Raw genomic sequence first — 41,934 nt, forward strand, 5'->3', positions numbered from 1 at the left:
GGCCGTGAAGCTCAAACACCTCGGCGATCCCGCGCCTTCGGGGAACACCGCGTCCGACACCGCCGGCAGCGGAAGCGGCACCGCATTCGGCCTCCCCCCAGACGCCACGGAAGAGCTCCCGACCCGCACCCTCGACCAGCTCCGCGCCGACATCACCGCCGCCCTGCTGCTGGACGGCATCACGCCCGACGGGATGGGCGCCGGCATCCGCGGCACGGTGATGGTCACCGTGCCCGTGCTCACTCTGCTGGGGTTGGACGAGGACCCCGCCACCCTCGAAGTGTACGGGCCGATCTCCCCGGAGGTCGCACGGGAGATCGCCGGGCACGCACCGAGCTTCACCCGGCTGCTGACCCACCCGGAAACCGGGGTGGTGCTCTCACTGGGAAAGACCCAGCACAAGAACACCAAGGCCATGAAAAAGTACCTGCGGGTGCGCGATGAAACCTGCCGGTTCCCGGGCTGCTCGCGTCCCGCGGTGACCAGCGACGTCGATCACACCGACCCCTGGGCCGGTGGCGGCAACACCGACTGCGACAACCTCGCCCACCTCTGCGAACCCCACCACCGGCTCAAACACCTCAGCCACTGGCGGGTGACCCAGGAACCCGGCGGGGTCCTGCATTGGACTTCCCCCGGGAAACGCAGCTACCGCACCGACCCGGCGAACCCGATCGGCCCACCCCGGCCACAGCCACCGGTGATGGGGCCGAAGACCCGGAGGCGGCCCGACGACGAGAGCTACCTGATGCCCCGGCCGCGGCCGACCCGGCACCCGACACCGCCGGTGCCCGAGAACCCGCCGTTCTGACCGGGCCTCCGCCCGAATCCAGCTGGAGCGGGCAGAGGGTCAAGTCAGGCAGTACGGGCCCAGGAGGCTCTTGAGTTCGCCGAAGAGGTCGGCGGTCACGGTGACCCGGCTCGGCAGCTCGAAGACGCGGGCGGTGTCTCCCTTGATCAACTTCAGGCGCACCTCTGAGGTGCCGCCGTGTCTCTTGAGCACCTCGCCGAGCTGGGTGACGGTATCCGTGGTGGCTCGCGCTTCGAACAGGGTGATCGACAGGGTGCCGTGATCGGACGCCTGCCCGAGCTCGGGCGCGAAAATGCTGTAGGCGTGCAGGTTCATGCCGTCATCGCGCATGCTCACCCGGCCGCGCACCACCACGACGGAGTCGCTGACGAGGTCCAGGGAGAACTCCTGGTACGCCTTGCCCATGAACATGACGTCGATCTCGCCGCCGAAGTCCTCGACCGAGATGATGCCGTACTGGTTGCCCGACTTCTTGGCGATGCGGTGCTGCACATTGGTGATGAGGCCGGCCACGGTGACGGTATCGGCATCCTGGGTGTGCTCGGAACTGATCAGATCGGTGATCGTTGTGCTGGCGTGCTTGGCCAGCGGAATCTCGAGGCCTGCCAGTGGGTGATCGGAGACATAGAGGCCGAGCATGTCGCGCTCCAATGCGAGCTTCTCCTTCTTGCTCCACTCCGGCCGGTCCGGCACCTGATCGGTCTCCTGCGGATCGTCGAAGAGGCTGTCGAAGTCGAATCCGACCATGCCGTGCGACTCGTCACGCTTGATCTTGACGGCGGAGTCGACGGCGCCCTCGTGGATCTCGAACATGGCGCGGCGGGTGGCTCCGAGGGAGTCGAAGGCGCCGGACTTGATCAGGGACTCGACGGTGCGCTTGTTGGTGACCTGGAGCGGGACCTTGCGAAGGAAATCGTGGAACGACTCGAAGTCGCCCTTCTCGGTGCGGGCGGCCCGGATGGCTTCCACCACGTTGAAACCGACGTTACGAACAGCGCCCAGGCCGAAGCGGATGTCGGTGCCGACAGCAGCGAAGAAGCCGATCGACTCGTTGACATCCGGCGGCAGCACCTGGATGCCCATCCGGCGGCACTCGTTGAGGTACAGCGCCAGCTTGTCGCGGGCATCGCCGACACTGGTGAGCAGGGCGGCCATGTACTCGGCCGGATAGTGCGCCTTGAGGTACGCGGTCCAGTAGGACAGCACACCGTAGGCCGCCGAGTGGGCCTTGTTGAAGGCGTAGTCAGAGAACGGTAGAAGGATGTTCCAGACGGTGGTAATGGCTTCCATTGAGTAGCCGTTGGCTATCATTCCGCCGGAGAAGCCCTCGAACTGCTTGTCCAGCTCCGACTTCTTCTTCTTGCCCATCGCGCGTCGCAGCAGGTCGGCCTGACCCAGGGTGAAGCCGGCCAGCTTCTGCGCGATCGACATCACCTGCTCTTGATAGACGATGAGGCCGTAGGTTCCGCCGATGATGTCCTTGAGGGGCTCCTCGAGCTCCTTGTGGATCGGGATGATCTCCTGCTGACCGGTCTTCCGCAGCGCGTAGTTGGTGTGCGAGTTGGCGCCCATGGGGCCGGGCCGGTAGAGCGCGATGACGGCGGAGATGTCTTCGAAGTTGTCGGGCTTCATGCTGCGCAGGAGAGCGCGCATCGGGCCGCCGTCCAGCTGGAACACCCCGAGGGTGTCGCCGCGGGCGAGCAGTTCGTAGGCGAGCACGTCATCGAGGTCGAGGTCTTCGAGCACCGGGCGGTGGCCACGGTTCGCTTCGATGTTGTCGAGGGTGTCGTCGATGATGGTGAGGTTGCGCAGCCCCAGGAAGTCCATCTTGATCAGGCCCAAGCTCTCGCAGGCCGGGTAGTCGAACTGCGTGACGATCTGGCCGTCGGCCTCGCGGCGCATGATCGGGATGATGTCGATGAGCGGGTCGGAGGACATGATCACGCCGGCGGCGTGCACACCCCACTGGCGCTTGAGGTTCTCGATGCCGAGCGCGGTGTCGAAGACCGTGCGCGCCTCGGCATCCGTCTCGATGACGGCGCGGAAGTCGCCGGCCTCACGGTAGCGGGGGTGGTCCTTGTCGAACATGCCGGTGAGCGGCATGTCCTTGCCCATGATGGGCTGCGGCATGGCCTTGGTGAGCTTGTCGCCCATGCCGAACGGGAAGCCCAGGACCCGGCTGGAGTCCTTCAGCGCCTGCTTGGCCTTGATGGTGCCGTAGGTGACGATCTGCGCGACGCGCTCGGAGCCGTACTTCTCGGTGACGTAGTGGATGACCTCGCCGCGGCGACGATCGTCGAAGTCGACGTCGAAGTCGGGCATGGAGACGCGGTCGGGATTGAGGAATCGCTCGAAGATCAGGCCGTGCACCAGCGGGTCGAGGTCGGTGATGCCCATGGCGTACGCGACCATCGACCCGGCGCCGGAGCCACGACCTGGGCCGACCCTGATGCCGTTCTCCTTGGACCAGTTGATGAAGTCGGCGACGACCAGGAAGTAGCCGGGGAAGCCCATCTGGGTGATGACTCCGACTTCGTAGTCGGCCTGCTTGCGCACCGCCGCCGTGATGCCGTTCGGATAGCGACGGATGAGGCCGAGTTCGGTCTCCTTGATGAACCAGCTTTCCTCGTTCTCGCCCTCAGGGGTGGGGAACCGGGGCATGTAGTTGGCCGAGGTGTTGAACTTGACCTCGCACCGCTCGGCGATGAGCAGGGTGTTGTCGCACGCCTCCGGGTTGTCCCGGAACAGGTGGCGCATCTCGGCGGCGGTCTTGAGGTAGAACTCGTTCGAGTCGAACTTGAACCGGTTGGGGTCGTCCAGGGTGGATGCCGACTGCACGCAGAGCAGCGCCGCGTGCGCTGTCGCGTCGTGCGCGTGGGTGTAGTGCAGGTCGTTGGTCGCCACCAGCGGCAGATCGAGTTCCTTGGCCAACGTGAGTAGGTCCGTCATGGTGCGGCGCTCGATGTCGATGCCGTGGTCCATGATCTCGCAGAAGAAGTTGTCCTTCCCGAAGATGTCCCTCAGCTCCCCCGCGGCCTGCCTGGCCTCGTCGTACTGGCCGAGCCGGAGACGGGTCTGCACCTCGCCACCCACGCATCCGGTCGTACCGATCAGACCCTTGGAATAGGTGCTGAGCAGTTCGCGGTCCATTCGCGGCTTGAAGTAGTAGCCCTCCAGCGACGCGAGGGACGAGAGCCTGAACAGGTTGTGCATTCCCTCGGTGTTCTCCGAGAGCAGGGTCATGTGGGTGTACGCCCCGCTACCGCCGACATCGTCGCGGTTCTGGGCGTTGGTGCCCCAGCGCACCCGGGTCTTGTCGCGACGGTCGGTGCCCGGCGTGATGTATGCCTCGGTGCCGATGATCGGCTTGATCCCGGCATCCGTGGCAGTCTTCCAGAAATCGAACGCGCCGAACACGTTGCCGTGGTCGGTGACGGCGATGGCCGGCATCTTCTGTTCGGCGGCCGCCGCGATCAACGGTTTGACCCGCGCGGCGCCGTCGAGCATGGAGTACTCGCTGTGCACGTGGAGGTGGACGAACGAATCATTCTGCGGCGACACGACTGCTCCAGCTGCTCTGGGGTTTATCTGATGACGAAGTGGGGGTGCTGGTCTTCCAGCCTAAGCGCCGGAGGACGCCCTGCCCTGATTAACGCGGCCTAGTCGCCGCGCAGTATGCGCAGAGCGTTGGCCAGGTCGTCTGGGTACTCGGCGTTGAAGGTGACCCATTCGCCGCTGGTCGGGTGTTCGAAGGAGAGTTGCTTGGCGACCAGCCACTGCCGGGTGAGGCCGAGCCTGGCCGAGATCTTCGCGTCGGCACCGTACATGGCGTCGCCGACACACGGATGCCGCTGGGCGGCCATGTGCACCCGGATCTGGTGGGTACGACCGGTCTCCAGATGCACCTCGAGCAGGGACGCGGAGGGGAAGGCTTCCAGGGTCTCGTAGTGAGTGACGGAGTCCTTGCCTCCGGCGATCACAGCGAACTTCCAGTCGGAGCGCGGGTGGCGCCCGATCGGCGCGTCGATGGTGCCGCTGGACGGGTCCGGGTGGCCCTGCACGACGGCGTGGTAGATCTTGTCGACCTCGCGGTCGTGGAAGGCCCGTTTGAGGTGCGTGTACGCGTGTTCGGACTTCGCGACGACCATGAGGCCGCTCGTCCCGACGTCGAGACGGTGCACGATGCCGGCCCGTTCGGACGCACCGGAGGTGGCGATGCGGTAGCCGGCGGCGGCGAGGGCGCCCAGCACCGTCGGGCCGGTCCAGCCCACGCTGGGGTGCGCCGCGACGCCGGATGGCTTGTTGACGACGACGATGTCGTCGTCGTCGTGCACGATCGTGAGATCGGGTACCGCGATGGGCACGATGACGAGGTCCTGCTTGGGCGCCCAGCTCACGTCGAGCCACGCCCCGGCGCGCAGCTTGTCCGACTTGCCGACCACGACCCCGTCCTGGGTGACCCCGTCGGACTCGGCGATTTCGGCCGCGAAGCTGCGGGAGAAGCCGAACAGCTTGGCGATGCCCGCGTCAACGCGTACACCGTCCAAACCGTCGGGCAGGGGAAGGGCTCGGTTTTCCATGATGCCGTTCAGTTGGAGGGGGTGAGGGGCGCGGCGCTAGCGGCGGGCACGGTGCTGACGGCCGGTTCGGCGGCATCCGGGTCGGATGTCGGTGTGCGACGGCCGTCGAGGCCGATGCCACGCAGGGTGAGCAGCATGAAGAGCGCCATGCTCACCACGATGCAGCAGTCCGCGATGTTGTAGATGGCCGGCATCATCCACGGGGTGTAAATGAAATCTACGACGTGCCCGAGGCCGAAAGACGGCTCCCGGAACAGTCGGTCGGTCAGGTTGCCGAGCACTCCGCCGAGCAGGAGACCGAAAACGATCGCCCACAGGCTCGAGCGGATGCGTGGGGCGAACCACACGACAAACACGACGACACCGGCCGCAATGAGTGAGAACACCCAGGTGAGGCCGGTGGCGAAGGAGAAGGCCGCGCCGGGGTTCCGGATGAAGTGCAGTTGAAGCACATCACCCAGAACCCGGGCGGTCTGACCCTCTGTCATCGAGCTGACGACGAGGGCCTTGCTGATCTGATCAAACGCGTACCCGCCCACGGCCACGAGGGCCAGGACGATACGTGCGCGGTAACTGACCTTCGAGGGGTTGTTACGCGCCAAAGCCCTGGAAGCTCGCCTTCGGCGAGTTGCCCGAGTCCTTGCCCGCACCCGCGCCGACGGGCGACGTGGAGTCGAGGTCGCGCAGCTGACCCTCGATGTAGCTCTTCAGCTTCTGGCGGTATTCGCGCTCGAAGGTGCGCAGTTCCTCGATCTTGTTCTCGAGCACGGCACGCTCCTTGTCGAGGACGTTGATCTGGGCGCGCTGCTTGGCTTCGGACTCCGCGATCACGCGGGCAGCCGTGGCGTGGCCCTCAGCGATCAGGGCGTCGCGCTTCTCGGCGCCTTCCTTGACGTGCTCCTCGTGCAGGCGGCGGGCCAGCTGCAACAGGTTCGTCGTGCCGGCGGTCTCGTCGATCGGCTCGGCAACCGGCGCCGGGGCGACGGGTGCTGCAGCGACGGGCTCGGGCACGACGGCAGCGACGGGCTCTGCGACGGGCTCAGGAGTGTTGACGGGCTCAGCGGTCTTGGCCGCAGCGGCACTGACCGGAGCAGCAGGTGCGACCTCGCCGCCGGAGAGACGGGCCTTGAGGTCCTCGTTCTCCTGGGTCAGGCGTCGCAGCTCGACAACGACCTCGTCGAGGAAGTCGTCAACCTCGTCCTGGTCATATCCCTCGCGGAACTTGGTCGACTGAAACCTCTTGTTGACTACATCTTCCGGAGTTAGCGCCATGGCTTTCCACCTCAAAACTTAATTGCGAACAGTTGTGCGAACACGTGCTTACGACCAACTGGCACTCGGTGTTGTACCGGGCCGGTTGGCCGTCATCGATCAAGAATACATGCCGAGGCCCTGGTGAGGCTGCGTGTCAGAACCGAATCGCCGTAATCCACATGCCGATGATGCAGCACAGCATGGTCAGGCTCCAGCCAAAATCGAACGCGATCGGGCCGACGCGGAGCGGCGGGAAGATCCGACGGAAGAAATTGATCGGCGGGTCGGTGAGCGTGTAGACCAGCTCAATGAGAACCAGGACGAACCCGTGCGGCCGCCACGACCTGTTGATTCCCCGGACGAGGTCGACGATGAATCGGCCCCACATGACGAAGAAGTACAGCAGCAGGAAGTAGTACGCGATCCCCAGGACCAGGTTGACTACGGACACGTCGGGTTATGACTGAGCGAAGAAGGAGGAATCGGCGTCCCCCTCCTCGACGGCGTTGTCGCCGGAGATGACGACGTGCGACGGCGACAGCAGGAAGACCTTGGCCGTTACGCGCTCGATCTTGCCGTAGAGGCCCTGGGACAGGCCGCTGGCGAAGTCGATGAGACGGCGAGCATCGGCATCGCTCATCTGGGAGAGGTTGATGATGACCGGGATTCCATCACGGAAGGACTCGGCGATCACCTGCGCGTCGCGGTACTGGCGCGGGTGGACGGTAAGGATCTCGTTCATTTCGGACACGACAACATTCTTGGGGGTGGAGGTCTTGTGCAACGGCGTGACCGGTGCGCGGCCGGCGTTCGCCGGAGCAGCGTGGGACGACGCCACATGGGCTGACTGGGTGGGGAGAGTGGAGACGGGAGCCGCTGCCGGCGCCTCATATTCCAGCTCTTCGTCTGCCAGACCCAGGTAGACCATGGTTTTCTTGAGCGGGTTGGACATCTCGACCTCCGTGTTGGTATTACGACGTTTTCAGATTAACCGCTGCCGGGCGATTCCCGGTGATTGCGGTGCCAATTCGCAGGTGTGTCGCGCCTTCGGCGATGGCGGCCGCGTAGTCCTGGGACATTCCCATCGACAGGTACCTGGCGTCGGGAGCGATGCCGCGCATCTGGGCGCCCAGCTCGCTGACCAGGGCGAAGGAGCGCTTCGGTTCCGCGCCGAGCGGCGCGACGGCCATGAGCCCGAGCAGCCGGAGGCCCGGGGCCGACAGAACCCGCTCCACCAACGGTGCGAGGTCCGGAATCGACACCCCGCCCCTGGCCGGGTCCTCGGTGAGGTTGACCTGCACGAAGCAGTCCACCTCGGCACCGGCCTCGACGGCGCCGGCGTGCTCCGCCACCGGGGCGGCAAGGCCGGTCACGAGCGACTCCCGGTCCACCGAGTGGATCACCGACGAGTAGGCCCGCACCTGGCGGGCCTTCTTACCCTGCACCTGACCGACGAAGTGCCAGCGGATGCCGGCTCCGGCCAGTTCGGCCGCCTTGGCCTGGGCCTCCTGGTGCCTGCTCTCGCCGAGGTCCCGCACCCCGAGCTCGAGGAGCTCACGGATCAGGGACACCGGTTGGAACTTGGTCACCACGACCGTGGTGATGTCGTCCACCGAGCGACCGGCGAGCCGTGCGGCGTCGGCTATGCCGCCGCGCACGTTCGCCAGCCGTTGGGCGAGGTCCGGTTCGCTCATTACTTCAGGAAATCGGGGATGTCCAGGTCGTCTGAATCGTCCTCGAAGGCCGGGTCGGCGACCGGAGTGCTCGCAGCGGGGTCGCTGGACCACACCGAGCCGCTGGGCTCGGCGACCGGGGCGTTGTCTGCTGCGGCAGAGGCACCCGCGATGGCGCCGGAGGCGCCACCGGAGACTCCCGCTGCCACACCGGCAGCGACCAGGTCGGAACGACGGACCTCAGCGACCTTGGCACCGGGCTCACCGCCGTCGAAACCCGCGGCGATGACGGTGACGCGCACCTCGTCACCGAGGGTGTCGTCGATGACGGCACCGAAGATGATGTTGGCTTCGGGGTGCACGGCCTCCTGGACCAGGCGGGCGGCGTCGTTGATCTCGAAGATGCCGAGGTTCGAGCCACCCTGGATGGAGAGCAGCACGCCGTGGGCGCCATCGATCGACGCCTCGAGCAGAGGAGAGGCCACGGCGAGTTCCGCCGCCTTGATGGCCCGGTCCGCTCCGCGCGAGGAACCGATGCCCATGAGGGCGGAGCCGGCTCCCTGCATGACCGACTTGACGTCGGCGAAGTCGAGGTTGATCAGGCCGGGGGTGGTGATCAGGTCGGTAATTCCCTGCACGCCGGCGAGGAGCACCTGGTCGGCGGTGGCGAAGGCCTCGAGCATGCTGATGCCGCGGTCGCTGATTTCCAGCAGGCGGTCGTTCGGCACGACGATGAGGGTGTCGACCTCGTTCTTGAGCGAGGCGACACCGGTCTCGGCCTGAGCCTGACGACGCTTGCCCTCGAAGCCGAACGGCTTGGTGACAACACCGATGGTCAGGGCGCCGATGGACTTGGCGATCCGGGCGACGACGGGGGCGCCACCGGTACCGGTGCCGCCGCCTTCGCCGGCGGTGACGAAGACCATGTCGGCTCCGGCCAGCGCTTCTTCGATTTCCTCGGCGTGGTCCTCGGCGGCGCGACGGCCGACCTCGGGGTCCGCTCCGGCGCCGAGACCCCTGGTGAGGTCGCGGCCGACGTCGAGCTTGACGTCTGCATCGCTCATCAGGAGTGCCTGGGCATCCGTATTGATGGCGATGAATTCGACCCCTCGGAGGCCGAGCTCGATCATGCGGTTGACGGCGTTCACGCCGCCGCCGCCAATTCCAACAACCTTGATGACTGCTAGGTAGTTCTGATTAGTTGACACGTCCGGCCTCCGGTGGAACCCTAAACCTCTACTCGAGGCTTAAAGTTATTCTGAGTATGCAATTCTAAATTCGAAGTTAGGTGCCACCGCGGATGGCTTGGGGAGGCGCGCCCGCGTGTCGCGAATACCCGGTCGGTTTCAGCGAACGACGGCGCTGTCCGGCGATGACACGTCGTATTCGGTCACGCTGCCGACGGGGTGGCTCACGAGTAGGGCCGCCAGAACGAGCGCCTTGTACTCGCTGCGCTCAGCGTTTCCCCACAGGACCCGCGCTCCCCCACCCAGGGTGAGCGTCACATCGTCCTTGGTGGCGGCTGTCACGCTGTCCAACTGGCCGCGGATGCCCTCCGGCAGTGCTCCGACCACGGCGACCGCGGCCTGGAAACCGGCACCGCTGGCACCACCGGCGGCGTCGATGAGTGGGTAGCCCTGCGGCCGGTCCGGTCCGCTCTGAATGACCACACCGGCCGCGTCGACGAGGTCGAAGCCGGCGGCGGACGTGATCGCGCCGACGGGCTCCCGTTCGACGATGCGCACCACGAGGGTATCCGGCGGTCGGCTCTCCGTGACGTAGCTGCGGATGAGGCTGAATTCACTCAGTTGCCCCTTCACCTCGGCGAGGTCGAGGAGCGGCAGCGGGGTACCCAGCTGCCCCTCGAGTGCCTGCGCCACGTCGGCGGCCGGGATGCGGTTGGTTCCGGTGATCTCGATGGTGCGCAACGCCATCAGCGGGGAGAACACGCCGACCAGGACGAAGGCCACCAGGGCGAGCACGGTGCCGCCGGCTGCGAGCCAGAGATTCCGGCGGTGGCGGGAGCGGGAGGTGAAGCGACGCACCTCGTTGCGCTCGTACTGCTTCCGGGCACGCCGAGCCGCTCGCAGCCGGGACCGGGCCGCTCGCGCGGTCAGCGGGGGCTCCTGTCTCAACGTTTCTGGAGTCGACGTCTCCGGAGCGTCCCGTGCGGCGGCGGCCTTGACGCCGCGTTTGGGCAGACTGAAGCCGCCCGGGCGCCGCCGTTTCGTGGGGGCATCTGTCGCCGGGGTGTCGGACGCAGCGCCGGCCGGCAGGACGATGGGCTCGGTCAGCGCCTCAGGCTCGGCACGGGTGGGCGCGGCGCCGGGGCCGGCAGCCGGCCGTTGAGGCCCGCGGGCAGGCTGCTGGCGCGGCTCAGGGGCAGGCGGCGGTGTCGTCGCAGCTGGTTTCGCTGCAGCGGGCTTCGGTGCCGTTGGTCGCGCCGCAGGGCCTGCGGGACGCTTCATGCGTGAGCGCCTGGACGGTGACTCATCCGCGCGTACCCGCCGCCGACTCATCGGCGAGAGATTCGAGCAGCTGCGGAACGATGCGGTACACGTCTCCACAGCCCAGTGTCACGACGAAGTCGCCGTCTCTGGCGATGGTGCCGAGGTAGTCGGCAGCATCCTGCCACTCGGGGATGTAGGCGACGTGGGCCGGGTCCTGGAAGCGTTCGGAGACCAGCGCACCGGTCACGCCGGGTTCGGGGTCTTCCCGGGCGCCGTAGACCGCCAGCACGATGGTCTCGTCGGCGTATTTCTCCAGGGTGTCGGCGAATTCCTGGGCGAACAGCCGGGTGCGGCTGTACAGGTGCGGCTGGTGCACGGCGATGATCCGGCCGGCGCCGACCACCGTGCGTGCGGCGGCCAGCGCCGCGGCGACCTCGGTGGGGTGGTGGGCATAGTCGTCGTAGACGCTCACACCGCGCACGGTGCCGTGCAGCTCGAACCGGCGCTCGGTGCCGCCGAACGCCGAGATCGCCGCCAGGGAGGCGGCCGGCTCGAAGCCGAGCCCCACGAGCACGGCGAAGGCGCCCGCCGCGTTGATGGCGTTGTGCCGGCCGGGGATGCGCAGGGTGGCGGAGTAATCGACGCCATCCCAGGTCACGGTGAAACTCACCGGTCCGCTGGTGCCGATGGAGTGCACCCGCGCCGTGGCGCCCTCGGCCTCGCCGAAGGTGATGATGCGCTTGTCGGTGAGCCGGGCGGTGACGTGCACGGCGCCGGGGTCGTCCGAGGAGACCACGACGAATTCGTCGGCGTTCTGGGCGAATTCGACGAAGGCCGCTTCGAAGGCCTCGAGCGAGCCGTAGTGGTCGAGGTGGTCCGGGTCGACGTTGGTGATCAGCGCAACGCCGGTGTTGTAGAGCAGGAACGAGCCGTCGGACTCGTCGGCCTCCACGACGAAGAGGTCGTCGGCGCCGCTGCCGGCGCTGACGCCGAGCGATTCGATCACCCCGCCGTTGACAAAACTGGGGTCCTGGCCGAGGCCGAGCAGGCCGGTGACGATCATGCCCGTCGAGGTGGTCTTGCCGTGGGCGCCGGCGACCGAGACAAGCCGGTGCGAGCGGATCAGCCAGGCCAGCGCCTGGGACCTGTGCAGCACCGGGAGACCGCGTTCGGTGGCGAGGACGTACTCCGGGTTGTCCTGCCAGAGTGCGCCGGTGACGACGAGGCTGTCCGCATCGCCGACGTTGGCCGCGTCGTGACCGATGGTGATGGTCGCGCCCAGCTCGCGGAGCGCGTGCACATTGTCGGAGTCGCGCGAGTCTGACCCGGTCACGGTGTGGCCCGCGGCCAGGAACAGTCGGGCGATGCCGCTCATTCCCGAGCCGCCGATGCCCACGAAGTGCACAGTGCCGAGGTCTTCGGGAACTATCAGGGTCAGGTCAGGCTTGATCACGTGAAGGTCTTTCTGGCTGGCGGTGCGCGGGGTGGTGCAGGTTCTGCGGGTTCAACGTTACGCGGAGTGCGGTGCGGTCGCACCCGCCGCCTCGTCGATGAGGTCGATCGTGCGCCCGGTGCCGTCGAGCACGCCCGCGGAGAGGGCGGCGACGCTCATGCCGTGGATGCGCTCGGGCTCGGCGAGGACCGGAAGCAAGTCAGACCGGACCCAGCCCGGCAGGAAGGCGGCGTCATCGACGAGGATTCCGCCGCCCGCGGCCACGACGTCGGCGGCGTTGAACCGCTGCTCGCCGTTGCCGACCGGGTATGGCACGAAAACGGCGGGGATCCCGAGGGCGCTCAATTCGCAGACCGTGGCAGCTCCGGCGCGGGAGACGGCGAAGTCGGCGACGGAGAGCGCCAGGTCCATCCGGTCGCAGTACGCGATCATCCGGTAGCCGGGCAGGTTCGGATCGTCGACCTCGGCGGAGTTGCCGGTGATGTGGAGCACCTGCCAGCCGGCGCCGGTGAGGACGGCCGCGGAATCCACGACGGTGCGGTTGATGCGGCGGGCGCCGAGCGAGCCGCCGGTGACCAGCAGGATCGGCCGGTCGGCGTCGAGGCCGAAGAAGGCCAACCCGGCCGCGCGGGAGCCGGCCCGATCGAGAGTCTCGATTTCCCGGCGCAGCGGCATGCCGACGACCCTGGCGTGGCGCAGCCGGGTACCGGCGAAGGCGACCCCGACCGAACGGGTCAGTAGGGCGCCGACCCGGTTGGCCAGCCCGGGCTTGGCGTTGGCTTCGTGGATGGCGATGGGTACGCCGGCCCGGCGGGCGGCCAGGTAGGCCGGCGTGGCGACATAACCGCCGAAGCCCACGACGACGTCGACGCGGCGGTCGCGCAGGATGGTGACCACGTCGTTGATGGCGCGATTGAATCTCGGCGGGAAGCCGAGCGCCGCGCGGTTGGGCCGCCGGGGGAAGGGCAGCCGCGGGACGATCAGCAGTTCGTAGCCGCGTTCGGGGACCAACCGGGCCTCGAGGCCCTCGGCCGTGCCGAGGACGAGGACCGTCGCGTCGGGCTCGCGCAGGCGCAGCGCGTCGGCGACCGCGAGCAGCGGGTTGACATGGCCGGCGGTACCGCCCCCGGCCAGCAGGTATGTGGTCATCGGGTGGTTCCTCGTTTCGGTGCGGCACCGACGGGCGCCGGGCGTGCGGGCGCGGCCGCAGGGTCGCGGGTCTTGGCGTCCTCGCTCAGGTTGTGGTCGCTTCTGGCGAAGGACAGCACCACCCCGATCGCCGCGAGGGTGGTCAGCAGCGCCGTGCCACCGGCGGAGATCAGCGGCAGGGGCACACCGAGGACCGGGAGGACGCCCAGCACCACACCGATGTTCACCAGGGCCTGGCCGATGATCCAGACCATGACGGCCGCGGTGGTGACCTTGATCTGCATGTTGGCCGTGCCACGCATGATGCGGATGAAAGCGAACGCCAGCAGGACGAACATCAGCAGGACGACGATGCACCCGATCAAGCCGAGTTCTTCACCGATGATGGCGAAGATGTAGTCGTTGTCGGCGGCGGGCAGCCAGGACCATTTGGCCTTGGAGTTGCCCAGCCCCACGCCGAACACTCCCCCGTTGGCCAGCGCCCAGGTGCCGTGCAGAGGCTGCCAGCACGCGGCGGAGATGGTGCCCTTCACCTCGTCGCAGCCCTCCGCGGCGAAGCTGAGGATGCGGGTCATCCGGTTCTCGCTGCTGATGGCGAGCAGGATGCCGGCGACAGCGCCGACGATCAGGGGCAGGGCGAGCATCCGCAGTCGCAGCCCAGCGAAGAACAGCGCGCCGAACAGGATGCCGGCCATGATGATCACGGTACCGAGGTCACCGCCGATCATCACGAGCATGACCGCGCCGCCGCCGACGCCGAACACGGGGATGTACACGTGTCGCCAGTCGTCGAGCTTGTCTTTCTTCTGCGCGAGGATCACGCCGAGCCAGATCACCAGGGCCACCTTGATGGCTTCGGAGGGCTGGAACTGGACACCCGCGATGGAGAGCCAGTTGGTGTTTCCCGCGACGGTGACGCCGAGCGGGGTGAAGATCACCAGACATTGGAAGAAACTGGCGATGCCGAGGGCCGGCCAGGCGATGCGTTTCCAGAACGTCACGGGCAGCCGGCTGATCACGAGCATCAGCGGGATTCCGAGCACCGCGAAGATGCCCTGCCGAAACAGCCCACCGAAGAATCCGGCGTCTTCCAGGTAGGAGTCCACCGACGAGGAGGACAGCACCATGACCAGGCCGAAGACGACCAGGAAGAGCGTAGTGCCCAGCAGGAGCAGGTAGTTGGTGGATTCGGCCCGGAACACCCGGCCGAGGTTGATCCGCGTCAGGCTACTGCCGCGGTCCTGAGAACTATGGTTCTCGGCGGCCTCAGGCACCCGGGTACGAGGACGAGTCTTCATGCGACCCACCTCCCAAATAATCGTGTACGGCCTGGGCGAACTTCGACCCGCGTTCCGCGTAGCTGGCGAATTGGTCCATGGATGCCGCCGCCGGGGCCAGCAGGACCACGTCTCCGGCAGTGGCGAGGGATGCGGCCAGAACGACCGCGGACGGCATGACCTCACCAGTGTCATCCGAGTCGATCTCGAAGACGCGCAGGGCGGGGGCGTGTCGTCTAAATGCCGCGAGGACTTCCTCGCGCTCGACGCCGATCACCACGGCGCCGCGCAGCCGGCCGGCGTGCTTGGCCACCAGGTCACCGATGTCGACGCCCTTCAGCAGGCCGCCGACCAACCAGACGACGGAGTCGAATGCCGCCAGCGAGGCATCCGCCGCGTGGGGATTGGTTGCCTTGGAGTCGTCGACCCAGCTGATGCCGTCGCGGATCGCCACGACCTCGATGCGGTGGGCATCGAGACTGAACGTGGCCAGGGCCGCCCGGATCGCTTCCGGCGACACGTCGAAGGACCTGGCAAGGGCTGCGGCGGCCAGGATGTTGGCCACCACGTGCGGAGCGGCCAGCCCGGCGGCGGCGAGGTCGGTGATGGTGGTGAGCTCGATGGCGCTGTCGAAACGGTCCTCGAGGAACGCCCGGTCGCAGAGGATCCCGTCGACGATTCCCAGGTCGCTGGGTCCAGGCACGCCCAGGCCGAACCCGATGGCCCTGGCGCCGTCGCTGACGTCGGCGTCTTCGACCATCCGCATCGTGGCGAGGTCGGCCTTGTTGTACACGCAGGCGACGGAGGTGTTCGAGTAGACCTTGGCCTTCGCATCCCGGTACGCGCTCGCGGAGCCGTGCCAGTCGATGTGGTCGTCGGCGATGTTGAGGCAGACGCTGGAGACCGGAACCAGGGCGCCGGGGCCGGTCAACGGCAGGTGGTGCAGCTGATAGCTGGACAGCTCGACGACGAGCACGTCCCAGCCCTGGGGGTCGCGGATGGCGTCGAGCACGGGCACGCCGATGTTGCCGCAGGGGGCGACCCTGTGGCCGCCGGCAGCGAGCATCGTCGCGGTCATCTGCACCGTCGTGGTCTTGCCGTTGGTGCCGGTGACGAGGATCCACGGTGCAGCGGGGCCGACCTTGTCGCGCAGGCGCCAGGCCAGTTCGATGTCGCCCCAGACCGGGATGCCCTGTTCGGCGGCCCACAGCAGCAGCGGGTGGTCAGGGTGGAATCCCGGCGACACGATGACCAGCTCGGGATTGTGCTCGACCAGGGCCGGGGGCGCGGCGTCAAGGTCGGCGGTGACCAGGGGGACGCCGAGGACCTCGAGCAGGCGCGCACGCTCGTCGGGGGCGCGGCCGGCGACGACGAGGACCTCAGCGCCGAGCTCTGCCAGGGTGTCCGCGGCGGCGAATCCGGTCATCCCGAGTCCGAGGACGGCTACCCGCAGGCCGGACCAGTCCGAGTGCCAACTGGTCAGGGCGTTGAGGCGATCGGGTTCGGTGGCCGGGTCGTCGACGGAGTGGGCACTCATACGCGGGCCAGCCACTCGAGGTAGAACGTTCCGACACCGGCGGCAACGAGCAGTCCGCCGATGATCCAGAATCGCACCACGACGGTGACCTCTGCCCAGCCCTTGAGTTCGAAGTGGTGATGGATCGGGCTCATCAGGAAGATCCGTTTGCCTCGGGTGACCTTGAAGTACGCACGCTGCACGATGACCGAGCCGGCCTCGATCACGAAGAGGCCGCCGATGAGCACCAGCAGCAGTTCGGTGCGGCTGAGGATCGCCAGCGCGGCCAGCGCCCCGCCGAGTCCGAGCGAGCCGGTGTCGCCGAGGAAGATCTTCGCCGGGCTGGTGTTCCACCAGAGGAAGCCGATGAGCCCGCCGACGATCGCGGCGGCCACGATGGCCAGGTCGAAGGAGTCGGGGCCGGCGTAACACTTGTACATGTCGGCGATGTCGGATCCGCCGGTGTTGCAGGACTGGTTGGACTGCCAGAAGCCGATAATGATGTAGGACCCGATCGAGAAGACCAGGGAGCCGGTGGCGAGGCCGTCGAGACCGTCCGTGACGTTGACGCCGTTGGAGGTGGCGGCGACGATCAGGCAGATCCAGATGATGAACGCGGCGATGCCGATGAAGGTACCGAGCTTCATGAAGTCCAGAGGCAGGTCCCTGATGAAAGAGATGTGCGTGGAGGCAGGCGTCTGGCCGTTCTTGTCGGGGAATTGCAACGCCATCCAGCCGAACGCGCCGGCGACGACGACCTGGCCGGCGATCTTCTGCCAGCCGCCCAGACCGAGACTGCGCTGGTTGCGGGTTTTGAGGTAGTCGTCGAGAAAGCCGACCAGTCCGAGACCGACCATCATGAACAGCACGAGCAGCGGGGATGCCGTCAGCGGCCGATGTTCTATCCACATGGCGAGGAAGTAGCTGACCAGGACGCCGACGATGATGATGATGCCGCCCATGGTGGCCGTGCCGCGCTTGGCGTGGTGGCTCTTGGGTCCGTCATCGCGGATGAACTGGCCCCAGCCGAGCTTGTGGAAGAGCCGGATGAACAGCGGGGTCAGGAGCAGCGTGAAGACGAGGGACATCGCTCCAGCTAGCAGGAGGGCTACCACGAGTACAACTTTCCCAGTCGGTCGCCGAGGAATCGGAGTCCGGCCGAATTTGATGATTTGACGAGCACGGTGTCGCCAGGCTTGATGGTGTCGCGGAGCAGCTCGAAGGCCTCGTCCGCGGTGTCGACGTAGGCCGATTCCCCGTCCCAGGAGCCCTCGTTGATGGTGCTGATGTGCATGCGCCGGGCGGCGCGGCCGACCACGATGAGTTGGGAAATGTTCAGCCGCACCGCGAGGAGCCCGATGCGGTCGTGTTCCTCGCCGGAGAGCTCGCCCAGTTCGCTCATCTCGCCGAGTACGGCGATGCTCCGCCCGGTGGGCTTCCGGATCTGGGCGAGGGTCTTGAGGGCCGCGGTCATCGAATCGGGGCTGGCGTTGTAGGCGTCGTTGATGACGGTGATGTCGTCCCGTCCGCCCATGACCTCCATGCGCCAGCGTTCGGCGACGGTGACGGATTCGAGCGCGGTGACGATGTCGTCGATGGGAACCCCGAGGACGTCGGCCGCCGCGGCGGCGGCCAGGGCGTTCATTACGTGGTGTTCGCCGAGGACCCTGAAAGACACCGGTCGGCTCTCGCCGCCGGGCAGGTGCAGGGTGAAGCTCGTTCCGGTTCGGCTGCCGTGGATGGCGGAAGCACGTACGGTGGCGCCGTCGCTCTCACCGAACCACACCACGCGGGCTGCGGTGACGGCGGCCATGCCGGCCACCCTGTCGTCGTCCCTGTTCAGAATGGTGATGTCGTCGGGGCCGAGGTCGGTGACCATCTCTGATTTGGTGCGCACCGTGGCTTCGATGCCGCCGAAACCGCCGGCGTGGGCCAGGCCGACCTTGAGCACGATGCCGATGTCCGGCCGGGCCATCCGGACCAGGCGCCGGATTTCACCCTCGGCACTGGCGCCCATCTCTGCGACGAGGAACTGGGTCTCGCCGGTGACTTCGAGCATGGTCAGCGGTGCGCCGACCTCGTTGTTGAAGGAGGCGCGCGCGGCGACGGTGGGGCCGACGCGTTCCAGGATGGCGCGCAGGAGGTTCTTGGTGGTGGTCTTGCCGTTGGATCCGGTGATGCCGATGACCTTGAGTCGGCCGGCGGCGCGGACCCGGGCGATCACCGTGGTGGCGAGGTCGCCCAGGGCGACGACGGCGTCGGGAACGAGCACCTGGGCGACGGGCAGGTCGAGCACCCGCTCGACGATGATCACGGCGGCGCCGCTTGCGACGGCGGCCGGCGCGAAGAGATGACCGTCGGTCTCCTCCCCCGGCTTGGCGACGAAGATGTCGCCGGCGGTGACCTCGCGGGAGTCGGTGTGCACGGCCCCGCCGACGAGTGATTCGCCGGTCAGGGCGTCAGAGGCAGACGGGTCGACGAGGTGCCCGGTGTGAAGGTGAAGAGTGCCGTTCATGGCTGCGGCGATTTCCGCCAGGGTCAGGGCGATCATTACAGCCACCCGGCTTCCTGCAGTGCGAGTCGGGCGTCATCCCTGGCTGAATACGGGAGCTTCACTCCGGCTACCTCCTGGTAGTTCTCGTGGCCGGGCCCTGCGTAGAGCACGACATCGCCCTCCGCGGCCAACGATAGCGCGCGGCGGAAGGCTGTGGCGGGGTCGGGGACCTCGTAGAGTTCCCCCTCCGGCACGGCTTCCCGTGCCGCGGCGAGCAGGGTCGCCCTGATGGTGGCCGGGTCTTCGAATCGCGGATGGAAGTCGGTGATGACGACGGCATCCGCACCGCGGGCGGCAATGGCGCCCATAGCGGCGCGCTTGGTCTTGTCCCGGTCGCCGTCGGCGCCGAAGACCATGATGATGCGCCCGGCAGTGGAGTCGCGGATCGCGCCGAGGGTGTTGAGGAAGGCATCCGGGCTGTGGCCGTAGTCGATGTAGACCAGCGGGCCCCGGTCGCCGGAGATCAGTTCGGCACGCCCAGGGATGTAGGCGTTGATGCCGCCGTCGCGGGTGAGGGCATGCTCGATGGCGGCAAGGTCGAAGCCGCTCTCCACCAGCATCACGATGGCCAGGGCAGCGTTGGCGGCCATGTACCAGCCGAGCAGGGGCACCCGGGTCTGCAACCGACGGCCGTCGGGGCCGTCGAGGGTGAATTCGGTGAAGCGGGCACCGGTCCGCACGACGTTCATGCGCCAGTCGGCGTCGGCCGGGCTGCGGTCGGCGTCTGCCGACCCGACCACGGGGTTGTTGCCGAGGGTGGTCACCGGGATCCGGCTCTCCGACGCGATGCGGCGGCCCCACTCGGAGTCCACCGTGACCACTCCGCGGCGGGACCGGTCGGGCTGGAAGAGCTCCAACTTCGACTCGAAGTACTCCTCCATCGACGCGTAGTCGTCGAGGTGATCGTGGGAGAGGTTGGTGAACCCGGCGACATCGAAGACCAGGCCGTCGACCCGGTGGCGGCTGATCGCCTGGGCAGAGACCTCGATGCCGACGGCCCGGACCTCGGCTTCGCGCATCCGGGCCAGCAGGGCGTGCAGTTCGCTGGCCTCCGGAGTGGTCAGGGAACTGGTCACGGCGATGTCGCCGATCCGGCGCTCCGCTGTGGAGGTGAGCCCGGCGACGACACCGAGCTGACTGAGAATGGCGAACAACAGATAGACAACGCTGGTCTTTCCGTTGGTGCCGGTGACGGCGAACAGGTCCGCAGGGTTATCGACCGTGCGATGGATCCAGGCCGCCACGGTGCCCAGCGCGGCGCGCACATCCGCCGTGACGAGGATCGGGAGGCCGCAATCGGCGGCCAGCAGCGCGCCGGCCTCGTCGGTCAGTACGGCAACGGCCCCGGCTTCTCGGGCCGCCATGATGTGGGATGCCCCGTGGATCATCCGTCCGGGCACGCCGACGAACAGGTCGCCGGGCTGCACCGTGCGCGAGCTGAGGCTCACGCCGGTCAGTTCTACGCCCGCGGTGTCGCCGCGGACGTCAAGCTCAAATTCATCGACCAGTCCGGACAACGATCGCGGGACCGGATGCTGAGGACGGAGAGCCGAGGGTGCCAAATCGGTCACGAGGCTCACTTTCTTACCAGGTACCGGGGAGATCAGGCGCGGCGGCGCCCGAGGGAACTGCCCGGTACTTTTTCAGCACCTGACTCATGACCTCTTGAAAGACCGGAGCGGGGGCTGCTGACGAATTCATGTTAACAGGGTCGGCCAGACTCACCGAAACGACGTACTGCGGATCGTCGGCCGGAGCGAAGCCTGAGACCGATACCAGGTAGCCCTTGGAGTACCCGCCGTTGCCGTCCGGCATCTGTGCGGTACCGGTCTTGGCGGCGGCCCGGTAGCCCGGGATTTCCCAGGTGTCGGCCAGCCAGGCCTTCTGGTACACCATCTCGAGGATGTCCGCTGTGTCGCGTGCCGCCTCGGCCGACACGACCTGGGTGCCCTCCGCCGCGGGGACGTCGGTGAGGGTGCCGTCTGCGGCGCGGCAGCCGGAGACCAGCTGCACGGGCATCCGGACCCCGCCGTTGGCAATGGTCTGGTAGATGCTCGAGACCTGCAGTGCCGTCGTGGTCAGGCCCTGGCCGAACATTGTGGCGTATTGGGTCTGGTTGTCCCACTCGTCGGCCGGGTGCAGAATGCCGGGGTCTTCGCCGGGGAAACCGCTCTCGGTTTCGGTGCCGACCCCGAACTTGGTCATGTAGTCGTAGCGCTGCTGATTGGTCAAACGCTCACCGAACTGCGACGTGCCGGTGTTGGACGACTCGATCAGTACCCCGGTGAGGGTGAGGTTGAGGTCGGGGTGTGACGAGCTGTCATTGATGTTGGCGCCGTTTTCCGGCAGGTAACGGTAGGGGGCGACGACCTGTGATTCAGGGGTCGCCACGCCGGCGTCGATCACGGATGCCGCGGTGAGGGCCTTGAAGGTGGAGCCGGGCTCGTAGGAGGCCGTGAATGCGCGTGAGCCGCGATCCTCCGGGTTGGTCGTCGCGCTGACATCGTTGGGGTCGACACTCGGGTAGTCGGCCACGGCGACGAGCTTGCCGGTCTTGACCTCCTGCACGATGACGTTGCCCCACGCTGCTCCGGTCTTCTGGGCCTGCTCGGCGAGCACCTTCTGCACAAAGAATTGCAGGTCGGAGTCGATGGTGGTGATGACGTCGCTGCCGTCGGAGGCGGGCTCGGTGGTCACGGTGCTTTCCGGCAGCCGCACGCCGTCCGCGCCGCGCTCGTAGGTCTCCGAGCCGTTGTTGCTGGCGAGGCAGGAATCCTGGCCGACTTCCAGGCCTGCCTGAGCCTCACCCGCCGAGGAGACGAAGCCGACGAGGTTGCCGGCGACGGCGCCGTTGGGGTAGACCCGGCCCGGGTTCTGCTGGAAGGTGAGCCACGGGATATCGAGGGCGGACAGAGCCCGGAACGCATCGACGCCGACTTGCCTGGCGACGAGCGCGTAGTCAGATTTAGGGTTGTCGGCGAGGGCCTCGGTGATGAGGGCCTGGACCTTCTCGGTGGGCAGTCCGACGATGGCGCCGATGTCCGCCACGGACTGGGCCAGCGGCACCGTGGTTTCGACCCCGTCGACGGTGCGGGTGAACGGCGAGGCGTTCTTGGGCGAGAGTGCCACGTCGTACCGCATCACGGTCCCGGCCAGCACCACGCCGTTGGCGTCGAGGATCTCGCCGCGCGAGCCGTAGACGGTTCTCTCGACCGACCGATTGCCGAGGGAGTCGGCGCTGAGGGTGTCAGCGCGCACCACCTGGATATCGACGAGGCGAACGACGAACACGCCGATGATGGCGACGAGTACAACGATGGTCGCCGCGATCCTGCGCTTGCTGGACATGTTTGTTCTCGCCACGTGGTGGTCCTCCCGTATCGGACTGCCGTGTCTATCGAGTGGTCGGCGACGGCAGGCCGTCGGCTACCGTAACCGCCGCAGGGGCGGTTCCGGCGGCAGGCGCGCCGGAGGCGACGCTGGTTCCCTGGCCGCCGGCGGGCAGCTGGGTGACGAGGGGAACCCCGGTGAGCAGGGAGTTGGGAACGAGGCTGGCGGCGCCGGCCGCTCCGCCGCTGGCGGAAGTCGGCGCCCCGAGAACGGCGCCGTCGGACAGCCGCAGGTAGGCCGGGGTGGAGTTGCTGACCATGCCGAGTGCTTCGGCGTTGGCGGCCAGGCTCTGCGGCGAGGAGACGCGGATGAGGTCTTCACTCACGCTGTCGGCGGTGCGGCCGAGTTCGACCTGGCTGGCCCGCAGGGCCGAGATCTCATACGCACCCTGGGAAATCCCCACGCTCAGCAACAGTTGAGCCACGATGACGGCACCGACGCAGGCCACCGCTGACAGCGCGTAGACGACGCGGGGACGCGTGTGGGTGCTGGGGCTTACGATCTCGATGTGGCGGCGTTCGTCGGCGCCGCTGCGTTCGGTGAAGTCGGGGCGCAGCGGTTCTGTTGTCAGCACCCGGGCCAGGTTGTCGCTCATTCGGCTCTCCTCAGTCGTTCGGCGGCACGCAGGCGAACCGATGTTGCACGGGGGTTGATGGCTTTTTCTTCTTCGGAGGCCAGTTCGGCGCCCCGGATCAGCAGGGTGAACAGCGGTTTGTGCTCCGGGAGCTCCACGGGGAGGCCGGCAGGGGCGCTCGACTGCGATGCGGCAGCGAACATCCGCTTGACGATGCGGTCTTCGAGCGACTGGTAGGCCATCGAGACGATGCGGCCGCCGACGGCCACCGCTTCCATCGCGGCGGGGATGGCGCGTTCGAGGACGGCCAGTTCCTGGTTGACCTCGATGCGGAGCGCCTGGAAGACCCGCTTGGCGGGGTGCCCCATGCGCTGCACGGCAACCGGAGTGACCTTGGTGATCACCTCGACAAGCTGGGCGGAGCGCACGAACGGGGTCGTCGCCCTGGCCTCCACGATCGCCTTGGCGTATCGGCCGGCAAGTTTCTCTTCGCCGTACTCCTGGAAGATGCGGCGGAGGTCGCCCTCGCTGTAGTCGGCGAGGATCCGCTCGGCGGTAAGCGGCGACGTGCTGTCCATGCGCATGTCCAGCGGAGCATCCTTGGAGTAGGAGAAGCCACGTTCGACCTGGTCGAGCTGCATGCTGGAGACGCCGAGGTCGAAGAGGATGCCCTGCACCTCGCTGATACCGAGGCCGGCCAGCGCGTCGAGGATTCCGTCATAGACGGTGTGCACGAGGTGGATGCGGTCACGGAACGGCTTGAGGCGTTCCTCGGCGATGGCCAGGGCGTCGAGGTCGCGGTCCAGGCCCACCAGGGTGAGACCGGGGAACCGGGTCAGCATGGCCTCGGCGTGACCGCCCATGCCGAGGGTGGCGTCGACGAGGACCGCGCCGGGCGCGGCCAGGACCGGGCCGAGCAACTCGATGCTGCGCTCGAGCAGCACCGGGGTGTGGATCTCGTTGAGCTGCGGCCGTTCGGCCGAGGCATCGGGGGTCTTGTCGCTGTTCATCTCGTTGTTCGTGTCGTTGTTGTCGTTGTTGTTGTTCATAGCTACCGGGGCCGGATCCTGGGGCCTGATCCCCATCCGTTCCGCCTGGCACCGGGGAAGTGTGTCAGGAGGGCAACGGCTGGGAGTCGGGAACCAGGAGCTAGAAGAGTCCCGGGATCACCTCCTCCGTGATGTTGGCGAACGAGGCTTCCTGCTCGATGAGGTAGAGGTCCCAGACCTCGGTGTCCCAGATCTCCACGCGGTTGCCCACGCCGATCACCGTGAGGTCGCGGCCCAGGCCCGCGTAGGCCCTGAGATTGGCCGGGATGGTCACCCGGTTCTGCTTGTCGGGGGTTTCGGCGCTGGCACCCGACAGGAAGACACGAAAGAAGTCGCGCCCTTCCTTGCTCGTGATGGGCGCCTGGCGGATCTTTTCGTGCACTTCATCAAAATCACGCGAGGTGAAGACGTACAGGCACCGTTCCTGGCCGCGCGTCATAACGATGCCGGTCGAGAGTTCCTCGCGGAACTTGGCCGGCAGGATGACGCGTCCTTTTTCGTCGAGCTTGGGGGCATAGGTCCCGAGGAACATTCATCACCCCTCTCTTCCGGCCAAGGTCAGGTGTTACTCCACTTTACTCCACTATCAACCACCGCGTCTGGAAAACGCGCAATATTGCTGCGAACTTGCCCGATTATTCCCTGAAAACACTGGGAATCACTGGGTGGAGGAAAATCCCACGTTTTGGGGCGGTTGAGGGACATTTCGGGCGCAAAAAAGGACCGACCTGGTGGCCGGTCCTGTTCGGTGAGACGAAGTGGGTGAAAAGGGAGTGTTCGGGGTGGCGGGCGGCGGGAGCCGGGGAATGCAGAACGCCCGCCGTCTGGGTGAGGGCGGGCGTTGCTGGTTACTGCTGAGTGATTACTGCTGGCCGTCCTGTCGACGGTCCCAGCGGTCATTGAGCTTGTCCATGAAGCCCTGCTGGCTGCGAGCTTGAGCCGGACGGCGGGGCTGGCTGGACGACGGCCTCGTCGCCCGAGCTGTGCGGCCAGGCGTGATGGCCAGGAGCACTCCTCCGAACATGATGATGAATCCGACGATACCCAGCCACAGCTGTTGCACCGCGACACCGGCGACAAGAGTCGCTATCCCGACGACGCCGGCGAGTACTCCGAGCACAATAGAACGGTAGTTGGGGCGGAGGCGGGTGCCTCCAACGCTCGCCACGAATTCGGCATCGTTGTGATAGAGACTGCGCTCCATCTCTTCGAGGAGTCGCTGCTCTTGTTCTGAAAGCGGCATCTCATTCCTCCAATTGGGGATCGAGCGGATTAGACCCTAATTCTAGTCCCGCCGAGATGGCTAGGCTAGGCAGGTGACCGAAAGCACTCGACTGGTCGATCTGGTTCATTCTCGTATCGACGAATTCATCAATACGCGTGAGTCAATTGTGACGACCATCAGCGGCGACCTGGCTGTGCTGGTCGACTTCTCACGGCAGTTTCTCAGCGGCGGAAAGCGCTTCCGGGCCCAGTTCGCCTACCTCGGTTGGCAGAGCGTCACGGCCTCCCCCGGGCACCCCGCGTCGGGCGCTCCCGCCGGCGTGCAGGGCGAGACCGCAGGCATTGTGTCGGTCGCCTCGGCGTTGGAGGTTTTCCACGCCGCGGCGCTCGTGCACGATGACATCATCGACAATTCCGACACCCGCCGCGGTGCGCCATCCGCTCACCGCCGCTTCGAGAGCCTGCACGGCGCCGAAGGGTGGGCGGGCAGCCCCGGCGACTTCGGCCGGGCCTCGGCGATCCTGCTCGGCGACCTCCTGCTGGGCTGGAGCGACGAGCTACTCGACGAGGGCCTCGACGACGCCCCCGACCGGGTCAGCGCCCGTCGCGCGCGGCGGGAGTTCAACCTGATGCGCACCGAGGTCACGGCCGGCCAGTATCTGGACATCCTCGAGGAACGCGCCTGGCTCACCCAGCCGGAGGCGGAGCTCCTCGACCGCGCCGTGCGCGTGATCATCTTCAAGTCGGCCAAGTACAGCGTTCAGGCTCCCCTCGTGATCGGCGCCGCCCTCGCTGGAGCCACCGACGACCAGCTGGACACCCTGCGTGCTTTCGGCCTGCCGCTCGGCATCGCCTACCAGCTGAGGGACGACCTGCTCGGAGTCTTCGGGGACGCAGCAGTGACCGGCAAGCCCAGCGGGGACGACCTGCGGGAGGGCAAGCGCACAGTCCTGATCGCGCTTGCGAGGGAGCGCCTGGACACGTCCTCGCTGCACACCGTCGACCGGCTGCTCGGCCGGCCCGACCTGACGCCGGATCAGATCTTGTCGTTGCAACAGATCATCGTGGACAGCGGAGCCGTCGACAGGGTGGAGACCCTCATCCAGCAGAACGTCGGCCAGGCGCTGGAGGCGTTGACCGGTTCGGACGTGGCGGCCGGGGTCGCGGCAGAGCTGACCGACTTCGCCGGGACGGTGACGCGGCGCGTGTTCTAGCGCCGCGCCGCCGGTCTCAGCGGGAGCGGGTCAGGCCGGGGCTGGTTACGCCAAGGCCTGAGCGACGCGACGGACCTCGGCCTTGCGGCCGGCAAGCAGGGCGTCGATCGGGGGGACTCCGAGGCTGTCGTCCACCTCGAGCAGCCACTCCATGGCCTGGTCGTCGGTGAAACCGTCGTCGGCGAGCACGATCAGGGTGCCGCGAAGCTCACCGACCGGCGCGCCATCGCGGATGAAGGAGGCGGGCACGCTGACCTTGCCGTCGCGGCGGACGGCCAGCAGGTGCTTGTCCTCGATGAGCTGCCGAACCCGGCTGTGGCTGATGCCGAGGACCTCGACGAGGTCGGGAATGTCGAGCCAGTCTGGGCCGGAGGCGGATGTTTGAACAGAAGACGATTCGGTCACCCCTCAAGCTTCCCATGATTCGTCATCGCCGACAAACCCCTGTTTCGTCGCCAATTCCAGACACTTCCTGCGGCGTACCCGCGTGGTTAATTGACTCGGCATTCCATCTGTGTCAGCGTTGAGGACACGTCAGCTCTCACGGAGATAGTTGTCGACGAGTAGTCAACGAGCGGAGCGTCATGTCGGTTAGAGCCAGCAAGATCGAAACGGGGACGGTCCGACCGGACTCCCCCGTCGAGACCAGCTCAGCACGGCACCGCCCGGCTCCGACCGGAATGCGGCGGTCCATCGGCGCCTTCGCCAGCATTCCCCTTGTTGTGGTGAGCACCCTCGCCATCGTGCTCAACCTGGCATCACCGGCCCAGGCCGCCACCGCGCTCAAGAAGCCGTTGAAGAGCCGCACCACGGTTCCGCAGGTCGCCGTGAAGCCGGCGCAGGCCGTTCAGCCGGCCACGGCGACGCCCGCGCCCAGCCAGTACACCGTCGTCGACGGGGACACCATCAGCGCCATCGCCGGCAAGTTCGGCCTATCGACGGCCTCGGTCCTGGCCCTGAACGGGCTGGGCTGGTCCGCCGTGATCTTCCCCGGCCAGGTTCTCACCCTGTCCACGGCGCCGATCGCCGTCGCCGCCACCCCTGCCCCTGTCGCGACCGAACTCACCAGGTACACCATCAAGTCCGGTGACACGCTCAGCGGCGTCGCGGCCGCCCACGGGGTGCCCACCGACGCCCTGTTCAGCGTGAACGGTCTCGGCCGTAACAGCATCATCTTCCCCGGCCAGGTCATCGTGCTGCCCGCCTCCGGTTCGGCCGTTGCCGCCGTCACGACGGTCGCCTCGACAACCGTCACTGCCTCGACGCCCGGCAGCCACACTGTGGTGGCCGGCGACACCGTGGACAAGGTCGCCACCGGCGCCGGCGTTTCGGTGCAGGCGATCCTCGAAGCCAACGGCCTGGGCTACTCGAGCATCATCTACCCCGGCCAGGTGCTGACCCTCCCCGGCGCCGCATCCGCGAGCCCCGCACCGACAAGCACCGCACCGGTCCTCAACGCTGTTCCCGCCGTGGTCATCACACCCGCTCCGGCCCGCGGCACCGTGACGCCCCTCACCGCGGACATGGCCGCGAACGCCCGCCTGATCATCTCTGTCGGACGGGACGCCGGCGCGAGCGATGCCGCCCTCGTCGTGGCCCTGGCCGCCGCCGCGCAGGAATCCGGCATGCGCAACATCGACTACGGCGACCGCGATTCGCTCGGCCTCTTCCAGCAGCGCCCCAGTTCCGGTTGGGGCACCGAGGAGCAGGTCATGGACCCGGAGCGGGCCACCCGGGCCTTCTTCGGCGGATCGGTGAACCCGAACCCCGGCATCACCCGTGGGCTCCTGGACATCCCGGGCTGGGAGGCCATGACGGTCACCCAGGCGGCACAGGCCGTTCAGCTGTCCGGACACCCCGACCTCTACGCCAACTGGGAAGCATCCGCGCGCAGTTGGCTCGCCGACCTCGGCTGAAACCGACGATCCGAAGGATCAGTGACCGAATCGTGTCACGCCGCGCTGCCGGCGGTCCAGAGGAACGCCCGACTTTTCCGTAGACTCATCGGGTGACCGAAAGCCCCACAGACCCCATGATCGGCCGTCTCATCGACGGCCGCTATCAGGTGCGCTCCCGGATCGCCCGCGGCGGTATGGCCACCGTGTACCTCGCCACCGACCTGCGCCTCGAGCGCCGGGTGGCCATCAAGATCATGCACGGCCACCTGGCCGACGACAACGCCTTCCGCAGTCGCTTCATCCAGGAGGCCCGCTCCGCGGCCCGACTCGCCCACCCCAACGTGGTGAACGTGTTCGACCAGGGCCAGGATGCCGACATCGCCTACCTGGTGATGGAGCACCTGCCCGGCATCACGCTGCGTGACCTGCTCAAGGACTACGGCAAGCTCACGCCCGAGCAGACCATGGACATCCTCGAGGCGGTGCTCTCGGGTCTCGCGGCCGCACACAAGGCCGGCATCGTGCACAGGGACGTCAAGCCTGAGAACGTGCTGCTCGCTGACGACGGTCGCATCAAGATCGGCGACTTCGGGCTCGCCCGCGCCGTGAACAACAACACCGCCACCGGTCAGGCCCTGCTCGGCACCGTGGCCTACCTCTCCCCCGAACTCGTCACCCGCGGCATCGCCGACGCCCGCAGCGACATCTACGCGCTGGGCATCATGACCTACGAGATGCTCACTGGCGAGCAGCCGTACGTCGGTGAGGCTCCCATGCAGGTGGCCTACCAGCACGCCAACGACACCGTGCCGATGCCCAGCCTGGTCGCGCCCGGCACTCCCACCGAGCTCGACGAACTTGTGCTCTGGGCGACGGCCCGCGACCCTGAAGAGCGTCCCCGTGACGCCAGGGTGATGCTCGACCAGCTGCTCGACGTGGAAAAACTCGTGCGACCCCCAGGCGACACGGCCATGCAGGCCACCATGGTGCTCCCCCGGGGCATCGCGGCCGCATCGGCCGACGCCGAAACCCAAATCCTCGGCCGCAGCCCTCTGGCCGTCGCGCCCGCCGCCGCAGTCGCGCAAGAAGACGACGACGACGAACCCGACAACACCGCCCAGCTCGCGGGCAGCGCCACGAAGCGCCGCCGCCGGGGTTACTGGTTGTTCGCCCTGATCGTGTTCCTGGCCGCTCTGGCCGGCGGTGTCGGCTGGTACTTCGGTGCCGGTCCAGGTTCGGAGGTCCAGGTTCCTTCCCTGGTTTCGGTGAGCCCCCAGGAGGCTACGGCGACACTCGAAGAGCTCGGCCTCGTCGCCGAGCAGGGCACCGAATACAGCACCGAGATCCCGGCCGGGCTGATCGTCAGCACCGACCCCGGCGACGGGGCCCGAGTTGCCCAGGGCAGCACGGTGACCCTCAACGTCTCGCAGGGACCCGCGCCGATCACGCTACCGCCGCTGGCCGGTCTCAGCGCGGATGCCGCCGCCTCGGCCATCGCCGAAGCGAAGGCCGTTCCCGGTCAGGTCGACGAGGTGTTCAACGGCGACGTCGAGGAGGGCCTGGTGCTCTCGGCCAGCCGGGAGAGCGACGGCGGCGACGTCTCGGCGGGCGGCGACTACTTCGAGGGGCTCAAGGTCAACCTCGTGGTGTCGCTCGGACCCATCCCCGACGTCGGTGGTGAATCGCTCGATGACGCCGTCAGCATCCTCGAAGACAAGGGCCTCGTCGCCACGGCAGGCGAAGAAACCTACAGCGACACCATTGCGGAGGGCGACGTCATCTCGGTCGCCGCTGCCGAGGAGGGTCCGATTCGGGCAGGCTCGACTCTCATCCTCACGGTGTCCCGGGGCCCGGAGCCCGTGGAGATCCCCAATGTGGTGGGGATGGCCTGGAGCGAGGGCAAGCAGGTGCTCACCGACCTCGGCTTCAAGCTGAACTACAACCTGGCCGCGGATACCATTGCGGCGATCATCAGCATCAAGTCGACGGATCCGGCGGCAGGTACCCTCGCGGCCAAGGGCAGCTCCATCACCCTGACCCCCACCAACCCCTTCGGCTAGATCCACCGTCTCCTGCTCGCGTCAGACGCGAGATGCCCCGCTGCGGACGAGTTGCCCCGGGATACGGGAGCAGCTCGTCCGGAACGGGGCAACTCGGTGGTGCTGGTGGTGCGGGTTAGCGGGCCGCGAGCTCCTCGGCGACCAGGAACGCCAGTTCGAGCGACTGCATGTGGTTGAGCCGCGGGTCGCAGAGCGACTCGTAGCGGGTCGCCAGGGCGGCCTCGTCGATGTGCTCGGAGCCACCGAGGCACTCGGTGACATCGTCACCGGTGAGCTCCACGTGGATGCCGCCCGGGTGCGTCCCCACGGCGCGGTGCGCCTCGAAGAAGCCCTTGACCTCGTCGACGACGTCGTCGAAACGACGGGTCTTGTAGCCGGTGGGCGTGGTGACGCCGTTGCCGTGCATCGGGTCGGTGACCCAGAGCGGCATGGCGTCGCTGGCCTTGATCGCCTCGAGCAGCGGCGGCAGGGCGTCGCGGATCTTGCCGGCGCCCATCCGGGTGATGAAGGTCAACCGGCCGGGCTCGCGGTTCGGGTCGAGCTTGTCGATCAGGCGCAGCATGTCGTCGATCGAGGTGCTCGGGCCGAGCTTGACGCCGATCGGGTTGCGCACGCGGGACAGGAAGTCCACGTGGGCGCCGTCGATCTCCCGGGTGCGTTCGCCGATCCAGACGAAGTGCGCCGAGGTGTTGTACGGCGTTCCGGTGCGGGAGTCGATGCGCGTCATGGGGCGCTCGTAGTCCATCAGCAGGCCCTCGTGGCTGGTGTAGAACTCGGTGCGACGCATGGCCTCGAAGTCGGCCCCGCAGGCGATCATGAATTTGATGGCGCGGTCGATGTCCTTGGCCAGGCCCTCGTAACGCTGGTTGGCCGGGTTCTTGGCGAATCCCTGGTTCCAGCTGTGCACCTGGCGGAGGTCCGCGAAGCCGCCCTGGGTGAAGGCGCGAATGAGATTGAGGGTGGACGCCGACGTGTGGTACGCCTTCACCAGCCGGTCGGGGTCGGCCTCGCGGGACTCCGGGGTGAAGTCGTAGCCGTTCACGATGTCGCCGCGGTAGGCCGGCAGGGTGACGCCGCCGCGGGTTTCGAAGTCGCTGGAGCGGGGCTTGGCGAACTGTCCGGCCATGCGGCCCATCTTCACCACGGGCATGGACGCACCGTAGGTGAGCACGACGGCCATCTGCAGCACTGTCTTCACCCGGTTGCGGATCTGCTCCGCGGTGGCTCCGCCGAAGGTCTCGGCGCAGTCGCCGCCCTGCAGCAGGAAGGCCTCGCCGCGGGCAGCCTCGGCCAGACGGTCGCGCAGGATGTCGACCTCGCCGGCGAAGACCAGCGGCGGCTGCGTGGCCAGCTCGGCGGAGGCGGCCGCGACGGCGTCGGCATCCGGCCAGGCCGGCTGCTGCTTGATGGGAAGGGTGCGCCAATAGTCCAGTCCGGCGATCACAGATTTGTCTGCCATTACAACCGGTTCGGTGGGGTCTACCACGGGACTGAGCCTGTTTTCTCTAATGCGGCCCGCACGAGCGCGGGTCTGGGATGAACGATATTCGAGCCTAGCGTGAAAGGCTGGCGCGCTTCTCTTTGACACTGGTGGCGTACACGTCGACGTACTCCTGGGTGCTGAGGCGGCGCAGTTCGTACATCAGCTCGTCCGTCACGGAGCGCAACACGAATCTGTCGCCCTCCATTCCCTCGAACCGGCTGAAGTCCAGCGGCTCCCCGATGACGATGCCGATCCGGCGCACCTTGGGGATGCGGGTGCCGGTGGGCATGGCCTTCTCGGTGTCGATCATGGCCACAGGGACGACGGGGACGCCGGCCTCCAACACCATGCGGGCCACACCAGTGCGACCCCGGTACATCCGGGCGTCCGGGCTGCGGGTGCCCTCGGGATAGATACCGAGCGCTCCCCCGCCGTTCAGGACCGCGAGGCCGGTGTTCAGGGAGTCCTCCGACGCCTTGCCCCCGGAGCGGTCGATGGGCAGCTGGCCGGTGGCTTTGAAGAACTGCTTGGTCGCCCAGCCCTTGAGGCCGGTGCCGGTGAAGTACTCGCTCTTGGCGAGGAACACCACCCGGCGCGGCACCACCAGAGGCAGGAAGACCGAGTCGATGAAGGACAGGTGATTGCTCGCCAGAACGACACCGCCCTCCTTGGGGATGTTGTCCAGCCCAATCACCCAGGGCCGAAACAGGCCGAGCAGCAGCGGGCCGGCCACAACATTCTTCATGAACCAGTAGAACATCGGTGTCCTTAGATAAGCGGATGCCGGCCGGCGCAGTCGCGCAACACGCGGTGGAGAAACACAGCCAGCCTACTCACCGGTGACGTGTCGGCGGGCGAGGTCGGCGGCGCCGACGACGCCGGCGTCGTTGACGAGCTCCGCGATCGCGAACTCGGCCTCGGGGTGGTAGCCGCGGGCGGGGAGGTTGGCCAGGTAGGCGGTGCGGATCGGCTCCAGGAGCTGCTCGCCGGCCGCGGCGACACCGCCGCCGAAGACGAACACCTGCGGGTCGAGCACCGCGGCGAGGCTCGCGCAGGCCTGGCCGAGCGAGGTGCCCAGCTGGCGCAGCGCCGCGAGGGCGCCGGGGTCGCCGTCCTGGATCAGCCGGCCGATGTCCTTGCCGGTGAGTTTGCCGTGCTTGCCGCGGGCGGCGGCCAGGCCCAGGCCGATGCCGCCGGCATCCGCGAACTCGTTGGCGATGCGAGCCAACGCCCGACCGGAGCCGTATTGTTCGATGCATCCGTGGGCGCCGCAGCCGCAGGGCAGGCCGTCGGGAACGACGCGCATGTGGCCCAACTCGGCGCCCACGCCGAAGCCGCCGCGGAACAGGCGGTCGTTGGCGACGATGGCGCCGCCGACGCCGGTGCCGATGGTGAGGGTGACCATGTCGCTGTACAGGCGGCCGGCGCCGAAGCAGAATTCGGCCCATCCGGCGGCGTTGGCGTCGTTCTCGACGATGATCGGCAGCGACAGGCGCGATTCGAGCTTCTCGCGCATCGGTTCGTTGCGCCAGTTGATGTTCGGGGCGTAGTACACGGTCGACTGGGCGGCATCGATGAACCCGGCGGCGGCTACGCCGGCGGCGATGACGTCTTCGCCGGCGGAGAGATCCTTGATCATCTCCACGACAGCGTTTTCGATCTCGCTCGGGTTCGCGGCGTCGGTCGGTCGACGATCCGACTTGATGATGGTTCCGAATTCGTCGACGAGGGCACCGGCGATCTTGGTTCCGCCGATGTCAATCCCAATGGCGTGCACGTGCGCACCTTTCGTTGGTGGAGCAACAGGAAGTTCTTCAGGTCGGCTCAAAACGGAACGGGGCACGCAGCGACCTGATCGACCACGCAAGGCACCCCCTAGAGTGTAGTAAATGACCACGCCGCCGGGAGAATCGCAGGTTCGTGTCGATTCAGCGGCTAGAGTGGTCGCACTTACCCGTCCGGTGCCAAAGGAGTTACCGTGAAACAGTTCGCTGAGCCCGCCGTCGTCCCCGCAGACCCGAACGCGAACGTCACCGACCTGTTGGTCGACCGTCTCGCCCTGACCCCGCAGCTGGTTCTGTTCTCCCGGCCCGAGAACGGCGGTTGGCTTCCGGTTACGACCACCGCCTTCCACGCCCAGGTCGTCGCCCTGGCCAAGGGGTTCGTCGCCGCCGGCATTCAGCCCGGCGACAAGATCGGCCTGACCTGTAAAACCCGTTACGAGTGGACCCTGATCGACTTCGCCGTCTGGTTCGCCGGCGCCGTGCTCGTGCCGGTCTACGAGACGAGTTCGCCCAGCCAGGTGCAGTGGATCCTCAGCGATTCCGGTGCGACAGCCTTGATCGTGGAAACCGCGGACCACTTCGCCCGTTTCGACGAGGTGCACCCCGACCTGCCCGAGGTTGAGACGGTCTGGCAGATCGATCTGGGTGACCTGGACAAGCTCGCCGCCAGGGGCGTCGATGTTCCGGATGCCGAAATCGAGCGACGCCGTCGCCTGGCCGTCGGTTCCGACATCGCCACCCTGATCTACACGTCAGGCTCCACCGGCCGGCCCAAGGGCTGCGTGCTCAGCCACGCCAACTTCGTCGAGACCAGCCGCAACGCCGGGATCGCCCTCAAGCCCGTTCTCACCGACGAGAACGGCGCATCCACCCTGTTGTTCATCACCACGGCGCACGTCTTCGCCCGCTTCATCGCGGTGCTCTGCGTGCACGGTGGCGTCCGGGTGGGTCACCAGCCGGACACCCGCCAGTTGCTCCCGTCGCTGGGCAGCTTCAAGCCGACCTTCCTCCTCGCCGTCCCCCGGGTCTTCGAGAAGGTCTACAACTCCGCCGAGCAGAAGGCCGAGGCCGGCGGCAAGGGGAAGATCTTCGAGGCCGCCTCCGAGGTCGCCGTGGCGCACTCCAAGCTGGTCGAGGCCGGCGAGCGGATCCCGCTGGGCATGAAGATCAAGTTCGCACTGTTCGACAGGCTGGTTTACAGCAAGCTGCGCACCGCGATGGGCGGCAACGTCAAATTCGCCGTCTCCGGTTCCGCCCCGCTCGGTGCTCACCTGGGCCACTTCTTCCACAGCTTGGGCATCGTCATCCTGGAGGGCTACGGCCTGACCGAGACCACGGCCCCCGCCACGGTGAACCTGGCCACCAAGTCCAAGATCGGCAGTGTCGGCCCGGCGCTGCCCGGCGTCTCGGTGCGGGTGATGGACGACGGTGAGATCGAGGTGAAGGGTGTCAACGTCTTCACCGAGTACTGGAAGAACCCGGAGGCCACCGCCGCCGTCTTCGACGACGGCTGGCTGAAGACCGGGGATATCGGTGCCCTCGACGACGACGGGTTCCTCTCCATCACCGGGCGCAAGAAAGAGATCATCGTGACCGCCGGCGGCAAGAACGTCGCTCCGGCAGCCCTCGAAGACCCGATCCGGTCGAACCCGCTGGTCGGCCAGGTCGTCGTGGTCGGCGACCAGAAACCGTTCATCGCGGCGCTGGTCACCCTCGACCCCGAGATGTTGCCGGTCTGGTTGAACAACAACCACGAAGACGCCGGGATGTCCCTCATGGACGCGTCGGTGCACCCCAAGGTCCTTGCCGAGGTCCAACGGGCCATCGACCACGCCAACGAGACGGTGTCCAGGGCGGAGTCCATCCGCAAGTTCGTGGTGCTGCCCATCGAACTCACCGAGGCGGCCGGATACCTCACGCCGAAGATGAGCATCAAGCGGGACGTGATCCTCCGGGACTTCGCCGCCGAGATCCAGAACCTCTACGGTGCGAACCCGATGACGGCAGCCGTGCCGGTGCGCGAGACCGCACAAGACTAGGCGCGGACACACGAACGAGCTGCCCGGCTACAGCGGGGCAGCTCGTTCGTCTGTGCTGGCTACAACCTCTACAGGTTAGAACCAGTCGGACTCGCGCACTTCCTTCATCGCTGCACGCCGGTTCGCCTTGTCGAGCCGGTCCAGGTAGAGCAGCCCGTCGAGGTGGTCGGTCTCGTGCTGCAGGGCCTGCGCCATGAGGCCCTCGCCGGACACCGCGACGGGGTTGCCGTCCAGGTCGATGCCGGTGACCCTGGCGAACGGGTAGCGCTTGGTCGGGTACCACAGGCCGGGCACCGACAGGCAACCCTCGTCGACCATCGCCGGCTCCCCCGCCAGCTCCACCAGAACCGGGTTGAGGATGTAGCCGATGTCCCCGTCGATGTTGTAGCTGAAGGCACGCAGGTTCACGCCGATCTGGGCCGCGGCAACGCCGGCCCGGCCCGGCAGCTTCACGCTGTCCACCAGGTCTTCGACGAGGCTGCGCACCCGGGCGTCGATGGTGCCGATCGGCTCTGAGCGGGTCTTGAGGACGGGATCGCCCAGCAGGCGGATCTGGCGTTCGGGCACGGGGAAACTCTCTTCAGGATGAACGGATGGATCAGATGGAACGGATGGAACGGATACGGTGCGAGGGAGTCAGGCGCGGCGCTCGGCCGGCAACCCTTCGACGACGAGGGCGGCGAGGGTCCGCGCGGCCAGTCGGGTGATCGGCTTGAGGTCCTTGAAGGACACCACACTGCCGGCGGCCAGCTGCGGGTCGTACGGGATCCGCACGATCTCGCGAACCCGGGACCGGAAGTGCGACTCGATCTCCTCGAGCTTGACCAGGTTGGTGCCCTGGGTCGCGGTATTGAGGGCGACGATGGCGTTGCGCACGAGGTCGCCGTAACCGTTGGCCTCGAGCCAGGTCAGCGTTTCGGAGGCCAACCTGGCCTCATCGACACTGCCGCCGGACACGATCACGATGGAGTCGGCGCGCTGCAGGGTCGCTCGCATGACCGAGTGCACGATCCCGGTGCCGCAGTCGGTGAGGACGATCGAGTAGAACCGGGCCGCCAGGTCGGCGACGACGTTGTAGTCGTTCTCGTCGAACGCCTCGGACAGGAGCGGGTCGGTGTCGCTGGCCAGGATGTCCAGACGGGTCTCGTCCCTGGAAACCAACGCCGAGAAATCGGTGAAGCCGCCGATGGAGGCGGCCTTGGTCACGACGTCGCGCACCGTCGACCTGGTCTGCTTGGAGACCCGTTCGCTCAGGGTGCCCCGGTCGGGGTTGGCGTCCACGGCGATGATCCGGTCTTCCCTGGCGTCGGCCATGGCCATGCCGAGCAGTGCGGTGACGGTGGTCTTGCCCACGCCGCCCTTGCGGGTGAGGATCGGGACGAACCTCGCGCCGCCCTCGAACTGCTTCTGGATGCGTTCGTCCATGGCCTGGTGCGCGCGGACGGCGGCCGAATCGCCCAGGTTGACCAGGTGGAAGGTGGCGTTGTAGACGAACCGGTTCCAGCTGCCGTTCGGCGGGCGCCGGGTCTTGCGGTTGATCTCCAGCAGCCGGTCGGAGGTGAGCATCGACGCGGATTCCGGGGCGACGGCATCCGTTCGGGTGCGGTCGCGCCGGCTGGCCGTTGCCGCGCTCGTCGGTGCGGTGCTCCGGGACAGGGCTGCCGCTGCGGTGCCGCTCGCGCCCAGCGGAGCCGTGACGCCTCGCGCCGGCTGCGGGGTGACGATCTCGATGGTGTGAGTGCCGGGGTGTGCGCCCGCCGCCGGGGTGGCCGGGTCGTGCGCGGCGCGCGGCGCGACAGCGGACCTGGGCAGGCCGGCGGCGCCGAGCGAGACGAAGCTCTCGGGCAGGGCGGCGGCGAGGTTGTCGAAGGTGTGCGGCGGGAGTTCGCTGTGGTACTCGTCACCCGGTCGCGCTCTGGCACCGCCGGACACCGGTGACCCGGCCCCTGCCGGGGCCGGGCTCAGCTGGCCGTCGCCCTCATCGTGCGGTTGGGCATCGTCTGTCCGTCGATCTGTCACAGCAGACTCCTCGTTTTTTTCGCGGGCCACGAATGGGCCCCAAATCAGGCCTCAGCCTAGCGTGGCCGCACCACTACGAGCAGGTCACCCGCGTCGACCTGCTGGGTGGCGGGGATCGCGACCCTTTCGACGACGCCGGCGATGGGTGAGGTGATCGCTGCTTCCATCTTCATGGCCTCGATCGAGGCGACGCTCTGGCCGGCGGTCACGTGGTCGCCATCGGCGACCTGCAGGGTGACCACACCGGAGAACGGTGCGGCGATCTGGCCGGGCTGGTTGGCGTCGGCCTTCTCGGCCGCCTTGCTGACCACCGCGATGCTGCGGTCACGCACGAAGACCGGACGCAGCTGCCCGTTGAGAATGGTCATGACGGTGCGCATGCCCTTCTCGTCGGCCTCGCCGATCGCCTCGAGCCCGACGTAGAGCCGCACACCCTTGTCGATCTCGACCGAGTGTTCGGTGCCCTGCCGCAGACCGTAGAGGTAGTCGACGGTGTCGACGACGGACAGGTCGCCGAAGAGTTCGCGGATCTGCTGGAAGGTCCGGGTGGGAGCCGGGAAGAGCAGCTGGTTGAGCATGGCGCGTCGAGTGGGGCTGTCGGCGTCGAGGGCGGTACGTTCCTCGTCGGTCAGCTCGGTCGTGCTCACCCGGATGCTGCGGCCCTCGAGCACCTTGCTGCGGAAGGGCTCCGGCCAGCCGCCCGGCAGGTCGCCGAGTTCGCCGGCCATGAAGCCCACCACGGAGTCCGGTACGTCGTACTTGGACGGGTTGGCTTCGAAATCAGCCGGGTCGGCGTTCACGGCCGCGAGGTACAGGGCCAGGTCACCGACGACCTTGGAGGACGGTGTCACCTTGGGCACGCGGCCCAGGATCTCGTTCGCTGCCGCGTACATGTCTTCGATGAGCTCGAAGTCATCGGCGAGGCCGAGCGCGATGGCCTGGGTGCGCAGGTTGGACAGCTGCCCGCCCGGGATCTCGTGCTTGTACACCCGGCCGGTGGGGGCGCGGAGGCCCGATTCGAAGGGGTGGTAGACCCGGCGCACGTCTTCCCAGTACGGCTCGAGGTCGCAGACATTCTGCAGGGAGATGCCGGTGTCCCGTTCGGTGTGAGCGAGCGCGGCCACGAGGGAGGACGCCGACGGCTGGCTGGTGGTGCCGCCCATCGGGGCGCTGGCCACGTCCACGGCGTCGGCTCCGGCCTGGGAGGCCGCCAGCAGGGTCGCCAGCTGGCCGCCGGGGGTGTCGTGCGTGTGCACGTGCACCGGCAGGTCGAATCGTTCGCGGAACGCGGTGACGAGCTTCGCCGCGGCGGCGGGCCGCAGCAGCCCGGCCATGTCCTTGATGGCCAGGATGTGCGCGCCGGAGGCCACGATCTGGTCGGCGAGGCGCAGGTAGTAGTCGAGCGTGTAGAGGTCCTCGGCAGGGTCGAGCAGGTCGCCGGTGTAGCAGAGCGCCACCTCGGCAACGCTGTCGCCGGTGTTCAGCACGGCGTCGATGGCCGGGCGCATCTGGTTGACGTCATTGAGGGCGTCGAAGATGCGGAAGATGTCAACACCTGAGTCGCTGGCCTCGCGAACGAACGCATCCGTCACCTCGGTGGGGTACGGGGTGTAGCCCACGGTGTTGCGGCCGCGCAGCAGCATCTGGATGTTGATGTTCGGCAGGGCCTCGCGCAGGGCGCCGAGACGCTCCCACGGGTCTTCGCCGAGGAAGCGGAGGGCCACGTCGTAGGTGGCACCGCCCCAGGCCTCGACCGAGAGCAGTTCGGGGGTGAGCCTGGCCACGTAGGGGGCCACGGCGACGAGGTCCTTGGTGCGCACCCGGGTGGCCAGCAGCGACTGGTGGGCGTCACGGAAGGTCGTGTCGGTGACGGCCAGCGCGGTTTGGGCGCGCAGGGCGCTGGCGAAGCCGACCGGGCCGAGCAGCTGCAGCTTCTGCCGCGAACCCTCCGGCGCCGGAATGGACAGGTCGAGCTTGGGCAGCTTCTCTGCGGGGTTCAGCAGGGTCAGGGGCACACCGTTGGGCTGGTTCACGGTGACGTCGGCGAGCCAGTTGAGGATCTTCGTGCCGCGGTCCTTGGAGGCCCGGCCACGCAGCAGCTGCGGACGCTCGTCGATGAAGGAGGTACTCAGGTCGCCGTTGGCGAAGTCGGGGTCTTCCAGCACGGCCTGCAGGAAGGCGATGTTGGTGGAGACGCCGCGGATGCGGAACTCGGCCAGCGCGCGCTTGGAGCGGGTGACGGCGGACGCGTAGTCGCGGCCGCGGCAGGTGAGCTTGGCGAGCATCGAGTCGAAGTGCGGGCTGATCTGCGCGCCGGGGTTGATGGTTCCGCCGTCCAGGCGGATGCCGGCACCGCCGGGCGAGCGGTAGGTGGTGATCTTGCCGGTGTCCGGGCGGAATCCCGCGGTGGGGTCCTCCGTGGTGATGCGGCACTGCAGGGCGAAGCCGCGCAGTTTGATCGTGTCCTGGCCCAGGCCGAGGTCGGCCAGGGTCTCCCCCGCCGCGATGCGGATCTGGGACTGCACGAGGTCGACGTCGGTGACTTCCTCGGTCACGGTGTGCTCCACCTGGATGCGCGGGTTCATCTCGATGAACACGTGCTGGCCGGCGCGTTCGCCGACGGTGTCGAGCAGGAATTCGACGGTGCCGGCGTTGACGTACCCGATCGACCTGGCGAAGGCCACCGCGTCGGCGTGCAGGCGCTGACGGATCTCCTCCGGCAGGTTGGGGGCCGGTGCGATCTCGATGACCTTCTGGTGGCGGCGCTGCACCGAGCAGTCGCGCTCGAACAGGTGCACGGTCTCGCCGGTGGCATCCGCGAGGATCTGCACCTCGATGTGGCGGGGCCGGAGCACCGCCTGCTCGAGGAACATGGTGGGGTCACCGAAGGCGCTGTTGGCCTCGCGCATGGCCTCTTCGAGGGAGCCGCGCAGGTCGGCCATGGAGGCGACGCGGCGCATGCCGCGTCCGCCGCCGCCGGCGACGGCCTTGGCGAAGATCGGGAAGCCGATCTCTTCCGCGGCCGCGATGAGCTCCTCGACGTCGCGCGACGGTGCGCTGGACTTGAGGACGGGCACACCGGCGGCGATGGCGTGTTCCTTGGCGGTGACCTTGTTGCCGGCCATCTCGAGCACGTGCGAGCCCGGCCCGATGAAGGTGATGCCGGCGGCCTTGGCCGCTTCGGCGAGCTCGGGGTTCTCGGAGAGGAATCCGTAGCCGGGGTAGATGGCGTCTGCGCCGCTCTCCTTGGCCACCCGGATGATCTCGGACACATCGAGGTAGGCGCGGACGGGGTGTCCGGGTTCGCCGATCTCGTAAGCCTCGTCGGCCTTCAGCCTGTGCAGTGAATTGCGGTCTTCGAACGGGAAGACGGCGACGGTTTTCGCGCCCAGTTCATAGGCGGCGCGGAACGCGCGGATTGCTATCTCTCCACGGTTGGCGACGAGGATTTTGGTGAACATAGAGACCTTTCGATCCGGGAGCGGCACACAGCTGACGGTTAGGTTCTCTAAGACTAGTGAAGGTAACGTATCTACTTGTGCACGTACTTAGCGTTAGCTCCCTCAAGGGAGGGGTAGGCAAGACCACGGTAACCCTTGGTCTGGCTTCTGCCGCCTTCGCCCGCGGTGTTCGGACCCTCGTGGTCGACCTCGATCCGCAATCAGATGTCTCTACCGGGCTCGACATCCAGCTCGCCGGCCACCTCAACGTCGCCGACGTGCTGGCTTCGCCGAAGGAAAAAGTCGTCAGGGCAGCCATCGCGCCCAGCGGCTGGACCCGCGGTCGCCCCGGCACGATCGACGTCATGATCGGCAGCCCTTCCGCCATCAATTTCGACGGCCCGCACCCCAGCATCCGGGACATCTGGAAGCTCGAGGAGGCCCTCTCCACCGTGGAGAAGGACTACGACCTCGTGCTGATCGACTGTGCCCCCTCGCTGAACGCGCTCACCCGCACCGCGTGGGCCGCCAGCGACCGGGTCGCCGTGGTCACCGAGCCCGGCCTGTTCTCGGTGGCCGCCGCCGACCGTGCCCTGCGCGCGATCGAGGAGATCCGTCGTGGCCTCAGCCCCCGGCTGCAGCCGCTGGGCATCATCGTCAACCGCGCCCGCACGGCGTCACTGGAGCACCAGTTCCGGATCAAGGAACTGCGCGACATGTTCGGACCGCTGGTGCTCAGCCCGCAGCTTCCGGAGCGCACCAGCCTGCAGCAGGCCCAGGGCGCCGCGAAGCCCCTGCACACCTGGCCGGGCGACAGCGCCCAGGAGATGGCGCACTACTTCGACCAGCTGCTGGACCGGGTCCTGCGCACCGCACGCATCGGCGAGTACGCGGAAGTCCCCGCGCGCTAGGAGCTCTCGAGCTGTGAGAAAAGCCCCGAAACGCGAGGGCGGTTTCTAGCGGTCGTTGCAACACCTGATGGTTTAGGTGCTTTGAATTAGATCACGTAAACGCTCGGCTGGGGTATCCCAGTCGAGCGTTTT

General features: G+C 67.5%; 34 protein-coding genes. 6 read left to right on the top strand and 28 right to left on the bottom strand.

What is annotated here, in order from left to right:
- Nucleotides 1–811 (top strand): HNH endonuclease signature motif containing protein (locus RCH12_RS15255; RefSeq protein ID WP_327017428.1); only part of this gene is annotated, 811 nt, incomplete at its 5' end.
- Between the two features lie 39 nt (nucleotides 812–850).
- Here RCH12_RS15255 and dnaE read toward each other — a convergent pair.
- From dnaE to RCH12_RS15360, 21 genes are all read right to left on the bottom strand, one after another.
- Complete coding sequence (gene dnaE / locus RCH12_RS15260; RefSeq protein ID WP_442784582.1) at nucleotides 851–4,318, bottom strand: DNA polymerase III subunit alpha; 3,468 nt, start codon at nucleotides 4,316–4,318, stop codon at nucleotides 851–853.
- Nucleotides 4,319–4,470: 152 nt separating this feature from the next.
- Entirely contained in the window at nucleotides 4,471–5,391 is a 921-nt protein-coding gene (locus RCH12_RS15265; protein WP_327017430.1) for an RluA family pseudouridine synthase, read from the bottom strand.
- A gap of 8 nt (nucleotides 5,392–5,399) precedes the next feature.
- A complete protein-coding gene (lspA, locus tag RCH12_RS15270; protein ID WP_327017431.1) occupies nucleotides 5,400–5,993 on the bottom strand; it encodes a signal peptidase II in 594 nt (197 codons plus the stop codon).
- Nucleotides 5,983–6,663 (bottom strand): DivIVA domain-containing protein, encoded by a 681-nt coding sequence (locus tag RCH12_RS15275; protein ID WP_088456067.1) that lies wholly within the window; start codon nucleotides 6,661–6,663, stop codon nucleotides 5,983–5,985. The genes lspA and RCH12_RS15275 overlap by 11 nt, the downstream gene beginning before the upstream one ends.
- Before the next feature lie 136 nt (nucleotides 6,664–6,799).
- A complete protein-coding gene (locus RCH12_RS15280; protein ID WP_088456066.1) occupies nucleotides 6,800–7,096 on the bottom strand; it encodes a YggT family protein in 297 nt (98 codons plus the stop codon).
- Between the two features lie 6 nt (nucleotides 7,097–7,102).
- Nucleotides 7,103–7,597, bottom strand: coding sequence for a cell division protein SepF (locus RCH12_RS15285; RefSeq protein ID WP_088456065.1), 495 nt, complete (start codon nucleotides 7,595–7,597; stop codon nucleotides 7,103–7,105).
- A 19-nt stretch (nucleotides 7,598–7,616) separates the two neighbouring features.
- Complete coding sequence (locus tag RCH12_RS15290) at nucleotides 7,617–8,339, bottom strand: YggS family pyridoxal phosphate-dependent enzyme (protein WP_327017432.1); 723 nt, start codon at nucleotides 8,337–8,339, stop codon at nucleotides 7,617–7,619.
- A complete protein-coding gene (ftsZ, locus tag RCH12_RS15295) occupies nucleotides 8,339–9,526 on the bottom strand; it encodes a cell division protein FtsZ (protein ID WP_103431720.1) in 1,188 nt (395 codons plus the stop codon). The genes RCH12_RS15290 and ftsZ overlap by 1 nt, the downstream gene beginning before the upstream one ends.
- Before the next feature lie 138 nt (nucleotides 9,527–9,664).
- Nucleotides 9,665–10,786, bottom strand: a complete 1,122-nt coding sequence (locus RCH12_RS15300; protein ID WP_327017433.1) for an FtsQ-type POTRA domain-containing protein — start codon at nucleotides 10,784–10,786, stop codon at nucleotides 9,665–9,667.
- A 22-nt stretch (nucleotides 10,787–10,808) separates the two neighbouring features.
- Nucleotides 10,809–12,221: a UDP-N-acetylmuramate--L-alanine ligase gene (murC, locus tag RCH12_RS15305; RefSeq protein WP_327017434.1), complete on the bottom strand. Its 1,413-nt coding sequence runs from the start codon at nucleotides 12,219–12,221 to the stop codon at nucleotides 10,809–10,811.
- Between the two features lie 57 nt (nucleotides 12,222–12,278).
- Nucleotides 12,279–13,370, bottom strand: a complete 1,092-nt coding sequence (locus tag RCH12_RS15310) for a UDP-N-acetylglucosamine--N-acetylmuramyl-(pentapeptide) pyrophosphoryl-undecaprenol N-acetylglucosamine transferase (protein ID WP_327017435.1) — start codon at nucleotides 13,368–13,370, stop codon at nucleotides 12,279–12,281.
- Nucleotides 13,367–14,668, bottom strand: a complete 1,302-nt coding sequence (ftsW, locus tag RCH12_RS15315) for a putative lipid II flippase FtsW (protein ID WP_327017436.1) — start codon at nucleotides 14,666–14,668, stop codon at nucleotides 13,367–13,369. The genes RCH12_RS15310 and ftsW overlap by 4 nt, the downstream gene beginning before the upstream one ends.
- Nucleotides 14,637–16,184: a UDP-N-acetylmuramoyl-L-alanine--D-glutamate ligase gene (murD, locus tag RCH12_RS15320; RefSeq protein WP_103431715.1), complete on the bottom strand. Its 1,548-nt coding sequence runs from the start codon at nucleotides 16,182–16,184 to the stop codon at nucleotides 14,637–14,639. The genes ftsW and murD overlap by 32 nt, the downstream gene beginning before the upstream one ends.
- Nucleotides 16,181–17,278: a phospho-N-acetylmuramoyl-pentapeptide-transferase gene (gene mraY / locus RCH12_RS15325; protein WP_327017437.1), complete on the bottom strand. Its 1,098-nt coding sequence runs from the start codon at nucleotides 17,276–17,278 to the stop codon at nucleotides 16,181–16,183. The genes murD and mraY overlap by 4 nt, the downstream gene beginning before the upstream one ends.
- Complete coding sequence (locus tag RCH12_RS15330; protein WP_327017443.1) at nucleotides 17,272–18,714, bottom strand: UDP-N-acetylmuramoyl-tripeptide--D-alanyl-D-alanine ligase; 1,443 nt, start codon at nucleotides 18,712–18,714, stop codon at nucleotides 17,272–17,274. Before RCH12_RS15330 ends, mraY begins: the two co-directional genes overlap by 7 nt.
- On the bottom strand, nucleotides 18,714–20,288 hold the full coding sequence (locus RCH12_RS15335) for a Mur ligase family protein (RefSeq protein ID WP_103432117.1): 1,575 nt from the start codon (nucleotides 20,286–20,288) through the stop codon (nucleotides 18,714–18,716). The genes RCH12_RS15330 and RCH12_RS15335 overlap by 1 nt, the downstream gene beginning before the upstream one ends.
- Nucleotides 20,289–20,301: 13 nt before the next feature.
- Entirely contained in the window at nucleotides 20,302–22,080 is a 1,779-nt protein-coding gene (locus tag RCH12_RS15340; protein ID WP_243399205.1) for a peptidoglycan D,D-transpeptidase FtsI family protein, read from the bottom strand.
- 31 nt (nucleotides 22,081–22,111) lie between these two features.
- Nucleotides 22,112–22,702, bottom strand: coding sequence for a hypothetical protein (locus RCH12_RS15345; protein ID WP_103431711.1), 591 nt, complete (start codon nucleotides 22,700–22,702; stop codon nucleotides 22,112–22,114).
- Nucleotides 22,699–23,691: a 16S rRNA (cytosine(1402)-N(4))-methyltransferase RsmH gene (gene rsmH, locus RCH12_RS15350; RefSeq protein WP_327017444.1), complete on the bottom strand. Its 993-nt coding sequence runs from the start codon at nucleotides 23,689–23,691 to the stop codon at nucleotides 22,699–22,701. Before rsmH ends, RCH12_RS15345 begins: the two co-directional genes overlap by 4 nt.
- 139 nt (nucleotides 23,692–23,830) lie before the next feature.
- Nucleotides 23,831–24,262: a division/cell wall cluster transcriptional repressor MraZ gene (mraZ, locus tag RCH12_RS15355; RefSeq protein WP_088456053.1), complete on the bottom strand. Its 432-nt coding sequence runs from the start codon at nucleotides 24,260–24,262 to the stop codon at nucleotides 23,831–23,833.
- 330 nt (nucleotides 24,263–24,592) lie between these two features.
- A complete protein-coding gene (locus RCH12_RS15360; protein ID WP_088456052.1) occupies nucleotides 24,593–24,973 on the bottom strand; it encodes a DUF3040 domain-containing protein in 381 nt (126 codons plus the stop codon).
- A 73-nt stretch (nucleotides 24,974–25,046) separates the two neighbouring features.
- On the opposite strand from RCH12_RS15360, the gene RCH12_RS15365 reads away from it, so the two are divergent.
- Complete coding sequence (locus RCH12_RS15365; protein ID WP_327017438.1) at nucleotides 25,047–26,168, top strand: polyprenyl synthetase family protein; 1,122 nt, start codon at nucleotides 25,047–25,049, stop codon at nucleotides 26,166–26,168.
- A 45-nt stretch (nucleotides 26,169–26,213) separates the two neighbouring features.
- Here the strand turns inward: RCH12_RS15365 and RCH12_RS15370 are convergent, their stop codons facing one another.
- Nucleotides 26,214–26,573 carry an Rv2175c family DNA-binding protein gene (locus RCH12_RS15370; protein ID WP_103431709.1) on the bottom strand — a complete coding sequence of 120 codons (360 nt, stop codon included), beginning with the start codon at nucleotides 26,571–26,573 and terminating at the stop codon, nucleotides 26,214–26,216.
- A 179-nt stretch (nucleotides 26,574–26,752) separates the two neighbouring features.
- Between RCH12_RS15370 and RCH12_RS15375 the strand changes: the two genes are divergently transcribed.
- The gene (locus tag RCH12_RS15375) at nucleotides 26,753–28,084 is read left to right on the top strand and encodes a muramidase family protein (RefSeq protein ID WP_243399204.1); all 1,332 of its coding nucleotides are present in this window, start codon (nucleotides 26,753–26,755) and stop codon (nucleotides 28,082–28,084) included.
- A 92-nt stretch (nucleotides 28,085–28,176) separates the two neighbouring features.
- Nucleotides 28,177–30,126 (top strand): Stk1 family PASTA domain-containing Ser/Thr kinase, encoded by a 1,950-nt coding sequence (pknB, locus tag RCH12_RS15380; RefSeq protein WP_327017439.1) that lies wholly within the window; start codon nucleotides 28,177–28,179, stop codon nucleotides 30,124–30,126.
- Between the two features lie 115 nt (nucleotides 30,127–30,241).
- Here the strand turns inward: pknB and RCH12_RS15385 are convergent, their stop codons facing one another.
- The 3 genes from RCH12_RS15385 to RCH12_RS15395 all read right to left on the bottom strand — a co-directional run bounded on the left by RCH12_RS15385 (nucleotide 30,242) and on the right by RCH12_RS15395 (nucleotide 33,386).
- Nucleotides 30,242–31,585, bottom strand: coding sequence for a class II 3-deoxy-7-phosphoheptulonate synthase (locus tag RCH12_RS15385; RefSeq protein WP_088456047.1), 1,344 nt, complete (start codon nucleotides 31,583–31,585; stop codon nucleotides 30,242–30,244).
- Nucleotides 31,586–31,679: 94 nt separating this feature from the next.
- Nucleotides 31,680–32,369, bottom strand: coding sequence for a lysophospholipid acyltransferase family protein (locus tag RCH12_RS15390; protein WP_103431705.1), 690 nt, complete (start codon nucleotides 32,367–32,369; stop codon nucleotides 31,680–31,682).
- Nucleotides 32,370–32,438: 69 nt separating this feature from the next.
- Nucleotides 32,439–33,386, bottom strand: coding sequence for an ROK family glucokinase (locus tag RCH12_RS15395; RefSeq protein WP_327017440.1), 948 nt, complete (start codon nucleotides 33,384–33,386; stop codon nucleotides 32,439–32,441).
- A gap of 201 nt (nucleotides 33,387–33,587) precedes the next feature.
- On the opposite strand from RCH12_RS15395, the gene RCH12_RS15400 reads away from it, so the two are divergent.
- On the top strand, nucleotides 33,588–35,432 hold the full coding sequence (locus RCH12_RS15400; RefSeq protein ID WP_103431703.1) for an AMP-dependent synthetase/ligase: 1,845 nt from the start codon (nucleotides 33,588–33,590) through the stop codon (nucleotides 35,430–35,432).
- 75 nt (nucleotides 35,433–35,507) lie between these two features.
- Here the strand turns inward: RCH12_RS15400 and def are convergent, their stop codons facing one another.
- From def to RCH12_RS15415, 3 genes are all read right to left on the bottom strand, one after another.
- Entirely contained in the window at nucleotides 35,508–35,999 is a 492-nt protein-coding gene (def, locus tag RCH12_RS15405; protein ID WP_327017441.1) for a peptide deformylase, read from the bottom strand.
- A gap of 69 nt (nucleotides 36,000–36,068) precedes the next feature.
- Nucleotides 36,069–37,451: a MinD/ParA family ATP-binding protein gene (locus tag RCH12_RS15410; protein ID WP_327017442.1), complete on the bottom strand. Its 1,383-nt coding sequence runs from the start codon at nucleotides 37,449–37,451 to the stop codon at nucleotides 36,069–36,071.
- Between the two features lie 56 nt (nucleotides 37,452–37,507).
- The gene (locus tag RCH12_RS15415) at nucleotides 37,508–40,912 is read right to left on the bottom strand and encodes a pyruvate carboxylase (RefSeq protein WP_088456042.1); all 3,405 of its coding nucleotides are present in this window, start codon (nucleotides 40,910–40,912) and stop codon (nucleotides 37,508–37,510) included.
- A 77-nt stretch (nucleotides 40,913–40,989) separates the two neighbouring features.
- Here RCH12_RS15415 and RCH12_RS15420 point away from each other — a divergent pair, with 77 nt between their 5' ends.
- Nucleotides 40,990–41,802 (top strand): ParA family protein, encoded by an 813-nt coding sequence (locus RCH12_RS15420; protein ID WP_088456041.1) that lies wholly within the window; start codon nucleotides 40,990–40,992, stop codon nucleotides 41,800–41,802.
- Nucleotides 41,803–41,934 lie beyond the last annotated feature (132 nt).

The sequence above is a fragment of the Cryobacterium sp. MP_3.1 genome, from assembly GCF_035984795.1.
GTDB lineage: Bacteria > Actinomycetota > Actinomycetes > Actinomycetales > Microbacteriaceae > Cryobacterium > Cryobacterium zongtaii.

Bases quoted from the DNA above. Each gene is read 5' to 3' on its own strand.
- dnaE (WP_442784582.1), bottom strand. From the start codon at position 4,318: ATGCTCGACGGCGCCGCGCGGGTCAAACCGTTGATCGCGGCGGCCGCC.
- RCH12_RS15265 (WP_327017430.1), bottom strand. From the start codon at position 5,391: ATGGAAAACCGAGCCCTTCCCCTGCCCGACGGTTTGGACGGTGTACGC.
- RCH12_RS15275 (WP_088456067.1), bottom strand. From the start codon at position 6,663: ATGGCGCTAACTCCGGAAGATGTAGTCAACAAGAGGTTTCAGTCGACC.
- RCH12_RS15285 (WP_088456065.1), bottom strand. From the start codon at position 7,597: ATGTCCAACCCGCTCAAGAAAACCATGGTCTACCTGGGTCTGGCAGAC.
- RCH12_RS15290 (WP_327017432.1), bottom strand. From the start codon at position 8,339: ATGAGCGAACCGGACCTCGCCCAACGGCTGGCGAACGTGCGCGGCGGC.
- RCH12_RS15300 (WP_327017433.1), bottom strand. From the start codon at position 10,786: ATGAAGCGTCCCGCAGGCCCTGCGGCGCGACCAACGGCACCGAAGCCC.
- RCH12_RS15310 (WP_327017435.1), bottom strand. From the start codon at position 13,370: ATGACCACATACCTGCTGGCCGGGGGCGGTACCGCCGGCCATGTCAAC.
- ftsW (WP_327017436.1), bottom strand. From the start codon at position 14,668: ATGAAGACTCGTCCTCGTACCCGGGTGCCTGAGGCCGCCGAGAACCAT.
- murD (WP_103431715.1), bottom strand. From the start codon at position 16,184: ATGAGTGCCCACTCCGTCGACGACCCGGCCACCGAACCCGATCGCCTC.
- RCH12_RS15330 (WP_327017443.1), bottom strand. From the start codon at position 18,714: ATGATCGCCCTGACCCTGGCGGAAATCGCCGCAGCCATGAACGGCACT.
- RCH12_RS15345 (WP_103431711.1), bottom strand. From the start codon at position 22,702: ATGAGCGACAACCTGGCCCGGGTGCTGACAACAGAACCGCTGCGCCCC.
- rsmH (WP_327017444.1), bottom strand. From the start codon at position 23,691: ATGAACAGCGACAAGACCCCCGATGCCTCGGCCGAACGGCCGCAGCTC.
- mraZ (WP_088456053.1), bottom strand. From the start codon at position 24,262: ATGTTCCTCGGGACCTATGCCCCCAAGCTCGACGAAAAAGGACGCGTC.
- RCH12_RS15360 (WP_088456052.1), bottom strand. From the start codon at position 24,973: ATGCCGCTTTCAGAACAAGAGCAGCGACTCCTCGAAGAGATGGAGCGC.
- RCH12_RS15375 (WP_243399204.1), top strand. From the start codon at position 26,753: ATGTCGGTTAGAGCCAGCAAGATCGAAACGGGGACGGTCCGACCGGAC.
- RCH12_RS15385 (WP_088456047.1), bottom strand. From the start codon at position 31,585: ATGGCAGACAAATCTGTGATCGCCGGACTGGACTATTGGCGCACCCTT.
- RCH12_RS15390 (WP_103431705.1), bottom strand. From the start codon at position 32,369: ATGTTCTACTGGTTCATGAAGAATGTTGTGGCCGGCCCGCTGCTGCTC.
- RCH12_RS15415 (WP_088456042.1), bottom strand. From the start codon at position 40,912: ATGTTCACCAAAATCCTCGTCGCCAACCGTGGAGAGATAGCAATCCGC.